General features: G+C 30.9%; 35 protein-coding genes. 22 read left to right on the top strand and 13 right to left on the bottom strand.

The genetic code is table 11. From position 1 onward, the window contains the following. Positions 1–251: 251 nt before the first annotated feature. On the top strand, positions 252–1,871 hold the full coding sequence (locus tag J3S90_RS13355) for an amidase (protein ID WP_210646611.1): 1,620 nt from the start codon (positions 252–254) through the stop codon (positions 1,869–1,871). Between the two features lie 37 nt (positions 1,872–1,908). Here J3S90_RS13355 and J3S90_RS13350 read toward each other — a convergent pair whose 3' ends face one another. From J3S90_RS13350 to J3S90_RS13340, 3 genes are read right to left on the bottom strand one after another with little or no spacing between them, the layout of a single operon-like run. After that, positions 1,909–2,553, bottom strand: a complete 645-nt coding sequence (locus J3S90_RS13350; RefSeq protein WP_188051073.1) for an endonuclease III domain-containing protein — start codon at positions 2,551–2,553, stop codon at positions 1,909–1,911. A gap of 2 nt (positions 2,554–2,555) precedes the next feature. After that, positions 2,556–2,948 carry a peptide-methionine (R)-S-oxide reductase MsrB gene (gene msrB, locus J3S90_RS13345; RefSeq protein ID WP_210646610.1) on the bottom strand — a complete coding sequence of 131 codons (393 nt, stop codon included), beginning with the start codon at positions 2,946–2,948 and terminating at the stop codon, positions 2,556–2,558. A gap of 32 nt (positions 2,949–2,980) precedes the next feature. Next, positions 2,981–3,844 (bottom strand): alpha/beta hydrolase, encoded by an 864-nt coding sequence (locus J3S90_RS13340; protein ID WP_210646609.1) that lies wholly within the window; start codon positions 3,842–3,844, stop codon positions 2,981–2,983. A 459-nt stretch (positions 3,845–4,303) separates the two neighbouring features. Here J3S90_RS13340 and J3S90_RS13335 point away from each other — a divergent pair, with 459 nt between their 5' ends. Further along, positions 4,304–5,116 carry a M48 family metallopeptidase gene (locus J3S90_RS13335; RefSeq protein ID WP_188051070.1) on the top strand — a complete coding sequence of 271 codons (813 nt, stop codon included), beginning with the start codon at positions 4,304–4,306 and terminating at the stop codon, positions 5,114–5,116. Positions 5,117–5,263: 147 nt separating this feature from the next. Beyond that, on the top strand, positions 5,264–6,589 hold the full coding sequence (locus tag J3S90_RS13330) for an MFS transporter (protein ID WP_210646608.1): 1,326 nt from the start codon (positions 5,264–5,266) through the stop codon (positions 6,587–6,589). Positions 6,590–6,621: 32 nt separating this feature from the next. Here J3S90_RS13330 and J3S90_RS13325 read toward each other — a convergent pair whose 3' ends face one another. From J3S90_RS13325 to J3S90_RS13310, 4 genes are read right to left on the bottom strand one after another with little or no spacing between them, the layout of a single operon-like run. Next, on the bottom strand, positions 6,622–7,356 hold the full coding sequence (locus J3S90_RS13325; protein ID WP_210646607.1) for a head GIN domain-containing protein: 735 nt from the start codon (positions 7,354–7,356) through the stop codon (positions 6,622–6,624). Between the two features lie 17 nt (positions 7,357–7,373). Beyond that, entirely contained in the window at positions 7,374–8,459 is a 1,086-nt protein-coding gene (locus J3S90_RS13320) for a hypothetical protein (protein WP_236023958.1), read from the bottom strand. Then, positions 8,419–8,955 (bottom strand): anti-sigma factor, encoded by a 537-nt coding sequence (locus J3S90_RS13315; RefSeq protein ID WP_210646606.1) that lies wholly within the window; start codon positions 8,953–8,955, stop codon positions 8,419–8,421. Before J3S90_RS13315 ends, J3S90_RS13320 begins: the two co-directional genes overlap by 41 nt. After that, a complete protein-coding gene (locus J3S90_RS13310; protein WP_210646605.1) occupies positions 8,952–9,506 on the bottom strand; it encodes an RNA polymerase sigma factor in 555 nt (184 codons plus the stop codon). The genes J3S90_RS13315 and J3S90_RS13310 overlap by 4 nt, the downstream gene beginning before the upstream one ends. A gap of 309 nt (positions 9,507–9,815) precedes the next feature. On the opposite strand from J3S90_RS13310, the gene lon reads away from it, so the two are divergent. The 9 genes from lon (at position 9,816) to J3S90_RS13265 (ending at position 25,900) form a co-directional block, all read left to right on the top strand. After that, the gene (lon, locus tag J3S90_RS13305; RefSeq protein ID WP_210646604.1) at positions 9,816–12,266 is read left to right on the top strand and encodes an endopeptidase La; all 2,451 of its coding nucleotides are present in this window, start codon (positions 9,816–9,818) and stop codon (positions 12,264–12,266) included. Positions 12,267–12,409: 143 nt separating this feature from the next. Beyond that, entirely contained in the window at positions 12,410–13,429 is a 1,020-nt protein-coding gene (porQ, locus tag J3S90_RS13300) for a type IX secretion system protein PorQ (RefSeq protein WP_210646603.1), read from the top strand. A 36-nt stretch (positions 13,430–13,465) separates the two neighbouring features. Continuing rightward, positions 13,466–14,161, top strand: a complete 696-nt coding sequence (cmk, locus tag J3S90_RS13295) for a (d)CMP kinase (protein ID WP_188051062.1) — start codon at positions 13,466–13,468, stop codon at positions 14,159–14,161. A gap of 73 nt (positions 14,162–14,234) precedes the next feature. Beyond that, entirely contained in the window at positions 14,235–15,611 is a 1,377-nt protein-coding gene (locus J3S90_RS13290; protein WP_188051061.1) for a nucleoside permease, read from the top strand. Between the two features lie 505 nt (positions 15,612–16,116). Further along, positions 16,117–17,898, top strand: a complete 1,782-nt coding sequence (gene rpsA / locus J3S90_RS13285; protein ID WP_188051060.1) for a 30S ribosomal protein S1 — start codon at positions 16,117–16,119, stop codon at positions 17,896–17,898. 156 nt (positions 17,899–18,054) lie between these two features. Next, positions 18,055–21,852, top strand: coding sequence for a gliding motility-associated C-terminal domain-containing protein (locus J3S90_RS13280; protein WP_210646602.1), 3,798 nt, complete (start codon positions 18,055–18,057; stop codon positions 21,850–21,852). Between the two features lie 25 nt (positions 21,853–21,877). Then, entirely contained in the window at positions 21,878–22,813 is a 936-nt protein-coding gene (locus tag J3S90_RS13275; RefSeq protein ID WP_210646601.1) for a PorP/SprF family type IX secretion system membrane protein, read from the top strand. A 73-nt stretch (positions 22,814–22,886) separates the two neighbouring features. Further along, positions 22,887–25,142, top strand: coding sequence for an OmpA family protein (locus tag J3S90_RS13270; RefSeq protein ID WP_210646600.1), 2,256 nt, complete (start codon positions 22,887–22,889; stop codon positions 25,140–25,142). 203 nt (positions 25,143–25,345) lie between these two features. Beyond that, entirely contained in the window at positions 25,346–25,900 is a 555-nt protein-coding gene (locus J3S90_RS13265) for a fasciclin domain-containing protein (protein ID WP_210646599.1), read from the top strand. 114 nt (positions 25,901–26,014) lie between these two features. Here J3S90_RS13265 and pheT read toward each other — a convergent pair whose 3' ends face one another. The 5 genes from pheT to recG form a co-directional block, all read right to left on the bottom strand. Further along, entirely contained in the window at positions 26,015–28,435 is a 2,421-nt protein-coding gene (gene pheT / locus J3S90_RS13260; RefSeq protein WP_210646598.1) for a phenylalanine--tRNA ligase subunit beta, read from the bottom strand. 498 nt (positions 28,436–28,933) lie between these two features. Next, complete coding sequence (locus J3S90_RS13255; RefSeq protein ID WP_210646615.1) at positions 28,934–30,244, bottom strand: TolC family protein; 1,311 nt, start codon at positions 30,242–30,244, stop codon at positions 28,934–28,936. A 78-nt stretch (positions 30,245–30,322) separates the two neighbouring features. Beyond that, positions 30,323–33,421 (bottom strand): efflux RND transporter permease subunit, encoded by a 3,099-nt coding sequence (locus J3S90_RS13250; RefSeq protein WP_188051054.1) that lies wholly within the window; start codon positions 33,419–33,421, stop codon positions 30,323–30,325. Between the two features lie 88 nt (positions 33,422–33,509). Further along, positions 33,510–34,568 (bottom strand): efflux RND transporter periplasmic adaptor subunit, encoded by a 1,059-nt coding sequence (locus tag J3S90_RS13245; RefSeq protein ID WP_210646597.1) that lies wholly within the window; start codon positions 34,566–34,568, stop codon positions 33,510–33,512. A 229-nt stretch (positions 34,569–34,797) separates the two neighbouring features. Further along, positions 34,798–36,906, bottom strand: coding sequence for an ATP-dependent DNA helicase RecG (recG, locus tag J3S90_RS13240; RefSeq protein ID WP_210646596.1), 2,109 nt, complete (start codon positions 36,904–36,906; stop codon positions 34,798–34,800). Positions 36,907–37,316: 410 nt separating this feature from the next. Here recG and J3S90_RS13235 point away from each other — a divergent pair, with 410 nt between their 5' ends. The 8 genes from J3S90_RS13235 (at position 37,317) to J3S90_RS13200 (ending at position 41,973) form a co-directional block, all read left to right on the top strand. Next, positions 37,317–37,736, top strand: coding sequence for a MarR family winged helix-turn-helix transcriptional regulator (locus tag J3S90_RS13235; protein WP_210646595.1), 420 nt, complete (start codon positions 37,317–37,319; stop codon positions 37,734–37,736). Positions 37,737–37,738: 2 nt separating this feature from the next. After that, on the top strand, positions 37,739–38,161 hold the full coding sequence (locus J3S90_RS13230) for an organic hydroperoxide resistance protein (protein ID WP_210646594.1): 423 nt from the start codon (positions 37,739–37,741) through the stop codon (positions 38,159–38,161). A 28-nt stretch (positions 38,162–38,189) separates the two neighbouring features. Next, entirely contained in the window at positions 38,190–38,825 is a 636-nt protein-coding gene (locus J3S90_RS13225) for a nitroreductase family protein (RefSeq protein ID WP_188051049.1), read from the top strand. Between the two features lie 329 nt (positions 38,826–39,154). Further along, complete coding sequence (locus J3S90_RS13220; RefSeq protein ID WP_210646593.1) at positions 39,155–39,361, top strand: hypothetical protein; 207 nt, start codon at positions 39,155–39,157, stop codon at positions 39,359–39,361. 39 nt (positions 39,362–39,400) lie between these two features. Further along, positions 39,401–40,462, top strand: coding sequence for a serine hydrolase domain-containing protein (locus J3S90_RS13215; RefSeq protein WP_210646592.1), 1,062 nt, complete (start codon positions 39,401–39,403; stop codon positions 40,460–40,462). Further along, positions 40,446–41,183 carry a BlaB/IND/MUS family subclass B1 metallo-beta-lactamase gene (gene bla / locus J3S90_RS13210; RefSeq protein ID WP_210646591.1) on the top strand — a complete coding sequence of 246 codons (738 nt, stop codon included), beginning with the start codon at positions 40,446–40,448 and terminating at the stop codon, positions 41,181–41,183. Before J3S90_RS13215 ends, bla begins: the two co-directional genes overlap by 17 nt. Before the next feature lie 117 nt (positions 41,184–41,300). Then, entirely contained in the window at positions 41,301–41,846 is a 546-nt protein-coding gene (locus J3S90_RS13205) for a DUF1697 domain-containing protein (RefSeq protein ID WP_210646590.1), read from the top strand. Then, the gene (locus tag J3S90_RS13200) at positions 41,833–41,973 is read left to right on the top strand and encodes a hypothetical protein (protein WP_210646589.1); all 141 of its coding nucleotides are present in this window, start codon (positions 41,833–41,835) and stop codon (positions 41,971–41,973) included. The genes J3S90_RS13205 and J3S90_RS13200 overlap by 14 nt, the downstream gene beginning before the upstream one ends. Positions 41,974–41,980: 7 nt before the next feature. Here the strand turns inward: J3S90_RS13200 and J3S90_RS13195 are convergent, their stop codons facing one another. Then, entirely contained in the window at positions 41,981–42,718 is a 738-nt protein-coding gene (locus J3S90_RS13195; RefSeq protein ID WP_210646588.1) for a Dph6-related ATP pyrophosphatase, read from the bottom strand. 101 nt (positions 42,719–42,819) lie between these two features. Between J3S90_RS13195 and J3S90_RS13190 the strand changes: the two genes are divergently transcribed. Then, the gene (locus tag J3S90_RS13190; protein WP_210646587.1) at positions 42,820–44,883 is read left to right on the top strand and encodes a M1 family metallopeptidase; all 2,064 of its coding nucleotides are present in this window, start codon (positions 42,820–42,822) and stop codon (positions 44,881–44,883) included. Between the two features lie 33 nt (positions 44,884–44,916). After that, a complete protein-coding gene (locus J3S90_RS13185; RefSeq protein ID WP_188051043.1) occupies positions 44,917–45,816 on the top strand; it encodes a patatin-like phospholipase family protein in 900 nt (299 codons plus the stop codon). Positions 45,817–45,855 lie beyond the last annotated feature (39 nt).

The raw sequence follows: 45,855 nt of genomic DNA, 5'->3' as shown, positions 1-45,855 counted from the left end.
GTCGCCTTTCTTTAAAAACCCTTCATCTATCGATGAAGGGTTTTTTGTTTTATATCAAATCCCCATTTTAATCTTCTATTTTATTTGTAATTAAAAGTATTATAGAATGTTTTAATTATTATTAAAATTTACTTATTAATAAATAAACTAACTAATTAAAGTGATTTTTTAATTATAAATTTTAAAAATTACTAAATATAAACTAGATTTGATTAATTGTTTAAATTATTAATATAGTCTATATTTTATTTATGAAAAGAAGAGCTTTTTTAACTACCGCTACTTTAGCATCAGCTGGTTTATCTACATTTTTAATTTCTGGATGTGAAAATAAAGATAGAGATAATAACACGGATAATATATTTCATTCATACGAACCTTTTGAGTTAGATGAAGAAACAATAAGTAGTTTAACAGAAAAGTTGAGTTCTGGTACATATAGTTCTGAACAATTAGTTAAGTTGTATTTGCAACGTATTGAAGGTATTGACAATAAAGGAGCCAAATTAAATTCTGTAATTGAATTGAATCCTGATGCAATATCCATTGCAAAAACTATGGATTCAGAATTGAAATCTAATAAAAAAAGAGGTCCTTTACACGGTATTCCAGTTTTAATAAAAGATAATATCGATACAGCTGATAAAATGCAAACTACAGCGGGATCATTAGCTTTAGTAGGAAATATTGCTTCAAAAGATGCTTTTATTGTTACTAAGTTGCGAGAAGCTGGAGCTATAATACTGGGAAAAACTAACTTAAGTGAATGGGCTAATTTTCGTTCCACCAAGTCTTGTTCAGGGTGGAGTAGTAGAGGTGGTCAAACTAAAAACCCATATTTTTTAGATCATAATCCTTGTGGTTCAAGTGCAGGTTCAGGAGCAGCTGTGTCTGCAAATTTGTGTGTAGTTTCAGTAGGAACTGAAACAGACGGCTCTATAGTTTGTCCTGCTTCTGTAAACGGTGTTGTAGGTATTAAACCAACTGTTGGTTTAGTGAGTAGAACGGGAATAATACCTATTTCAAAAACACAAGATACGGCAGGTCCTATGGCTAGAACGGTTCATGATGCCGCCATTTTATTAGGAGTATTAGCAGCTATAGATTCAAATGATACAGTTACCGAAGAAAGCAGAGGGAAAAGTTTTACCGATTATACTAAATTTTTAGATATAAATGCTTTAAATGGAAAGAGAATTGGGGTAGAGAAAAAAAAACAAGGAACTAACAAATATGTTAACGCTCTTTTTGAAGAGACTTTAGAACTTTTAAAAAAACAAGGTGCTTTAATAATTGAAATTAATTATTTAGATGAAATTAATTCTTTAAGTAATTCTGAATTTGAGGTTTTACAATTTGAATTTAAGGAGGGATTAAATGGTTATTTAGCTTCTGCAAATTCAAAAGTAAAAAATTTGAATGATGTCATTAAGTTTAATAATGATAATGAAGATAAAGCAATGCCATATTTTAAACAAGAATTATTAGAAAGTTCAAATGCGAAAACTGATTTGGATGATAAAAAATATTTAGAAGCTTTAGAAAAAAGTCATTTTACTAGTAAAAATATTTTAAATGCTATTTTTAGAGAGAAAAAATTAGATGCTATTTGTGGTATAACCATGGGGCCAACTTGTAGCATAGATACTATTTACGGAGATCGCTGGGGAGAGTATTCATTAACTACACCAGCTGCAATTAGTGGTTTTCCTCATATTACCGTTCCTTGCGGTACTGTTTATAATTTACCAGTAGGTCTCTCTTTTTTTGGAACACCCTATACTGAAAATACATTAATAGCAATTGGTTACGCTTATGAACAAGCTTCTAAAAAAAGAGTAAAACCAGAATTTAAATCTTCTTTTATATAAGAGGATTTATTTTAGAATTTAAGCTTAGGCCTATTTGTTACTTTATAATTTTTGAATAATAAAGACAAATTTCCTTAATTGGGCATTCTATACATTTGGGTATTGGTCTACAAATTTCTCTTCCGAGGAAAGAAATAGCCATCCCAATTTTGCCCCAAATTTCTTGTGGAAGCACTTGCATTAATTGTTTCTCAGCTTTAATGCCATCTTTGGTTTCTGTTATTAATCCAATTCTGGGTGCAACACGTATTACGTGTAAATCAGCTATGACACCTACTGCTGGCATTTTTGCTTCTCTCATAATGACATTGGCTGATTTTCTTCCAATCCCTTTTAGCGCGATCAAACCATCCATTGTTAGAGGAATATTGCTGTCTTTCTTAATTATTTTTGAAATTTCTATTAACCAACGCGCTTTATTTCCAAAATTTTTAACTTTCGATATATACGGAATTATCGCTTCTACATTGGAAATAGCTAAACTTTCCATATTAGGGTAAACTTTAAATAATGGAGGAGCGATGGTGTTTATATTTGCATCAGAATCTTGAGCAGATAACACTACCATCACCACTAACTGATATAAATTTTGATACTCTAATGGATGCTTTTTGCCTTTATATTTTTTTAGAATTGGATAAAGTTTTTTATCCCAATCATTTGAATTTCCAAATAAATCCACGATTATTCCTCTTTAAAATCAACAGATAGAGAGTTAACACAATAACGTTGACCGGTTTTTGTAGGTCCATCATCAAAAACATGACCTAAATGGCTTCCGCAATTTGCACATAGTATTTCGGTGCGTTTCATGCCATGAGTTACATCAGAAATGTATTCTACTTTTTCAGGAATTGATTCGTCAAATGAAGGCCATCCACAATGCGCATCAAACTTAGTATTACTTTCAAATAAAGGTTCTCCACATGCTCCACAGCAGTAAGTGCCTTTTTCAAAGTTTAAATTATATTTTCCTGTATGTGGATATTCAGTTCCTTTTTTACGAAGAATTCTATAGCGTTCTTCTCCAAGTTCTGATTTCCATTCTTCTTCTGATTTTTCAATTTGATATTTCATCTTTTTGCGTTAAAGTTTTTTAATTATAATCTTCATGAATTAATAAACTGAATTGTTTTTTCAATTACAGCTGCATTTCCAAGAATTTTTCTGTGACCTAATCCTTCTGTAAGCATTAATTCTCCATTTTTTAAATTTTTATGAATATGAATTCCAGCTTTTACTGGTACTTCAGGGTCATTTTGATCATGTATTACTAAAACTGGAATGTCAGTTTTAGCAGCAGCTAAATATGCCGAATAACTATTCATTTCAATGCCATATTTATTTTCAAAATGCAATTGTATCAATTTACTTATTTTCGGATTTAACTCTAATTTAGCCACGAAATCATCCATTATATCTTCTACAATATCTCCACTACCAATTACAACTGCATGATTTACTTTCAATCCTTTTTTTATGGCGTTAAGTACTGACATTCCTCCTAAAGAGTGACCAATTGCGGCTTCAAAAGGGCCTAATTGATTATCGATTTCTAAAATTGTTTCTATAAAATCAGTCATTATGGTCATTTTCCCAGGAGATTTTCCATGTGCTGGAGCATCAAAACTAACAGTAGAATAACCAACTTTTTGCAGTTCATCAGCAATTTTAAATAATTGAGTACCACGGCCTGACCATCCATGTACTAATAAAACTTTTTTTTGACTTTCTCCATATTGATACAAAACAACTTCTTTATTAATTGATGGTATTAAAATTGTTTTTTGATGACTTTTAAGCTCCATTTCTAATTCTCTCTTTGGCACTTTATGTTTTATAGGAGAAGTAAAGAGTCTTGCTGCAAATAGTGTAATTAGTTTGGGTGATATAGAAGCGATTATTTTACTGGTTACTAAAATTATTTTAGGAATTTTTAAAGCTTGAGTATGAACGGAAGATTTCTTTGTCATAAGATTTATTTATGCGATTTTATATTTTTATAATTCTTAAAAAATATAAAAGTACTGTTTTTATCAGTTTTTCTAATCATTCTTAACATTTTACCAGAAAAATAAAATTTAATCTAAAGGATTATTTACAAAATATATTTTGAGTTTTTATCCGAAATTATATTTTAAAGTACAGATAATATTCTTAATTGAATTTGCAATTTAACAGTTATAAGTTACTTAGATTCTTACTTTAGAATTTTATTTATTATTAATTTTACTCAAAATAAATAGTGGTTTTAACTATATGATTAGTAAAAATATTTTTATCTAGATTGTTTTTATTAACTCTATTAAAGTACTTTATAATGTTCTCTTTCACTCTTAAAATAACTATAATTTTGAAAATTTATTTTTTAATTATGTAAATAATTAAATTTATAATACTTGTATATTTGCTTTAATAATAAAAATTAGATTATGAAAAAAAATATATTTTTAGGGATACTGATGCTAGTCTTGGTGTATTCTTGCGCAACTAACCCTATTACAGGTAAAAAAGTTTTAAATTTAGTTTCCAATAGTGAGCTGTTTCCGTCTGCTTTTCAACAATATGGAACTTTTTTGAAAGAAAATAAAGTTATTAGTGGTACTGCTGACGCTAAAAAAGTTGAAGTTGTTGGAATGAAAATTAAAGCAGCAGCTGAAAAATATTTGAAATATTTAGGTCAAGGTGAATATTTAAAAGACTATCGTTGGGAATATAAATTAATTGATAGTAAGGAAGTAAATGCTTGGTGTATGCCAGGAGGAAAAATTGTGGTGTATTCAGGGATTTTGCCTGTGACTAAGAATGATGCTGGTTTAGCAACTGTAATGGGACATGAGGTTTCTCACGCATTGGCAAACCACGGAGCACAACGTATGAGTGCTTCACAATTACAAGAAATTGTTGGAGCTGGAGTTTCAGTTGCAACTTCTGGAAAAAGTCAACAAACACAACAAATTTGGAGTCAAGCTTATGGTATTGGTTCTCAAGTTGGAGTGATGTTACCCTTTAGTAGAAATCATGAAACAGAAGCAGACAAAATAGGTTTAACTTTAATGGCTATTGCAGGATACAACCCAGAGGAATCAATTACTTTTTGGTCTAGAATGGCAGCACAGTCTTCAGGTCAAGCTCCACCAGAATTTATGAGTACTCACCCATCAGATGCGACCAGAATTGCAAACTTACAAGCATTAATTCCAGAAGCAAAAGCAACTGCGGCTAAGGTTGGAATTATAAAATAATATTCTGTATAAAAATTTTAAAAGGCTATTCTCAAATGAGAGTAGCCTTTTTTTATTTAAAGTAAATAATAATTAGAAAGAATTTGTTAATACTTAAAAATTAGTTTTTTAAATAATATTGGATAAATTCGCAAAAAAAATAATGATATGGCAGATTTACCAAAAGGGAATAAGAAATTATTAAATGCTTGGGCTTTTTACGATTGGGCAAATTCAGTTTATACACTAACAATTGTGTCAGCAGTTTTTCCTATTTTTTATGAAGCTCTTTTTTCTGATAGAAGTCATTATATCACTGTATTTGGTTTTAGTTTAAAGAATTCTGCTTTAATTAGCTTTGTTACTGCCGTTGCATTTTTGCTAGTAGCTTTTCTATCTCCACTATTATCTGGTATTGCAGATTATGTGGGTAATAAAAAAGCTTTCATGAAATTCTTCTGTTATTTAGGAGCTTTATCCTGTATGGGATTATATTGGTTTGATTTAGATAATATATACGTTGGACTAGTATTTTATTTTTTTGGTTTAATAGGCTATTGGGGAAGTTTAGTTTTTTATAATTCTTATTTGCCAGATATTGCTTTTGTTGAACAGCAGGATAAAATTAGCGCCAAAGGTTATTCTATGGGATATATTGGAAGTGTCATTTTATTAGTTATTAATTTAGCAATGATAATGAAACCAAAACTTTTTAATATAACAGGTACTGATGGTGAAGCTGCTATGAAGGCGATGCGCTATTCGTTTGTAATGGTGGGAGTCTGGTGGATTCTTTTTAGCCAATATTCTTACTATTTTTTGCCTAAAGGAAATAAAAATAAGAATCAAAAAGTGACTCATCATGTTATCTTTAATGGATTTAAAGAATTAAAAAAAGTATGGTCTATTTTGAAAGCTAATCTTGTTTTAAAGCGTTATTTAGGAAGCTTTTTTGTGTCGAGTATGGCTGTACAAACGGCTATGTTAGTGGCTACTTATTTTGGAGCTCAAGAAATTGCTTGGTCCTCTAAAGAAGAAAGTACCATAGGACTAATAATATGTATTTTATTAATTCAATTAGTAGCTATTATTGGAGCTTTGGTTACTTCAAAAGCTTCAGAAAAATTTGGAAACATACCTACTTTGATATTTATAAATGGATTTTGGGTATTAATTTGTGTGGGAGCATTCTTTATAAGCCAACCGCTAGAATTTTATGTTATGGCAACAATTGTTGGTTTTGTTATGGGAGGAATACAATCGCTATCTCGTTCTACCTATTCGAAATTGTTACCTGAGACAGAAGATACCGCTTCCTTTTTTAGTTTTTATGATGTAGCTGAAAAGATTGGAATTGTAATAGGAATGTTGGTTTATGGTATAATTGATCAAACAACAGGAAGTCCAAGATTTGGAATAGCGTCTTTAGCTGTGTTTTTTGTAATTGCTGTAGTTTTACTAAATAGAGTACCAAAAAAAGGTGTTTTAAATTAATAAAACACCTTTTTTTAAATCTCCATTCTAATTTATACTTTTTTTATGCTTCCAGAACCACTTACTTTAGTGTCCTTGTTTTGTGGATCTCCCATATATTTAATATCACCTGATCCATTTACTCTAGCATGAATACTTTCTGAACAAGAAACTGAACAATCACCTGAACCAGAAACTGTAACTTTAGCATTCTTTGCTGATAGACTACTTGCTTTGATATCTCCAGATCCGTTTAAGTTGCTAATTATATTTTCTGTCTTACCATTGAGTACAATGTCGCCTGAACCAGTAAGATTTACGTCGACGTTTTGTGATTCAACGCTTAATTTTATATCACCTGAGCCGGTTAATATAATAACAAACGAGTCTGATTTTATAAGTTTTTTTGATGTAATATCACCAGAGCCAGTCAATGAAACTTGATTCATAGTTTCTATAGGAACTTTTATCTCAATTTTTTTTCCTTTACTTGTATTGATGTTCTTGTTTTTCTCTGTGGTAATTTTTAACTCTTGATTTACTACTTCAATTATAACGTGCGTTAGCAAATTTTCTTCTCCTTTTATTGTAATGTCTCCTTCTTTTCCAGAAACTAGTTCGACATCAAAAAAACCTATTACAGAAATTTTATCGTAAGAGGAAGTGGTTCTCTTTTCAGAAATAACATTTCCATTTCCTTTAATTCCTTGATTTGACTTCCATTGAGCTTGAACCATTGTTGTTGCTAAAAGTGTACATGCAACTAGTAAATAAATTGATTTTTTCATGATTTTGTGATTATTGATTAATGATTATTTGTTAATGATACGTTCCCATAATCGGAGATTATAGTAATATTATTGATTCCTTTTTTCTTGTAAAATCCCATATATTTTTTTGAATTAGAAACTTCTTCTTTTGAATTAATTTCTAGTTCATTACTATGATTAAAATTTGCATATTTTAAATCGATAGTAAAATCAAAAGCAAAATTGCTATCATATCCTATATCTATTCCTGTATATCCAGAAATAATATTTATGCTATTTGCTTTATCATTTATAGTTTCAATTTTTAAAGAGCTGTATTTTGTGTTTAATTTCAATTGATTAAATACTTCTCCTATTCTAATTGTCAAATAATTTCCGGAGGCATCTAATGATTGCACATTTTTAATTTTAATTTTACCATATTTACTGTTGTATTTTACAACATCACTTTCAATTATTTCAACATCGGTATAGTCTGAAATCAAATCTATTTTTCCAACTTGATTAATTTTTAAATTGGAATATTTTGCATTTATCGTACCATATTTAAAAAAATCAATACTAGAATTAGAACAATAATCAATTTGTATTGCACTAGTACTGAATAATTTTCCTAAATTTATTTTGCCATATTTACAATTAATTTCTGCTAAGGAGTATAGATCAGTAGTACTTATATTTCCGTACTTATTATTGAGCTTTACGCTTGCGTTTTTAGGGATTTTCAAAGTGTAGTTAATTTCAAAACTATTATTTCTACCTTTATTTTTAGAACTAGAATTTCCTAATATAGTTTTGGCCGAAATCATACCTTTTAATGCATTTATATCAATATTTATATCATTTATGCGCTGGTTTACCCAATTTTCATTATCACCGCTTACTTTAATACTAATGTCAAGTTCTATTATATTTTCGTTCCAAGTTGTAACAGAAATATTACCATAGGAATTATCCACATAAAGAGTGGCATCTGAGTTTACATAATAAGCTTTGTTAATATTTTTTTGTTTTGAATAGTTAAAATCATTTTCTGTAGAAAATGCAATAAAAGGAAACATGATAAACAAGAGCAGTATTTTATATTGTTTTTTCATCATGAATTTGTTTAGATTGTTCATTTTCTTCAATATGTTGTAAAACTGTTTGCAAAAAGGAAATTCTTGTTTGAAGATTGCTAATCATGGCATAAATAATTTGCTTACTTTCTCCATTGGTTTTTAATTCTTGAAGTATTTTATCATAATCCTGATCTAAAACCTTCATTTGTTTTAATGCATCAGTAATTATTTTTTTATTTTCGGGAGATTTTTTTTCTTTTATTTTATCTAATTCTTTTTGTATGATTACACTAAAAATAGAATCGGTCTGTCTTGTTTCTTTTGATGCAAATTGAAACTCTTTAGATTTTACTTCGCTTGTGTAGAAAACAAATATTCCTAATAAAACGGCTATTGAAGCAGCAATTGCAAGTGGAAAAAAATATTTTTTTGATTGTTTTTTAGTGTTTAATTTATTTAAAAATCTCTCGTTATGATCTTTCTCTAGTTCTGCGATATCCCATTGATGCTCCAGTTTTTGAAATAAGTTGTCTATTTTTTTATTTTCCTTTTTCATATCTCACCTAATTTTTTTCTTAAACAATCTTTTGCTCTACTTAATGTAGTTCGGCAATTGGCATAGCTAATATTTAATATTTCACTAATTTCTTCAGAATCATATCCTTCTATGTAAAACAGTGTCAAAATCATTCTGTAACTGTATTTTAATGAATTAATAGTTTCTAAAATCTGTTGTACTTTTAAATTATTGAATGAATCAACATCTGAAATATCAATTTCATTTTCTTCTTTTTTATAAAGGGCAATATCAAAATCTTCCGTTTTAAATTGATTATTTTTTTTATAAAAATCAATACTCGAGTTAACAATAATTCTTTTAAGCCAAGCGCCAAAACTAACCTCTTGTTTAAAATCGCTTATTTTATTAAAAGCTTTCAAAAAACCTTCTTGCATTACATCTTCAGCAAAATGGGCATCTTTTACAATTCTATAGGAAACATTGTACATAGCCTTAGCATAGCGATTATAAACTTCGCATTGTGCTTTTTGGTTTTTTTGCTTACAAAGCAAAATCAGTTTTTCGATATTCTCTTGTTCTAAACTCAAACAGTTAGTTGTAATTTATTATAAAGACGCACTTTTTTATTGTTTGTTACAGTTTATAAAATTAAACTTTTAATTTTCTTTTATCAGATTTTCAAGGGATTAATATATTTATTTGATGCTAACATTAATAATTGTTTGTACTATTTTAAATAGTTGATAAGGATAATATTTTGGCATAGAGATTGTCTCTTTTAGCCATTAGCAAATAATGAGTGTTAAACTAAGATTTTATTATATTAGACTACTTTGAAATCTTATATTTGCTTAAAGATTGATTTTTTTTAATGACAAAAAGACTTAAAACAATATATGTCAAATCATAAAATACTTACTATTGACAATCTGTCACTTCAAGAATTTGATTCGGAAGCAGATTTAATTCCACTATTAACTCCAGAAGACGAGGAGGAAATGAATAACGAAGCTTTACCTGAATTGTTGGCTATTTTACCACTGCGTAATATGGTTTTATTTCCTGGAGTAGTTATTCCAATTACAGCAGGACGAGATAAATCAATTAAATTGATAAACGATGCAAATGCAGCAGGTAAAACGATTGGTGTTGTTGCTCAAATTAATGAGGAAGACGAAGACCCAACAAAAAATGATATTCATAGAATAGGAACAGTTGCTCGTATTTTGAGAGTTCTAAAAATGCCTGACGGAAATGTTACGGTGATACTTCAAGGGAAAAAACGATTTGAAATCGAATCTGTTGTTGAAGAATTACCCTATCTCACTGCCAAAATTAAGGAAGTTCCAGAAAAAAGACCTAAGAAAAATGATACTGAATTTATAGCAATACTCGACTCCGTCAAAGAATTAGCAATTCAGATTATTAAAGAAAGTCCTAACATTCCTAGCGAAGCAACTTTTGCAATCAAGAATATTGAGAGTCAATCTTTTTTGATCAATTTTGTTACTTCAAACATGAATTTGTCTGTTAAAGAAAAACAAGAGTTATTAGCAATAAACCATCTTAAGGATAGGGCGCTAGAAACTTTAAGACATATGAATATTGAGTTGCAAAAATTGGAACTTAAAAACGATATTCAATCTAAAGTGCGTTTTGATTTAGACCAACAACAACGCGAATATTTTCTTCACCAACAAATGAAAACCATCCAAGAGGAATTAGGTGGTGTATCTCAGGATGAGGAAATGGACGAAATGTTGCAGAAGTCATTGTCTAAGAAATGGGATGAGAAAACGAAAAAGCATTTTGAAAAGGAATTGTCAAAAATGCGTCGTATGAATCCGCAGGCACCAGATTTTGGGATTCAAAGAAATTATTTAGAATTATTTTTAGAGTTGCCATGGAATGAATTTTCTAAAGATAATTTTGATTTAAAAAGAGCTCAAAAAATTCTAGACAAAGATCATTTTGGTCTAGAAGATGTGAAGAAAAGAATGATTGAACATTTGGCCGTTTTAAAACTGCGAAATGATATGAAATCACCAATTATTTGCTTGACAGGACCTCCAGGTGTTGGTAAAACTTCAATTGGTCGTTCTATTGCTGAAGCCTTAGGAAGAGAATATGTTCGTATTTCTCTAGGTGGTTTGCGGGATGAGTCAGAGATTAGAGGTCATAGAAAGACTTATATTGGGGCAATGCCTGGAAGAATAATACAAAGTTTGAAAAAAGCGGGAACATCAAATCCGGTTTTTGTTTTAGATGAAATCGATAAATTATCAAATAGTCACAGTGGTGATCCATCATCGGCATTACTTGAAGTTTTAGACCCCGAGCAAAACAATTCTTTTTATGACAATTTCCTAGAAATGGGTTATGATTTATCTAAAGTAATGTTTATTGCCACTTCTAATAATATGGCAGCCATTCAGCCTGCTTTGCAAGACAGAATGGAAATCATTAGAATGTCTGGTTATACCATTGAAGAAAAAGTAGAAATTGCGCGTCAGCATTTGTTTCCAAGACAACTGAAAGAGCACGGAATGACTTTAAAAGATTTAACTATTGGAAAAAAACAATTAGAAAAAATCGTTGAAGGTTATACTCGGGAATCGGGTGTTCGTGGTCTTGAAGCTAAAATTGCACAAGTGATCCGAAATGCTGCCAAATCTCTTGCAATGGAAGAAGAGTATAATAAAAAAGTTACTGATGAAGATATCTTAAAAGTATTAGGAGTTCCAAGATTAGGAAGGGATAAATACGAAAGTAATGATGTTGCTGGTGTTGTAACTGGATTGGCATGGACTTCAGTTGGTGGGGATATACTTTTTATAGAATCACTACTTTCGCCAGGAAAAGGTACGATGACAATTACAGGGAATTTAGGAAATGTAATGAAAGAATCGGCCACTATTGCTCTAGAATATATCAAAGCAAATACGAAACTTTTAGGACTAGATTCAGAAAAAATTGCTAAGTATAACATTCACCTCCATGTTCCAGAGGGAGCCACTCCAAAAGATGGACCAAGCGCCGGAATTGCGATGTTAACATCTCTTGTTTCTCTTTTTACTCAAAAAAGAGTAAAGAAAAACTTAGCTATGACGGGCGAAATTACTTTACGTGGAAAGGTTTTACCTGTTGGTGGTATTAAAGAAAAAATCTTAGCTGCTAAGAGAGCAAATATTAAAGAAATTATTTTGTGTCATGAAAATAAAAGTGATATTGATGAAATAAAAGCAGAATATCTTGAAGGATTAACTTTTCATTATGTAAAGGAAATGAGCGAAGTATTACAGTTTGCGCTAACCGATCAGAATGTAAAAAATGCTAAAGATTTATAGCTAAAGTAATCTTAATTAACAAACTCTAAATTCCAAACTTAATTTTAAGGATTGGAATTTAGAGTTTTTTTTTGATTTAGTTTAGATTTATAATTTTATCTTCGCAAATGCGTTTTCCTATCCTAAAATGCTCCTTTTAAAGCATGCTAAAAAAAACTTTATTATACGTTTTACTTTTTATTTGCACTGTTTCTTACAGTCAAATAGGAGGTAAGTATACTTATCAGTTTTTGAATTTGATTACCTCGCCAAGACAAGCTTCATTGGGCGGTAAAGTAATTACCATCTATGATGAAGATGTAAATCAAGCACAGTTTAATCCGGCAACTATAAATACAGAAATGCATAATCATTTGGCCTTAAATTACGGAAGCTATTTTAAGGAAGTTACTTATGGTACAGCGTCTTATGCCTATACTTACGATCAGCATTTACAAACTTTTCAGGCAGGTATAAATTATGTAAATTATGGTAGTTTTGATGGGTATGATGAAAATGGGCTGTCTACAAATACATTTACAGGAAGTGAAATAGCAGTTTCTTTTGGTTATGCTTATAATATTCCTTTTACAGCTATTCATCTTGGAGCGAGTGCTAAATTGATTTCCTCTAATTTAGAAACCTATCACTCTTTTGGTGGAGCACTAGATATTGGCGCTTTGTATGTTGATGAAGCAAATGACATAAATTGGGCTTTAGCTATCCGAAATATTGGAACACAATTTTCTACTTATAATGATGTCAATGAAAAACTACCACTGGAAATTATTGCAGGTGTATCTCAGGAATTAGAAAATGTGCCTATTCGATGGCATCTCACATTGGAAAATTTGCAACAATGGAAAATTGCTTTTGCAAATCCAGAAAGAGCAGAAACCGCAATTGACGGAAAAGTTACAGCAGAAAAAGTGTCTTTTTTTAATAACGCATTACGTCATGTAATTATGGGGATTGAACTTTTTCCTAAAAAAACATTTAATTTGCGTCTTGGATATAATTTTAGAAGAGCCGAAGAATTGCGTATTTTAGAGCAACGTAACTTTTCTGGAGTATCATTGGGATTTGGACTTAAATTGAATAAGCTTAAATTTAATTATTCCTATTCTAAGTATACATTAGCTGGAAATACAAGTCTTTTTGGATTGACCATTAATTTTCAATAAATATTCTCTTATAACATAAACTTTAAAATTTAAATTTTGGATAAAAAAATCACTATCGCTATTGATGGATTTTCATCAACTGGAAAAAGTACTTTAGCAAAGCAACTGGCTAATTACTTAGGATATGTTTATGTAGATACAGGAGCGATGTATCGTGCCGTAGCTTTTTTTGCTATGCAAAATGAATTAATCAGTACTGAATTTTTCGATAAAGAATCCTTGATAAAAAGCTTACCATCTATTAAATTACAATTCAAATTTAACGCTGATTTAGGTTTTGCCGAAATGTATTTGAATGACGTAAATGTTGAAACTGAAATCAGAACGATAGAAGTTTCTCGTTTTGTGAGTAAAGTAGCCGAAGTTTCTGAGGTTCGTGCTAAACTAGTCGAACAGCAAAAAGAAATGGGAAAAGACAAAGCAATTGTTATGGATGGAAGAGATATTGGTACGGTAGTTTTTCCTGAGGCAGAGCTTAAAATATTCATGACATCGAGCGCAACAACCAGAGCAAAAAGACGTTACGATGAACTTGTTGCAAAAGGAGATGATGTGACATTTGAAGAAGTGCTAAAAAATGTAGAAGAGCGTGATTATATCGATACCAATCGTGAAGATTCTCCTTTGGTTATGGCTAATGATGCTGTAGAGATTGATAATTCCTATCTGAATCGTAAAGAGCAATTTGATGTTGTTTTAGAATTGGTAAATGATACCACTAAATCGATATAAATAGTTGTAGATTTCATTTTAAATAGTAGATTTACGCCCTGTTATTTTTTTAAAATAAAAAACAATTCATCACATGGGAATTAAAAATAGATTGATAATAATGAGTTTTCTTCAGTTTTTTGTTTGGGGAGCTTGGTTGATTACAATTGCAAATTATTGGTTTGGTACTAAGAATTGGGACGGAACACAATTTGGCCTTGTGTTTGGAACAATGGGAATTGCTTCTTTATTCATGCCAACCTTAACAGGAATAATGGCTGATAGATGGATCAATGCCGAGAAATTATACGGTATTCTTCATGTTTTATATGGGGTAGTTCTATTTTACATACCGCAAGTTTCAACTCCGGAGACTTTTATTTACATTATGCTTTTGGCTATGTGTTTTTATATGCCAACGATTGCTTTAAGTAATTCTATTTCTTATACTGCACTCAAGCTCAATAATAAAGATATTGTCAGTAATTTTCCTCCTATAAGAGTGTGGGGAACAATAGGATTTATAGCTGCGATGTGGATAACCAATTTAAGTGGTAATAAAGCTACTGAGTACCAGTTTTATATTGCTGGTTTAGCCGCATTTATTTTAGGTATTTATTCCTTTACATTACCAAAATGTAAACCACAAAAATTATCTAAAGAAAATGCTTCGCTAATGGAAACATTAGGGTTGGAATCATTTAAGTTTTTTGCCGATTATAAAATGGCGTTGTTTTTTGTTTTCTCTATGTTTTTAGGAGGAGCCTTGCAGTTGACGAATGCTTATGGTGATGTTTTCTTGGATGAATTTAAGCATTTTCCTAAATATGCAGATTCCTTTGTTGTTACTTATTCTACAATTATCATGTCTATATCTCAGGTTTCTGAGACCTTATTTATATTGGCAATTCCTTTCTTTTTAAGACGATTCGGAATTAAACAAGTGATGTTAATCAGTATGTTGGCTTGGGTATTGCGTTTCGGATTATTTGCTTATGGAAACCCGACAACTGGTTTATGGATGATCGTTATGTCGTGTGTGGTTTATGGAATGGCGTTTGACTTTTTTAATATCTCAGGATCTTTATTTGTAGAAAGTAATACTGATGCAAAAAACCGTTCTTCGGCTCAAGGATTATTTATGATGATGACCAATGGAGTAGGAGCTATTTTTGGTAGTTTAACCTCTGGATGGGCTATTGATAAATTTTTCACAAAATCATTTACTAATACTACAGACTTAGCCAGTTTTCTTCAGACAGAAACTACTAATCCCAAAATGGTAGAGTTTATAAAAAGCCAAGGAAATGCAATTACTACTGATGGACTATTAAGCAAAGAAATTTTCATGAAAGATTGGCACACGATATGGTTGACTTTTGCTATTTATGCTTTGATTATCGCCATTGCGTTTGCCGTTTTGTTCAAACACAAACACGATCCAAAAGCGCTGGAAAGTTTTACACATTAAAAATTTAAAAAACCGATAACTTAAAGTAGTTATCGGTTTTTTTATGTCTTTATGATGCGTATTACAAGAACCAACCAGCCTTTTGAAGCCTAGAAGCGTTCTATTATAATATCTAATTGAGGAATTTTTCAAAACATAGAATAATAAAACCTGATTTAGCCCCGATTGAAACGGCATCCTTTTTTCTTGTTTACAGCCTTTCGAGGGCTGGAAACTAGAAAAAAGATACAGTGAAAAGCGGGAATTTTAAGACCTGAAAAAGCCTCGATAATTCGCTTCTAATTCTTTTTATATTTAGTATTGATAGTCAAGGAGTTAAATTTTGATTTCTTGTAAATTATGATTGATTAAATATTTTGCAGATAAATATAAAAGTGTTACTTTTGCAAACCTTTTGGTGAATAAGAGTTTCCTTTAGGGTTCAACTAATTATACAAACAACTTCTGCTGTTTTCTAACGCTTTAAGAAACTCGAGAGAATACAGAATACAAATTTTTAATCAGCATGTCTGAACAAGTAAAATCACAAGAAGAGTTTTTAGCAAATTTTAACTGGCACAATTTCGAAGAAGGTATTGATGCTGTTGATGAGAAAAACTTATTAGAATTCGAAGAACTAGTTTCAAAAACTTTTATCGCTACTGATCAAGAAGAAGTGGTAGATGGAACTGTTGTTAGAATTACAGATAGAGACGTTATCGTTGATATCAACGCAAAATCGGAAGGTGTTATTTCATTAAACGAATTCCGTTACAACCCAGCATTAAAAGTAGGTGATACTGTTGAAGTATTAATCGACATCCGTGAAGACAAAACTGGTCAATTAGTTTTATCTCATAGAAAAGCACGTACTATCAAATCTTGGGATAGAGTTATTTCGGCTAACGAAACAGGAGAAATCGTTAATGGTTTTGTAAAATGCAGAACTAAAGGTGGTATGATCGTTGACGTTTTCGGAATTGAAGCGTTTTTACCAGGATCTCAAATTGATGTTAAACCAATTAGAGATTATGATGTTTACGTAAACAAAATGATGGAATTTAAAGTTGTGAAAATCAACCACGAATTCAAAAACGTTGTTGTTTCGCATAAAGCGCTTATTGAAGCGGATATCGAAATTCAGAAAAAAGAAATCATCGGTCAATTACAAAAAGGTCAAGTATTAGAAGGTGTTGTTAAAAACATTACTTCTTATGGTGTCTTTATTGACTTAGGTGGAGTTGATGGATTGATTCACATTACTGACCTTTCTTGGTCAAGAATCAACCACCCATCTGAAGTTCTTGAATTAGATCAAAAATTAAACGTTGTAATCCTTGATTTCGATGATGAGAAAACAAGAATTCAATTAGGATTGAAACAATTAAACGCTCACCCTTGGGATGCTCTTGATGCTAAATTAGCAATTGGAGACAAAGTAAAAGGTAAAGTAGTTGTAATCGCTGATTACGGTGCATTTATTGAAGTTGCTGAAGGTGTTGAAGGTTTAATTCACGTTTCTGAAATGTCATGGTCTACTCATTTACGTTCTGCTCAAGATTTCGTAAAAGTAGGTGATGTTGTTGAGGCTGTTATCTTAACTTTAGATAGAGATGATCGTAAAATGTCATTAGGTATCAAACAATTGACTCAAGATCCTTGGACTGACATTACTTCTAAATACCCAGTAGGTTCTAAACATACAGGTATCGTTAGAAACTTTACAAACTTTGGTATTTTCGTAGAATTAGAAGAAGGAATTGATGGATTAATTTACATCTCTGACTTATCTTGGACTAAGAAAATCAAACACCCATCTGAATTTGTAAATGTTGGTGAAAAACTTGATGTAGTAGTATTAGAATTAGATGTTGACGGACGTAAATTATCTTTAGGTCACAAACAAACTACTGCTAATCCTTGGGATCAGTATGAAGATTCATTCGCTGTTGGAACTATCCACAACGGAGAGATCTCTGAAATTGTTGACAAAGGAGCTACTGTAGAATTCGGAGATGATATCGTTGCTTTCATTCCTACTCGTCACCTTGAAAAAGAAGATGGTAAGAAATTGAAAAAAGGTGATTCAGCTGATTTCAAAGTAATCGAATTCAATAAAGAATTCAAAAGAGTAGTTGCCTCTCACACTGCTATCTTCCGTGAAGAAGAAGAGAAAAATGTGAAAACAGCTACTGAAAATACTTCTTCTGCATCTTCATCTACAAATGCACCAGCTGCAACTTTAGGTGATAACAATGATGTATTAGCAGCATTGAAAGCTAAAATGGAAAAATCAGAGAAAAAATAATTTCTTGAAATTTTTTGAATATAGAAAGCCTTACAGCAATGTGAGGCTTTTTTTGTTTATTTAATTTTTTTATTTTAACAAAAAATTAATATAAAAGTAATATTAAACGTATAATTAAATAAAAAAAGTATATTTTTGAGTAAATAATAACAAATTATGACTCGAAAATTACTTTTCTCTTCAAAATTTAATGGCTTTTTAACACTTTTGTTTCTATTACTGTTTTCCATAAATACAAGTGCACAATGTGCTGGTGATGATGGAGTACTAAGTGATGTATGTGATATAGCCAATCCCAGTAGTAAAACAATTAATCTTTTTGCTGGTTTGGGAGGTAGTCCTCTTACTGGTGGTATCTGGACTGATACTAATAAATCAGGCGGTCTGGATAAGAACACCGGAATCTTAAACGCACAACTAATAAAGAAAAGCGGTATTTATAATTACACCTATACAGTTAGTGGTGTACCAGGTTGTGCTGATAATACTGCTGTTGTAACCGTAACAATTGGTGGATATACAGGAGTAGCAGGACCTAACGTTTCTATTTGTACAACTAAATCTGCCTATAATTTATTTGAAGCTTTTAATGGAAATTTTTTAGAACCTCAAAGAGGCGGTACTTGGTTTGGAAATACTACTAATACTGGATTGAGCGGTAATTTATTGAATGCAATAAACTTGAGTGATGGAGTAACTTACGAATATACCTATTCTATAAGTGCCATTGGTTCATGTCCAGCTCCACCAGATGTAAAAGTATATATTACCGTTTTTAGATCTCCGCAATCTGGTATTCCTAATGATTTATTGGTATGTTCTAATCAATTAAGTGCCTACACTAATTTAAATTTAAACGATAGATTACAAGGAGAAGATGCTGGAGGAATGTGGACAGAAAATACAACGAATGAAATTGATAATACTGATCCGAATGATTCTTTTATTGATGTACAAAATATTTACAATACTAGAGGACCTGGAACCTATCGATTTACTTATACCGCCTTCACAGATAATAATGTATGTCAAAATCAAACTTCAAATGTCGATATTACAATTGAGCGATTATTAGATTATACGGGAGCTATTTTAACCGTCAACTCTTCAATTTGCGAAAGTGATATAGGTAGAACATTAGTTCAGGCACGTATTAGTGATGTTGTCAATATCCCAGATGGTCGCTATACAATAACCTATACGGTATCAGGAGCAGCAAATTCAATGACAACGACACAAGATTTTGTAAATAATGTTTTAATTTTTCCAATTGCTCCTAATAATTTTTCATCAGTTGGAGATTATACCATAACTGTTACTAATATTGTTAGTGCAAATACTCTAGGTATTTGTAACAATATTATTCCTAATTTTTCAGCAATTATTAAGATCACTCCAATTCCAAAAATTGATAACGCAACATTAACACTTGCTCCAATTTGCCAAGATAATGAAGCTATAGTTCAATTCTCTGGAACATCAAATCTTTCTGATGGATTGTATGATATTGTTTATAACCTAAGTGGAAGTAATATTTTAAACGGAGTACCTGCAACCATAGATGTTGTTGGAGGAATTTCTTCCTTTGTTATTCCTGCTGCATTTATAGGTAAAAGTGGGACAACAAAAATTACAATTTCTAAAATTATAAACACAACTACTGGTTGTATTAACACAGCTACTCTTAATGGTGATCTTATTATAAATCCTCGTTTAGATCTACCTAGTTTAAATATTACAGTTGAAAATGTTTGTATAAATCAAGAAACAGAAGTAAATGTAACTGGTTTAGGAAATTTAACTTCTGTTACCGTTAGTTATGATTTGTCTGGAAGCAATATTGCCGGAACTACGCTGGTGACTTTTCCTGTAGCTTTAGGAAAAGGTACATTTTCAATTCCTTCAAGCAAAATTTCTTTATCAGGTGATACTACTTTTACTATTCTAAGTGTAACTAATGCAATCACTGGTTGTATGATTAGTTTAAATAAAACAAAAAACTTTACTGTTTATGCTCTTCCAGATCCTACAACTACTGATTTGAAATTTTGTGAATCTGAAAATGCAACTGTTGCTCAATTAATACCTCAAGGTAACCAATATCAGTGGTTTGATTCTAATACAAGCACTACACCTTTACCTAATACAACCGTATTAAATACAGGAACTTATTTTGTAAAAGAAAAAAATCTAACTACTAGTTGTGAATCAGTTTTAAAACCAGCAAACGTACAAGTTTATATATCACCAGAAATTAACAATGCAGTATTAAGAATTGACGCTGTTTGTCCTTCTTCAGATGTAATTGTAAACTTTGAAGGTCCTTCAAACTTAGCAGATGGTGATTATAACATTCTTTACAGTTTGACTGGTACAAACACGGCTAGTGGAATTTCAGATTTGCTTCGCATTACAAATGGAGTAGGTTTCTTTAAAATTCCTTCTACTATTATTCCTAATTCTGGCTCTACAACATTGGTAATTAATAGAATTACTAATGCTGTTACTAACTGTTTTACTGCAGCCATATTAAGTCAATTTTTTGATGTAAAACCTTTACCAGATGCATTAAATTTGGTTGTAATTATTAAAGATGTATGTCTTGGACAAGGTGCTACTATAGAATTAGAAGGTTTGCAATCATTAAATAAAATTGATCTTAGTTATACTATTACAGGTAAAAATACTGTTAATCTTCAAACGATTTCTTTGGATGTTGTAAACGGAAAGGTAAATTTTACTATTTCACCAACCAATCTTACTACTGCTGGTGTAAGTAATTTTACTATTTCTGCAATCACTAATAGCATAAGTGGTTGTACACTTTTAATGAATAAAATAACCAATTTTACTGTTAATGATACTCCAGATATCTCTTCACTGAGATTTGTAGTAAAAGATGTTTGTCCAAATCAACCTATGATTGTAGAAGTTTCTGGATTAGGGCTTTTGACAAAAGTTTTGTTTGATTATACACTTTTGTCTCCTTCTAAATCTACTAATTTTCAAACGCAATCGTTAAATGTAGTTGGAGGAAATACTAATTTTGCTATATTAGGATCTGAACTAAGCACTACGGGTGCCTATACTTTTACTCTAAATGATATTACAAATGGAGTAACAAATTGTTCTAAAACAACAATTTCTTTGAGTCAAAACTTTAATGTACTGCCTATTCCTGCTACTCCAATAGCTTTAGATCAAGCGTTTTGTAAGGAAAACTTAAATACTGTTACTAATTTGGTACCTAATGGTTTACAGTATAAATGGTATAATTCTGCCACTAGTACCCAATCATTATTACCAACAACTCCTTTAGTAACGGGTACTTATTTTTTAAGAGAACTAAATGGTATTACAGGTTGTCAATCAAACGCTACCTCAATTAATGTACTAATTAATAGCGTGCCTATACCAATTTTAAATTCAGATGGTCAGTTGTTTTGTGGAGCTGACAAACCTACGATTCAAAATTTGACCGACAATACCAATTTCACTGGAACATTAACTTGGTATAATTCTTCCAATAAAGTTAATGCTTTAAGCAACACTGATTTGCTTCTAGATGGAGTAACTTATTATGGTGTAGATTATAACAATACTACAAAATGCGTTTCACTTCCTTTAGAAGTAACTGTTTCTCTAAGCTCATGTAATATAACTCCTGATGGATTAATTATTCCTGATGGATTTTCTCCAAACGGAGACGGTATTAATGATACTTTTGAAATTAGAGATATCGAATATTTATTTCCTAATTTCTCTTTAGAAATTTACAATAGATATGGTAATGTGCTATTCAAAGGGAATAGTAGTAAACCTGCGTGGGATGGAAAAAACTCTAATTCAAGTTTTATAAATGGCGATGCACCAACAGGAGTCTATTTTTATATTATTAATTATAATAAAGGCAACTTATCTCCTAGACAAGGTCAACTTTATTTAAATCGATAATCCTTTATTTTTAAAATCTATTCTAATGAAGAAAACAATATTTTTTGTATTTTTTTTCCTTACTATTTTTAAGGCAAACGCACAACAGGATCCTCATTTTACACAATATATGAATAATATGAGTGTGATAAATCCTGCCTATTCGACGGCTACTCCTCTAATTCTTAATTTAGGAAGTATGTACAGATACCAATGGTCAGGCATAAAGGGAGCACCGAAAACTTTTAGTTTATTTGCTCACACTCCTCTAAATGATAAGATAGAAGGTGGCTTTTCATTAATTTCAGATGATATAGGTGATGGCGCTAAGAAAGAAACCAATTTTTTTGCTGATTTTGCTTATTCAATTCGACTAAGTAAAAAGGAAAAACTTTCATTTGGTTTGAAAGCAGGATTCAGAACCATAAGTACCAATTTTAATGGTTTTGTTTTAAATAGTGGTGATGTATCTACTGACCTTGCATTTATGAATAATGTTAATGAAACAGTACCAAATATCGGTGCTGGAGCTTTTTATTTTACTGATAATTATTATCTAGGAATATCAGCGCCTAATTTACTTTCCTCAAAAGACATAAAATCAACTAAAGCTATTAATTCTTTCGGTCCAGAAGAAATTCATACTTATTTTACTGGAGGTTATGTTTTTGATATTAATCAAGACTTTAAATTTAAACCAGCATTCATGGCAATATTTGTAAAAGGTGCGCCAGTATCAATTGATTTGACAGCAAACATATTGTATAATGAGAAGTTTGAGCTTGGTGCAGCATACCGATTTAATGACGCTGTAAGTGTGTTAATGAATGTTAATGTAACTCGTAATCTAAGAATTGGTTATTCTTATGATTACACGGTTTCTAATTTAAGTCAATTTAATTCTGGTTCTCATGAAATTGTACTATTGTATAATTTAGATTTTCTAGGAAAAGGCTACGACAAATCACCAAGATTTTTTTAAAATTATATACTTATGTGTTTATTAAACCGATAATAAAACACCAGTAACTTTCTTAACAAACAAGTCTCTTCATATGAAAACAATATATATACTTCTAATCCTATTTTCAATGCAATTTATGCAGGCGCAACAACAGGATCTGCAAAGGGCAAATCGTTTGTTCGAAAAAACATATTATAGCGATGCAATTCCTATTTATGAAAAATTGAGTTTAAAAAATAATAATGCTACACTAATCAAAAATTTAGGAGACTGTTATTATTATACAAATCAATACGATAAAGCATTCACACAATATTCTCTTTTAAGCAACAAAAAAGATTTAGACGAAGATTTTTATTTCCGATATGCGCAAACCTTAAAAGCAAAAGGAAAATACACAGAAGCAAACACTGTCCTAAGAAATTTCTATTTAGAATCTAACAATACAAAAGCGATAGAGAAATTAGATAAAGAAATCATAACATTAAAAAATGTTTTAGCAATTGGCGATCGGTTTGAAATTAAGAATATGACCTTTAATACAATTAATTCAGAATTTGGAGCTGTTATTTATGGAGATCATTTAGTATTTGCTGCTGTAAAAATGAATCCAAATTTATTTAATAAAACCTACAAGTGGAACAATGAATCTTATTTAAATTTAGTTAGTATTCCTCTAAAAAATAGTGTCGTTACAGATTCAATTGTTACAAATTTTTCGAATGATTTGAAATCTGGAATGCATGAGTCAAATGCTATTTTTACAAAAGATGGTAAAACAATGTATTTTACCAGAAACAATTCAAACAATGGCAGAAGAGCTAAAAATGAAGATAAAATTTCAACAATTCAAATTTTCAAAGCTGAATTAGTTAATAATAAATGGACAAATATCATTTCATTGCCATTTAATAACGCTAATTATTCAGTAGAACATCCTGCGTTAAGCACAGATGAAAAAACATTATATTTCGCTTCAGATATGCCGGGAACATTGGGATCATTTGATATTTTTAGCGTTTCTATAAATGGATCAAATTATGGAAAACCAATCAATTTGGGAGATCAAATAAACACTTCAAAAAGAGAACAATTTCCTTTTATTTCCAAAGACAACAAATTATATTTCTCATCAAATGGACATGAGGGTTTTGGTGCATTGGATATTTTTGTTTCGAAATTAGAAAGTGGTTCTTATTCTAAACCAGAAAACGTCGGATTACCTGTAAATTCAGGTTTTGATGATTTTGCATTTTATATAGACTCTGATTCTAAACTAGGTTATTTCTCATCTGATAGAATAGGAGGCAAGGGTAAAGATGATATTTATTCGTTGAAAGAAATTAAAGATTTAATAATTGAAAATTGTAAACAGTATATTGCTGGTACAATAACAGATGTTGATTCAAATTTAGTTTTAGAGAATGCTATCCTTATTTTGAAAAATGATTTAAATCAAGAGATTGATAAAATGGTTACTTCATTAGATGGTAAATTTAGTTTTAAAGTTCCCTGTGATGTAAAGTATTCTTTATTTGTTAGCAAAGAAAATTATACTGACAATAGTAAAAAATTACAAATCAATTCCGAAAGAGATCAAATGAATGATGGTTCTATGCGAATTAGATCTTTGGAAATTATTAAAAAAGAGCAAGAATTAGCGGATGAACAGCAAAAAGCTAAAGATTTATTAGTAGCACAACAATTAAAAGAAGCTGAATTAATTGCTATTGAACAAAAAAGGAAATCTGATGCTATTGAAATTCAACAAAGAAAAAAAGAAGAAAGTATTGCTTTAACTCAAAAGAAAAAAGAGGATGCTATTGCACTTAAATCTAAAAAAATGGCAGATGTTTTGGCTGCACAACAACTAAAAACCGAAAAAATAATTGCAGATAAGAAAGCATCAGAGCTTGAAATTTCTAAGAAAAAAGAAAAGACAGCTTCTATTATGGCGGCAGAAAATGATGTTATTAAAGATAAAAATAGATTGATTATTAAAACGGATCCTATTTATTTTGATTACAATATGTGGTACATTCGTAAAGAATCAAAAAGAATTTTGAATCGCATTGTAGAGTTGATGAATAAATATCCAGATATGGTTGTAGAAATTGGTTCTCATACAGATAATAGAGGAAATGCAAAATTTAATGCAGATCTCTCTCAAAAAAGAGCCGATGCTACTAAAAATTATATATTAGAGCAAGGAATTAAAAAAAATAGACTAATATCTAAAGGTTATGGAGAATCTGTTCCTATAATTAAGTGCATTCCAGAAAATTCATGTGACGAAGAACAACATGAATTGAATAGAAGAAGTGAGTTTGTAATTAAGGATTTATAGTTTTTTAAATACCAACTAAAATTTTGAGATAGAAAGCAATAGAGTTTTTAACTTTATTGCTTTTTTTTATTTTTAGTTAAAATGCTGATTATAAGTTTAATATGTTTTTTACAAAAACAAAATTAAAATAAAATTCTCTTTTTTAAAACCAAAACGAATTGATCTGCGTAAATGACTTTATATAACTTAAAAAAATAGATTTTATGAAAACTAGAAAAATTTTATCAATTGCATTTATCGCATTAGTATTTGGAGCTACCTCATTCGCACAAAAAACAGTTATGGTTGGTGGAGCAGCTATGTATCCAACTAAAAATATTGTTGAAAATGCAGTAAACTCAAAAGATCACACTACACTTGTTGCAGCAGTTAAAGCAGCAGGATTAGTTGAAACATTACAAAGTAAAGGACCATTCACCGTTTTTGCCCCAACAAATGCAGCGTTTAATAAATTACCAAAAGGTACTGTGGAGACATTATTGAAGCCAGAGAATCTTAAAATGCTACAAACAATTTTAACCTATCATGTTGTTGCAGGAAAAATGAATTCTTCTGATATAGCTAAAGCTATTAAAATGGGTAATGGAAAAGCTACTCTTAAAACAGTAAGTGGTGGTACATTAACTGCTTGGATGAAAGGAAAAAACTTGTACATAACAGATGAAAATGGAAAAAGTGCTAAAGTAACAATTGCAGATGTAGATCAATCAAATGGTGTAATTCACGTAGTTGATGCTGTTGTTTTGCCAAAAAGTTAATTTTTGATAATAGGTTTGTTTTTTGTTTAGGAAAAAGGTTCTGCATTTTGCAGAACCTTTTTTATATAAAAAAATCCCATTTATCGGAACAAATGGGATTTCAAAAAAAAAAAATTATCTTAAGCTTGCACCAAGTTCAGTTTCAAAAGCGGTTTGTAATTTGCTCATGATTTTATCAATTTGTATATCTGTCAAAGTCTTCGCATTATCTTGTATCGTAAATCTTAGTGCGTATGATTTTTTACCTTCTGGTAGATTTTCTCCTTCATAAACGTCAAACAAGTTTATGTCTTTCAATAAAACTTTTTCAGTTTGTTTTGCTAATGAATAAATAGTTTGATAATTTATACTTTGATCAATTAATAACGCTAAATCACGACGTACTTCAGGGTATTTCGGAATTTCAGTATACTTTATTTTTGTAGAAATTAATTTTAAAATTAACGCCCAGTTAAAATCTGCATAAAAAACTACTTGTTTGATTCCAAAATGTTTTAGTATTGATTTTTTTACCACTCCTAATTCAACAATCGTATCGTTACCATAAGCAATTGCAATTCCTTCAGAAAAAACGTCTGAAGTTGCAGGAACATTTTGAGATTTAGTCAATCCTAATCTAGAGAGAATTAAGCTCACATACCCTTTGAATAAAAAGAAATCAGATGGTTTATTTGTCTGAGTCCAATTTTCTTGATTTCTATTTCCAGTTTGAAATAAACTTAAATGCTTTTTTTCTTCATAACCTGCAAGGTAGTTATGATAGGTTTTTCCGAATTCAAATAATTTTAAATCAGCATTTTTACGATTAATATTATAAGATACTGCTTCAAGACCAGAAAACAATAATGATTGTCTCATTGTAGCTAAATCGGCACTTAAAGGATTTAACATGGTCACATTATGAGAAGCTTTCAGTTCTTCTGAAAGTTCAACATAAGAGGCCGTTGTTAATGAATTAGCCATCATTTCATTAAAACCTTGTGAATTTAATTGAGTAGCTATTATATTTTGAATTTTATAATCTTCATTTCTTGGAGAATTCGCTACAGTTGCATTAACTTTTTCAGAAAAATTGATGTTGTTGTAGCCATAAACTCTTAAAATTTCTTCTATTACATCAATCTCTCTTTGAACATCAACTCGATAGGAAGGAATTGTTAATCCTAATCCTGCATCAGAAACACTATTAACTTTAATATCTAGAGAAACTAATATTTTTTTAATGGTATCGTTTGGTAAAACTTCACCAATAATTTTCGCTACTTTACTAAAGTTTAAAAAAACTGTAAAATCTTCAATTTTCTTTGGATAAACATTAATTACATCTGATGTTATTTCTCCACCAGCAACCTCTTGTATTAATAAAGCGGCTCTTTTTAAGGCATATTCAGTTATAGTTGGATCAATACCTCTTTCAAATCTAAAAGAAGCATCAGTATTCAATTGGTGTCTTTTAGCTGATTTTCTAACACTTACTGGATTAAAGTAAGCACTTTCTAAGAAAATTGAAGTAGTTGTCTCCGAAACTCCAGATTTTTTTCCACCAAAAACACCTGCAATACATAAAGGACCTTTCTCATCACAAATCATTAAATCTTCTTCGTGCAAAGTTCTTTCGATATCATCTAAAGTAATAAACTTAGTTCCTGTAGGAAGAGTTTGTACTATAATTTTTCCATTAATTTTTGAAGCATCAAAAGCATGTAATGGTTGGCCTAATTCGTGTAGAACATAGTTGGTAACATCAACAATATTATTTTTTGGATTCAAACCGATTGCTTTTAATCTATTTTGCAACCAAGCAGGTGAGGGTTTCACCTCGATACCAGAAATAGTTACTCCACAATATCTTGGAGCAAGTTTTGGATCTTTTACATCAATATCAATTTTTAAAGTTCTTTTATCAACTCTAAAATTACTTACAGATGGCGTAATCAATTCTACATTGATTCCTTTTTGCAACATTCCAGCTCTTAAATCACGTGCAGTTCCTAAATGACTCATGGCATCTGCGCGATTGGGTGTTAAACCAATTTCAAAAACTTCATCATTTTCAATTTTAAAAACAGTTGCTGCTGGAGTTCCTGGAATTAATTCATCATCAAGAACCATTATTCCATCATGACTTTCACCTAATCCTAGTTCATCTTCTGCGCAAATCATTCCGTGACTTTCCTGACCACGAATTTTTCCTTTTTTTATGGTAAAAGCAACACCTTCTTTATCATATAAAACCGTCCCGATAGTAGCAACGGGTACTTTTTGTCCAGCTGCAACATTGCTGGCACCGCATACAATTTGTACTGGTGTTCCAGTACCTAAATCTACTGTGGTTATTTTTAAACGGTCTGCATCTGGATGTTGAATACAAGTAAGAACATGTCCTATAACAATCCCTTCTAATCCCCCTTTAACCGATTGGTATTTTTCAACAATCTCTACTTCAAGACCTAAATCTGTTAGTAAAGCTGCTGTTTCTTCAGAATTAGAATCTACTTTAATAAATTGTTTTAACCAGTTGTACGATATTTTCATCTGTCAATTTTAATGAGATTGCAAATATAAGGATTGCAGACTGTAGAAAGAAACAAAATTTTTTGTTTTTTCTAACTCTTTTCAAACAATAGCTATAGATGCTATAATAGAATTGAAACAAAAATCGAGTTTTCAAAAAAGATATTAATGAGATATAAAATTCAATATTTGTTATTTATGGAAAAGTGAGTTTGTTAACAGAAGGGCATGAGATAAAAATTAATTAAACAATTATCCAATAATTGGAAAACATTGCTGATGTAAGAGTTTTAAAAGCAGAAATAATTCCTTTAATTGTTTCTATTTCTTTTCAATTGCAATAATTCAAAAAATCGTAATTCAACAAAGATATCCACTTAGGAGTATGTATTGACGAGATTAGTTCGTCAATAAGCATCACTAGTTGACCTTTTATTGAATTACGATTTTCAGGATATATTTGCTTGGATAGAAATAGTGTACTAAAAATATAGATTTTATAAGGTGACAAAACTATAGTTACAATGCTATAGTTCCTGCTAATTCTTTTAATGCAATTTCAGATAATTTAGCCTGAAATTGAGCATTACTATAGCGCACTTTAGCATTTACATAATTTAATTGTGCTGTTCTAAATTCAAGAGTAGTAATGGTACCAATTCTGAATTTATCTAAAGTAATATTCAAGTTTTGGTTAGCGATAGCTTCATTTTTTTCTTCTAAATCAATCAGTTCTAAGTTGGTTAAATACGTTTGATACGATGTTGCTAATTGCGAATACAATTGCTGATTTTGTTGATCGAATTCTAATTTTGAGTTTTCAATTTGAATTTTAGCAATTTGTTCATTTCTGTTTTGTGCAAATCCGTCAAATAAATTTAGTGAAGCACTAAAACCATAATTTAAACCTCTGGCTGACGATTGAGTTGTAAAACCAAGACCAGACTGACTATCAGAAAAATTATATCCCGTATTTAGTTTTACAGTAGGGTAGCGGGTACCTTTAATTTGTTTTAATTGTAGCTCAGCAACCCTTTTATTGATAATTTGAGATTCTAATTGCGGATTTTGTTTTTCTGCCAACTCAGTAAGTTCAGGAAGCAGTAATTGCGAATCTACTGTTATTGAATCTACCACAATAAAATCTGTTTTAGCATCTCTTGCTAAAATTTGATTAAGTACAATCTTGGTATTAGCATATAATTCTTTTTGTCTTAAAAGAGCAACTTTGTCAGTGTTTAAATCTACTTGAGCGTTCAATACTTCTAATTTAGATGCTTTTCCAATTGAAAATCGGTTTTGAGCCAAATTCAATCGTTGGTTTGATATCACAATCGTGGTGTCTAAAGCGGCTAATTGCTGTTGCTGTTGTACTAAATCAAAATAGGTATTATTAACATCACTAATTTTTGTTATTATAGTAAGCTTTAGTTGGGCTTCTCCTAATTTTTGCAATTCTTTTAATTGATCCAACTTTGCGAACATTTTAAACCCGTCAAAAATGGTCCAGTCTAAACCAACTCCATAATTTAAATTGCTACTTTTAGCATTGTTCAGTTTCGTAACTGTTCCGTCAGAACGTGTTTGCGAAAGGTTTTGAATACCATTATTATCTACTATAGTAGCGGTTGCTTTAGGTAACATTCCTGCATTACCAGAAGTAGCATTTGCTTTATTGACTAAAGAATTATTGGATGCAATCTTGATTTCATAATTATTTTCTAATGCAATTTTAACTGCATTTTCAATAGTTAATACCTCTTGAGCATTGGTTTTGATTACACAAAAAAGTAACAAAATCAAACTTCGAAACAGTATTTTAGTATTTATCATAATTGTATTTTTAGAAAACGAATAAATTTTTCTGACTACTATCAAGTTAATTTACTCGCATTGGCTGTTTTATTACTAATGTTTAACTTCTTTTTCATATTCTTCAATACGATCAAATTCAGGATAATGTTTTCTAGCTTTAGACCACATTAAATACATGGCTGGAATAACAAATAATGTTAAAACCAAAGAGAAAATAGTACCTCCAACAATCACCACACCCATTCCCATTCTACTAGTAGAAGCTGCTCCAAATGACATAGCGATAGGTAATGCACCTAATGAAATGGCTAAACTGGTCATCAAAATAGGACGTAATCTGGCTTCTGAAGCTTCTAAAATGGCTTCTAGTTTTGGTTTACCTTGTTCCCGCAATTGATTGGCAAATTCTACAATTAGAATTCCATTTTTGGTTACCAAACCAATAAGCATTACCGTTCCAATTTGGCTAAAAATATTCCATGTTTGATTGAATAACCATAAGGAGAATAAAGCTCCAGCAACCGCCATTGGAACTGTAAGTATAATTATAAAAGGATCAATAAAACTTTCAAATTGAGCAGAAAGAATTAAGAAAATTAATAATAAAGCCAATCCAAATGCAAAAGCGGTATTCGAGCTACTTTCGACAAAATCTCTAGATTCACCGCCTAAATCAGTGGTAAATGTATCGTCAAGCACTTTAGCTTTAATTTCGTTCATCGCATCAATTCCGTCACTGATACTTTTTCCAGGAGCTAAACCAGCAGATACTGTAGCAGACAAATATCTATTATTGTGATACAACTGCGGTGGATTACTTTGTTCTTCTACGTTTACAACATTATCCATTTGTATCAGTTCTCCTTTATTATTTTTAACAAACATCGACGTTAAGTCCAAAGGTTTAGAACGATCTTTTTGATCAAATTGTCCAATTACTTGATATTGTTTTCCGTTTCTCATAAAGTAACCAAAACGCTGTCCACTTAAAGAAAGCTGTAATGTTTGAGCAATATCAATTACTGAAATTCCTAAACTCTCAGCTTTTTCACGGTCTATTGTTACATTAATCTCAGGTTTGTTAAATTTAAGATTCACATCAGTAATAGAAAAGGTTTCGTTTTTTGCCGCTTCATCCATAAAAACAGGAATTTTTTCTCGCAGTTTTTCAAAATTGGGTGCCTGAATAATGTATTGAATCGGCAAACCACCTCGTCTATTTACAGCAATAGTAGGCTGCTCGATAATAGATGTTTTAGCTTCTGGATAACGCTTGGTCCATTTTGTCAATTTCTCCGCAATTTCTTTCTGTGATTCTGTTCTTTCTCCAGGTTCTACTAATGAAACTCGAATAAAACCACTATTGACAGAAGAAGAACCAAAACCAGGTGATGTGATAACCAAACTCACTTTTTTACCAGGAATTGAATCATCAACTAGTTTTGAAATCTCTTGCATGAAACGATCTGTATACTCATAAGAGGAACCTTCGGGAGTAGTCATTCGCATCACAAAACTACTTCGATCATCATAAGGTGCAGTCTCTTTTTGCAATAAATTAAAGAATAAATAGATCAACCCAAAACAAGCGAATAAAATAGGAAAACTAAGCCATTTTCTTTTCATGAAATTGGTTAGTGCATCCGCATATCCTTTATTTAATTTTTGAAAATAAGGTTCTGTTTTTAAATAAAAGTTAGATTTTTTTTGTTCACCACCTTTCATCAAATAGGCGTTAAGCATTGGAGTTAATGTCAAGGATACAAAAGCAGAAATTAGAACTGCCGCACCAATAACGACTCCAAATTCCCGAAACAGTCGACCGACAAATCCTTCTAAAAATATTACTGGCAAAAATACCGCCGCTAGAGTTATAGAGATAGAAATTACAGCAAAAAAGATTTCATTAGATCCTTTGATTGCTGCTTCAATAGGTGTCATTCCTTCCTCTACTTTCTTAAAAATATTCTCGGTAACAACAATTCCATCATCCACAACAAGCCCTGTTGCCAATACAATTGCGAGTAAAGTCAATACATTTATAGAAAATCCGAAAAGCCACATAATAAAGAAAGTAGCAATCAAGGATACCGGAATATCAATTAAAGGTCTAAACGCAATTGCCCAATCCCTAAAAAATAAAAAGATAATTAAGATTACTAAAACAATAGAAATTCCTAGCGTTTCCGCTACTTCAATAACGGATTTCTTAACGAAAATGGTATTGTCGATTGCTATGTTTAACTTAATGTCTTTTGGTAAATCTTTTTTTAAGGCTTCAAAAACTTTATAAAATTCTTTTGAAATATCTAAGTAATTGGCACCGGGCAATGGAACAATTGCTACACCAACAAGCGGTGTTCCAGATTGTGTCATTTTGGTTTCTAAATTTTCCGGTCCTATGCTCGCACTTCCAATATCACTTAATCGAACTATTTTTTCTCCATCAGAACGTATAATAATATTATTAAATTCTTCGGCAGTAGAAAGATTTCCTACTGTTTTTACTGTTAGTTCAGTATTAGCACCTGTAAGTTTACCTGATGGTAATTCTACATTTTGTTTGTTTAATGCATTCCTAACTTCAGCAACTGTACAACCATACGATGCTAATTTTATAGGATCAATCCACAAACGCATTGCGTATCTTTTTTGTCCCCAAATCTGAACACCACTTACGCCAGGAATAGTTTCTAATCGTTGCGAAATTACGTTTTCAGCATAATCGCTTAGTTCTAATGCACTTCTGGTATCACTTTGAACAGTCATCGAAATAATAGCATCACCATTAGCATCTGCTTTCGATACAACTGGAGGAGAATCTATATCTTGTGGAAGGTTTCTTACGGCTTGCGAAACTTTGTCACGAACATCATTTGCAGCATCTTCTAAATTTTTATCTAAGTTAAATTCTATTGTAATGTTACTGCTTCCTTGAGCACTAGAAGAGGTTACATTACGAATACCATCAATAGAGTTTATTGCTTTTTCTAAAGGTTCTGTAATTTGTGATTCAATAATATCAGCATTTGCTCCAGCATAGTTAGTTCTGATAGAGACTTGTGCCGGATCAATTGATGGAAATTCTCGAACTCCCAGGAATGTGTACCCTATTAATCCGAATAACACAATGGCCAAGTTCATCACTATGGTCATTACGGGTCTTCTTATACTTGTAGTTGATAAACTCATTTTGTTATAATATAAATTAGGAGTTATGAATTAGTAAAGCCGAATTATAAGTTTGATAAAGTACCAAATAACTATAATTCACAACGAATTATTTTACTTTTACAATAACGGGATCGTCATTCTTTAGAGCCATTACACCATTAGTTATAACGGTATCGCCTTCTTTTAATCCAGAAAGTACCAAAACAGAAGTTTCTGTTCTTGTAGCAGTTTCTATCATCAATTCCTTTGCTAAACCATTACTAGAAATAAAAATTTTCTTTCCGTTTTGTACTGGTACAATAGCTTCTGTAGGAACTACAATAGCATTTTTTATGATATCAAGCGGTAGTTCTACGTCAGCAAAAGTTCCTGGTAACAATTTCCCGTCTTTATTTTCAGCGATGGCACGAACCTGTAATGTTCTTGTAGCAACTGCTATTTCTGGCTCGATTGCATATACTTTAGCCGTATAACGATCTTCAGAACCAGCCACTTTGAAGGTTAATGTAGTATTAGATTTGACTTGATTAGCATATTTTTCAGGAATTGAAAAAGTAATTTTTAATTTTCCTGTATTCACTAATTTTGTTACTAAGATTGCTGGAGTTATATAAGTTCCTGGAGAAATAGAGCGCAAACCAATTTTCCCAGAAAAGGGAGCTCTCACTGAAGTTTTTGCTATTTGTGCCTGAATTAGTTGACTTTGTGCTTGTGCTGATTTTAAATCTGCGCGAGCTAAATCATATTCTTCTTGACTAATAGCTTCTTTTTGTAACAATAATTTGGCTCTTCTTTCATTTTCAGAAGCCAATCCTTCTTTAGTTGAAGTTTGTCTCAATTGCGCTCTTAATTCAATATCATTTACCTTAAAAAGTACTTGTCCTTTGGTAACATTACTTCCTTCTTGAAAATAAATTCCTTCTACAATACCCGAAACTTCGCTACGAATTTCTACTTGTTCATTGGCTTCAATAGAACCAGAAAGAGATAAATTATTGTCAAAAGTTTGATATTTAACAACAATTCCGCTTACAGTTAGTGATTTTCCTTTTGCTTTTGGATCTTTAAAATCTCCTTTTTTTGCACTGTTAGAATTAATTCTATATCCTATAAATCCAATTAATCCAATGGCTAAAAGGGCGTAAACGAGGTGTTTTATTTTCATTTTTTAAAGTATAAATCAGTTTTTGGTATCAAAAATATTAGTCGGAAACAAATTTAGGTTTTAGAATTCAAAATAATCAATATGTTAAATATTATTTAACGTTTGTACATACAAATATTAATACTATCATAAAAATAATTGTTTTAGAATAGACTAAAGCTAATTATACAAGACTCTACAATAGATTAAAGGTTTAATCAAAGATTTAAAAAAAAAAGAAAATTTTATTTTAACTGATATAATTCCAAATATTTTTCTTTTTGGTCATTTCGATGTAAACGACTCGTAATGAGTGATGTTCTGGTTTTTCCATCGCTGGATCTTCTTTTAGTAATTTCATGGCGTAATTTCTGGCTAGAGCCAAAGTATCTCGATCCCGAACTAAATCAGCAATCTGTAAGTTAAGCACACCGCTTTGTTGGGTTCCCATTAAATTACCAGGACCACGAAGTTTTAAATCTACTTCTGCAATTTCAAAACCATCATTAGTACGTACCATAGTTTCCATTCGGGTTTTACTATCAGCACTCATTTTATGGCTTGTCATTAGTATGCAATAACTTTGTTCTGCACCTCGTCCTACGCGACCTCGAAGCTGGTGGAGTTGTGATAATCCAAAACGCTCGGCACTTTCAATAATCATTACACTCGCATTGGGAACATTTACACCCACTTCAATAACAGTTGTCGCAACCATTATATTTGTTTTCCCTTCAGAAAAGCGTTTCATTTCAGCATCTTTGTCCGCTGGTTTCATTTTTCCGTGTAAAATAGAAATGGAATAGTGTGGTAACGGAAAATCTCTTGAAATACTTTCGTAACCATCCATTAAATCCTTATAATCCATTTTTTCCGATTCTTGAATCAAAGGATAAACAATATAGATTTGGCGTCCTAAAGCAATTTCATCTCTAAGAAACTTCCAAACTTTTAAACGATTGCTGTCAAAACGATGAACTGTCTGGATTGGTTTTCTTCCTGGAGGCAATTCGTCTATCACAGAAATGTCTAAATCACCATATAAACTCATTGCTAAAGTTCTGGGAATAGGAGTGGCGGTCATGACCAAAACGTGTGGTGGAATCGTATTTTTCTTCCACAATTTAGAACGCTGTTCTACTCCAAAACGGTGTTGCTCGTCAATTACGGCAAGACCTAAGTTTTTAAACTTTACTTTATCTTCTATTAAAGCGTGAGTGCCAATAAGAATATCTAAAGTTCCGTTTTCTAATTCTTCATGAATTATTCGGCGTTGTGCAATTCTAGTCGAACCCGTAAGAATTCGAATATTGATATTTACAGTTGCTGCCAATTCAGATAAACCCATAAAATGCTGATTGGCCAAGATTTCTGTGGGAGCCATTAAGCACGCTTGAAAACCATTATCTAGCGCCAAAAGCATACTCATAAATGCCACAATAGTTTTACCAGATCCTACATCTCCTTGTAACAATCGGTTCATTTGAGCATTGCTGCCCATGTCATTTCTTATTTCCTTGACAACCCTTTTTTGCGCATTGGTGAGTTCAAAAGGCAAATGATTCTGATAAAAATCATTAAAATAGTCACCTACTTTGGTAAAAGGATGTCCTTTTATTTTGTGTTTTTGAATGAGGTTTTTTGTAATTAATTGCAATTGTATAAAAAACAATTCTTCAAAAACTAACCGGAATTTTGCTTTCGCTAAAGCTTCGGTACTTTTGGGGAAGTGAATATTGAATAAAGCTTCTTTTTTAGAAATCAGTTTTAATTCAGCAATCAAGTATTCAGGCAATGTTTCGGTAAATAAATTTTGTGTTTCTACAAACAATTGTTGCATCATTTTATTGATGACTTTATTTGAAACACCTCGATTCGTTAAGGTTTCTGTAGATGGATACACGGGTTGCATAGCAGAACGAAGACTTTGTTTATGCTCTGTCATTAATTCAATTTCTGGATGTGCCATATTAAAGGTATTCCCAAAGGAAGTACATTTTCCAAAAATCACGCAAACTTCATTCACTTTTAAGCTTTCGCGAATCCATTTATGCCCTTGAAACCAAACCAATTCCATTTGTCCCGTATCATCAACAAATGTTGCAACAAGTCGTTTTTGGTTTTTACCAAATTCAACCGTTTTAATGTTTATTATTTTTCCAATAATCTGTACTTCGGCACCATTATTTTGAAGTTCATTTATTTTATAATAGCGCGTTCGATCAATATATCTATTGGGAAAAAAATTAACCAAATCCAAATACTTATGAATTCCCAACTCTTTACGCAGCAATTCGGCCCGATTAGGTCCAACACCTTTTAAGAATTCAATGGGAGTAAGTAGTAGATTTTGTTGCATTGTGCGAAGATAGTTTTTTGTTCGGAAACTTAAAAATGCACCAATCAATATGTATTGATCAATTTTTTTCGCAAACAGATTGAAATTCAATTAAATTTTAAATCTAAAAAGCACTATTTTTTACAAGAAGCTGTTCTCGCTATTCGTTACAAGCTTTTCGGTCTCAAACCTTTTTTCTATGTTGCGGTAGGAGCTTCCTGCGGTCGCTCTACTACAACTAGAAAAAATGGTTATCACCTCGTAAAGGCTTTCCACTGCTATCAAGGCTAAAAAAAAATAGAGTAGTGCAGAAAAATTAAATGTTTAAGTCTCTTGATGAAATATAATAACAGTTAAATTAATATTAATTTTACACAATTAAATTGCACACAACTTAATTATATTTACCTTTGTCACTTCAAATTGAATCCATGACAAATCAACTTAATATTAGCGAGCAAGTTTGTTTTCCAGTTTATTTGTTTGCAAAGGAAATAATCAATCAGTATCGACCTTTTTTAGAGGAACTAGAATTAACCTATCCGCAATACCTAGTAATGCTTGTTTTGTGGGAGCAGGAAACTCAAACAGTGAATCAGCTTGGCGAAAAGCTAAAACTAGACAGTGGTACACTTACTCCATTATTAAAACGAATGGAACACAAGGCATTTATAACCCGAATTAGAAGCACAGTTGATCAGAGAATTGTCAATATCACATTGACCAAAAAAGGTAAATTGCTTAAAGAAAAAGCAACTTGTATTCCCGAAAAGTTAATGCAAGCTATGAATGTAACAGTAGAGGAATTAGCAGTTTTAAAAAATATAATTACTAAAATATTAGATAGATAAGCATGAAAACAATGTACACCACAAAAGCTACCGCAACAGGAGGTAGAAACGGCCAAGTAAGGAGCGAAAATGGAGTTTTAGCTATTGATGTGAGACATCCAAAAGCTCTAGGCGGAGCTAATGAAGATTATGCAAATCCAGAAATGCTATTTGCAGCAGGCTATTCTGCTTGTTTTGATAGTGCTTTGAATTTGGTTATAAAAAAAGAAAATATCCAAACGGGAGAAACTACGGTAACAGCAAAAGTGAGTATCGGACAAAATGATGCTGGAGGATTCGGATTAGCAGCTGAACTACATGCTAATATTCCTGGAGTAACTATTGAGGTTGCACAATCTTTGATCGAAAAAGCACATCAAGTTTGTCCCTATTCTAATGCTACGAGAGGAAACATGCCAGTAGAATTGACGGTTTCAAACAATTAATATAATTATATAAAAAGATACATAAAAAATGGCTTTATTAGAAGATTTAAATTGGAGACATGCTGTAAAAGCATACGATGCAACTAAAAAAGTAAGTAAAGAAAATATTGATAAAATTGTAGAAGCGGCCCGTTTGGCTCCCACTTCTTCAGGTTTACAACCTTTTAAAGTACTTGTAGTTGAAAATCAAGAATTAAAAGAAAAATTAGTAAAAGGCGCTTTAAATCCAGAATGTATGAGAGATTGTTCTCATGTAGTGATTTTCGCTGCTTGGGACCGATATACCGAAGATCGCATTGATAATGTTTATGATTACACAACAGATGAGCGTGGTCTTGAAAGAGGTCGTTTTGGTAGTTATACTGATATGTTGAAAAAAATCTATCTAAATCAACCTGCTGAAGAAAACTTTGCTCACATTGCAAGACAAACTTATATTGCTTTGGGACTTGCTTTGGCTCAAGCTGCAGAATTAAAAGTCGACAGTACACCTGTAGAGGGATTTGATAACAATGTGATTGATGAAATATTAGAATTAGAAAAATTAGGATTAAAAAGTGTTTCTTTAATGTATGTAGGTTATGCCAATACACCATTGGATTGGATTGCTCCTATGAAAAAAGTAAGAACACCAAAAGAAGATTTTTTAATAGAGTTCAAATAATCTTTAAATATTAATATAACATTTTAATTTTGTTATATCCTACTTCAAAAAGCCTAGATCAAACACAGTTTTGGTTTAGGCTTTTTTTATTTTCTGTCCTAATAGTTATGAAGTATTGCAATTAGCCTAATTGATTTTCATAAAAATTATGATACATAAAAGAACTTCGGAATTGTTATGACATATAATTAAGAAAATTTTCGTTAAAATTTTTTTAGTTAGAATATTTAAAATAATTTTACTCAATTATTATCTAAAGTAATGAATTATAGAAATACCGATAAAATTTCAATGATTCCAAAATATTAAATTTATAACATTACTCTTTTATGAAAGTTTCGAAAAAAATCTATTTAATTCTAGCTATTCTATTTCTAATCTCTTTTATTTTTTCCTTATTTAATACAGAAACAACTCATAAAATACTATTTTGGGAAACGAATATTTGGGCCTATCGTATTTTTAGATTGGTAATTGCCGTAGTATTTATGAAATCTTATTTGGATAGTAGAAAAGAGGATCAACCAAATGAATAAGAATGCTTTACTACAATTAAAATAATTCAGAAATAGAAGATGAAAATTAAAAAACAGACCATTTACTTTATTTATGCAGCACTATTGTTTATAAACAGTAATTCCTTTGCTCAAAAAACTAACGATTATATTTCATCCATTGACAGCTTAATTAAAACGACTAACATTCGAAAGTTTAATGGAGTAATTGTGATTGCAGAGAATGGCGTTGCAAAATATACAAAAGCCTATGGTTTTGCTAATTTCGAAAAAAAAACACCTTTGCAAGCTCAAGATTATTTTAAAATTATGTCTAATTCGAAACAAATTACAGCTGCATTGTTGTTGCGAGAAGTAGATAAAGGAAAAATTGATTTACGATCACCCATAAAAAAATACTTACCTTTTTTAACGGAATCTTGGGCAGATTCGGTTACGGTTCATCAATTATTAAATCATACCCATGGTATTTTGGCTTTAGATAAACCATTATTATTTAAACCAGGAACTAATTTTAAATATGGGAATATTTCTAATGTGCTTTTAGGTAAAATCATCGAATTTTCTAGCAAAAAGACATACAATCAAATGGCGGATTCCCTTTTTGCGTCATTAAAAATGAAACATACTTTTGCTTATGCAAAAGATAATAAAAGAGCAATTGTTAGCGGTTATACCAATAAGGAAGGTGTTTTTAAAGCTGTAAAAACTTTACAAATTACAACTGATTCAACACCAGCAGATGGTATAATTACTACTGCAAGCGATTTAGTGATTTGGAATTCTAATTTGCATAAAGGAAAAATTCTAAAGCCAGAAACCTATAATTTAATGGTATCTGAAACAGTTTTAGCTCAGCACGATTCCTTTGGAAAAGCAAAATGTGGCTATGGTTATGGGATCCGTGTGAACAATAATGGCAAAACAAAATATATAGGTCACACAGGTTTAGGAGATGGTTTTGCTTCTTTAAATGTTTATTTTCCTAAAAGTAAAATTAGCGTGATTGTATTAGAGAATCAAATGAATGATAAAATTGAATTGGCATATTATTTCGGAAATGAAATAAAAAACATTATTTTAAAACAAGAGAATTCTAAAGACTATGAAAATAAAAATTAGTAAACTTATTATTTTTATGCTTTTAAGTACAATTGCAATTGGACAAACCATCAAAAATGAACTTAAAATAACACAAGTTACTCCTAATTTTTATGTTTATAGTAGTTATAAAATGTTTGGAACAAAGAAACAAGATGCAAATGCAATGTACGTAGTAACTTCCAAAGGTGTCGTTATTTTTGATTCTCCTTGGGATGATTTTTCATATCAATCGTTGTTGGACAGTATTGAATTGCGACATCATAAAAAAGTAATTCTGGCAATTGCAACACATTCTCATGAAGACAGAACTTCTGGATTTGATTTTTATAAACAAAACGGAATTAAAACCTACACAACCAAATTAACTGATAAGATTTCAATAAAGAAAAAGCAACCGAGAGCTCAATTTTTAATGAGTAAAGACACCATTTTTAATGTTGGTGATACAAGTTTCGAAACCTATTTTGCTGGTGCAGGACATACAAAGGACAACATTGTGATTTGGTTTAATAAAGAGAAAATTTTGTACGGTGGGTGCTTAGTCAAAAGTATTGACGCTCCCGATTTAGAATATGTAGGCGAAGCTAATATTAAAGAATGGCCCAAAACGATTCGCAAGGTACAGTCGAAATTTCAAAATCCGAACTACATTATCACCGGGCACCATGATTGGAAAAGTTTAAGAGTTTTAGATCATACCTTAGATTTGTTAAAACTGAATAACAACAAAAGGAAATAGCTTTCATAATTCCTATTTTAAAACAAGAGAATTCTAAATAAATATTAAAATAGCACTTAGAATTGCTTAGTAATTTGCCAAGAAACACAATATCTTTGCAGCAATAAAATTTATAAAATGAAAACTCATCTGGCTTTACTTCGTGGTATCAATGTTTCTGGTCACAGTATGATAAAAATGGAAGCATTAAAAACAACTTTAGAAGCTATAGGTTTTCAGAATGTAGCTACCTATATTCAGTCTGGAAATGTTTTTGTAGATACCGAAGAGGAAAATTCTGCCGCAGTTGGATTTAAAATAAAGCAAGAAATTTTCAAAATTTTCGGTCATGAAGTGCCAGTTGTTGTTATTGGTAAAGAAGATTTGGAGGCTTGTTTTAAAAATAATCTTTTCTTGAAAGAGAAAGATTTAGATCCTAAAAAGTTATATGTGGCTTTTATTTCGACTACTTTGTCTAGTACTAGTATGAATGATTTGAGAATTAGTCAGTTTAAACCCGATGAAGCCAGTATTGATGGCAATAAAATTTTCATTAAATATGCTGTTGGAGCAGGTAAGACACGTTTTGATCAGAAATACATCGAGAAAAAGTTAAATGTAATCGCTACTATTCGAAATTGGAATACGGTTACGCAGTTGCTTAAAATGTATGAGGAGAGATAAAACTTCTTTTTCTTTTATGATAATTGTCACAATGGAAGTGCATCATTTACGTTGCTCTAGAATGTTGGTAAGCTACACACGTGAAAAAGTAGCAATGAAAAGTTTTAAAATTATTGACACCGCATAATTTAAACTTATTTTGGAAGTAAATCACAATACCAAAATCCATAATCAAAAGCATCAGAAGTATTGGTGTCGCAAGCTGTATTTGAAGAATCTTCTTGTTTTGGTTTTTCATATTTGCGATATACAATTTCTCCAATCTCAAAATTAATTGGTTTAGAAAAAATAGGTCCATCAAAAGTAAAGGTATGAAACTCTCCATTTTCGCCACAGACATCTACATTTTCTGGTAAATCATTAAGGAAATTCTGATCAATCACGCGACCCACAAAACTTTTGTCTAAATAACGTTCGTTCACACAAACAACAATAGTTTTAAAATTTAATGCAATAAATTCTTGAATTAAAATAGTTGTAGGAATTTGCCAAAGCGGAAAAACAGCCTCAAAACCTATTTTGGCTAACTGATCTTCTCTGTATTTGCGTAAATCTTCTAATAAAATATCTCCAAAAATGGAATTTGTGACCCCTTGGTTTTTTAACTTGGTTAATGTTTCATTCATTACATTTTCATACACTTCCATTGTCGGCATTTCTGGAATTTGCATAATTTCTAGCGGTAATTCTAGACTTTCTGCTTGTTTTTTTAGCAGTTCAACACGCACACCATGCATAGAAATGCGCTGAAACTCTTTGTTGACACTTGTGAGTAAACAAGTGATTTCAAATTCAGAATTTTGTAGTACTTTGTACAATGCTAAAGCAGAATCTTTTCCGCTACTCCAATTAAATACAGCTTTTGTTTTCAATATAAATGTATTGTGGTTTTTTGATTGGTAAACTTACGTTATTCCATTTATTATTTAATTAAATCATTGTAACTTTGATTTTTTAGTATAAAATTACCTTTATGAAATACTTTTTTCTTCTCTTCACTTCTTTTATTTTTTCGCAACAAACTCAATTTGTTGATTTTAAATCGGTTTTAGGAAAAATTCACATAAATCCAACAGAGAGAATTGTTTTAGGGGAAGTGCAATATGATTTTGTAGTATTAAAAACAATTGATACCATTAAAATTGATGCACAAAACATGACTTTTTCTAATTTAAAACTCAATGGAAAAGAAGTTAATTTTAGAAATACTCAAAAGGAATTACAAATTATTTTCCCATTTAAAAAAGGAAAAAATAGCTTAAATTTTACGTATTCGGCAATGCCAAAGCAAACGCTCTATTTTATTGGATCGACAGATAAAGACAATCTGCAAATTTGGACACAAGGTCAAGGAAAGTATACCAGTCATTGGTTTCCTAGTTTTGATGATGTGAATGAAAAAGTGATTTTTAATTTGAATATTGTATTTAGAAATGATTATCAAGTGATTTCTAATGGAGAATTAGAAACTAGGGCAAAATCAATGGGAAATACTATTTGGAAATATCGAATGCAAAAACCAATGAGTTCTTATTTGTTGATGCTGGCCATCGGAAAATATGAAAAACAGATACAGTTTTCTAATTCTGGAATACCTCTAGAAATGTACTACGAACCTGCAGATAAATCTAAATTTGAACCTACTTATCGTCATTCTAAAACGATGTTTGATTTCCTTGAAAAAGAAATAGGAGTGAAGTATCCTTGGAGAATTTACAAGCAGACTCCGGTTCGAGATTTTTTATATGCAGGAATGGAAAATACATCAGCTACTTTGTTTTCGACGCGTTATGTAGTCGATTCGATAGGTTTTGAAGACCGAAGTTACACCAATGTAAATGCACATGAATTGGCGCATCAATGGTTTGGTGATTTGGTTACGGCAGAAAGTAGTAAGCAACATTGGCTACAAGAAGGTTTTGCAACTTATTATGCTTTATTAGCAGAGAAAGAAGTTTATGGCGATGATTATTTTTATTGCAAATTATACGAATCTGCTCAACAACTTAAATTTGCTTCTCGTACCGATACCATTCCAATTTTGAATGCCAAAGCAAGTTCCTTAACTTTCTATGAAAAGGGCGCTTGGGCATTATTTATTTTGAAAGAATCCATCGGTAAAAAAAACTTCAAAAAAGCGGTTAAAGCCTATTTGAAAAAGCATTCTTTTAAATCTGTAAATACGGAAGATTTTTTTGCTGAAATAAAAAAAGTATCGTCTTTTGATTTAAATAATTTTAGTAAAGTTTGGCTTGAATCAAGTGATTTTAATACGCTTGAAGCTAATGCTTTATTAGAAAAAAATAAGGCAACGAAATTATTTTTACAAGTCGATCAGTTAAGAAGTAAATCTCTAGCAGAAAAAAATGATTTCTTTGTTCAAGTTATGCAATCGGACGTTTATTTTGCAGTAAAAGAAGCTATTTTAAACCAAATTAAAAATGAAAATTTTGATGCTAAAAAGCAATTGCTTCAGTTGGCTTTACAGTCTAATATTCTACAAATTCGTCAAGCAGTAGCGGTTAATTTAAATAAAATTCCAGAAGATTTTAGACAAGAATATGAAAGTTTACTAACTGATAAATCCTATCAAACTCAGGAAATAGCATTATTTAGATTATGGAATAATTTTCCGGAACAGCGTTTTAAATATTTAGATCTATCAAAAAATTGGATCGGATTTAATGATTACAATTTAAGAAATTTGTGGTTGTCTTTGGCCTTAACAACTCCAAATTATGTTTTGAATAAAGAAGAATTAATTAAGGAATTAATAGAATATTCATCTCTGAATTTTGAGGCTACTACTCGACAAAATGCATTACAAAATCTGATCGCTTTCAATTTAGTAAATGATACCGTTTTGCAAAATTTAGTAAATGCAACCACACATCACATGTGGCAATTTTCTAAATTTGGACGTGATACTATTAGAAAATTATTAAAAAATAAAGAAATGAGGCTCTCTTTTGAAAGGATTTTACCCAATTTAAACGAAAGTGAAAAATTTCAGTTGAAAAGATTGTTAATTGAGTAGTAACAAATTAGGATTGGTTATAAAATTTAATTTATGAGAGCATTAGTGATTTCAGGAGGCGGAAGTAAAGGTGCATTTGCAGGTGGAGTGGCGCAATATCTATTAGAAATAGAAAAAAATAAATATGATATTTTTATAGGAACGTCTACTGGAAGTTTACTAATTCCGCACTTAGCATTGGGAAATATTGATAAAATTCATCGGATTTATACCAATGTTGATATGAAGAAAATCTTTAATGTAAATCCATTTGTAATAAAAAGGAAAAAAGGCAAAGACATTGTTACCATCAATCATTTTAATGTCATTTGGCAATATCTTAAGGGTAAGCGAACCTTTGGCGAAAGCAAAAGGTTGTTGGGTTATATAAAGAAAAATTTCAGTGTTTCAGATTTTAACGAATTAAAGCTTTTGAAAACAGATGTTGTAATAACTGTTACTAATCTTTCTAAAAATGCTGCGGAATACAAATCAATTCAGGAATGTACTTATGAGGAGTTTTGTGAATGGGTTTGGATTTCTAGCAATTACATTCCTTTTATGAGTTTGGTTACTAAAAATAATGATGAATATGGAGATGGTGGTTTTTCAAGTTTAGTACCTATTCGAGAAGCTATTAATCGAGGTGCTACAGAAATTGATGTAGTAATTCTAGAAACCGAAATTAATTTAGAAAAAGCAATTGTTGGTAAAAATCCGTTTTCATTGATGATCGACTTATTTAGAATTGCTTTAGACCAAGTAGAAAAACATGATATAGCAATAGGAAAACTGATGGCAAACAATAATAATGTAAAACTTAATTTATATTATACTCCAATTAAACTAACCAACAATGCGCTTATTTTTAATAAAAAAGTTATGAAAGAGTGGTGGAATCAAGGGTATGAATACGCACAAAACAAGTCGCAATTAATGAGCGATAATAGATAATAATATTTACATCAATTAGGATTTAATATTTTATGTAAA

This window comes from Flavobacterium flabelliforme (assembly GCF_017948675.1).
Lineage (GTDB): Bacteria > Bacteroidota > Bacteroidia > Flavobacteriales > Flavobacteriaceae > Flavobacterium > Flavobacterium pygoscelis.
The sequence above is the reverse complement of the archived record's forward strand: the minus strand, read 5'-3'. Positions and strand labels throughout refer to the sequence as shown.

Coding starts and splice junctions, on each gene's coding strand:
- J3S90_RS13355 (WP_210646611.1), top strand. CDS start 252: ATGAAAAGAAGAGCTTTTTTAACTACCGCTACTTTAGCATCAGCTGGT.
- msrB (WP_210646610.1), bottom strand. CDS start 2,948: ATGAAATATCAAATTGAAAAATCAGAAGAAGAATGGAAATCAGAACTT.
- J3S90_RS13340 (WP_210646609.1), bottom strand. CDS start 3,844: ATGACAAAGAAATCTTCCGTTCATACTCAAGCTTTAAAAATTCCTAAA.
- J3S90_RS13335 (WP_188051070.1), top strand. CDS start 4,304: ATGAAAAAAAATATATTTTTAGGGATACTGATGCTAGTCTTGGTGTAT.
- J3S90_RS13330 (WP_210646608.1), top strand. CDS start 5,264: ATGGCAGATTTACCAAAAGGGAATAAGAAATTATTAAATGCTTGGGCT.
- J3S90_RS13325 (WP_210646607.1), bottom strand. CDS start 7,356: ATGAAAAAATCAATTTATTTACTAGTTGCATGTACACTTTTAGCAACA.
- J3S90_RS13320 (WP_236023958.1), bottom strand. CDS start 8,459: ATGAACAATCTAAACAAATTCATGATGAAAAAACAATATAAAATACTG.
- J3S90_RS13315 (WP_210646606.1), bottom strand. CDS start 8,955: ATGAAAAAGGAAAATAAAAAAATAGACAACTTATTTCAAAAACTGGAG.
- lon (WP_210646604.1), top strand. CDS start 9,816: ATGTCAAATCATAAAATACTTACTATTGACAATCTGTCACTTCAAGAA.
- porQ (WP_210646603.1), top strand. CDS start 12,410: ATGCTAAAAAAAACTTTATTATACGTTTTACTTTTTATTTGCACTGTT.
- J3S90_RS13290 (WP_188051061.1), top strand. CDS start 14,235: ATGGGAATTAAAAATAGATTGATAATAATGAGTTTTCTTCAGTTTTTT.
- rpsA (WP_188051060.1), top strand. CDS start 16,117: ATGTCTGAACAAGTAAAATCACAAGAAGAGTTTTTAGCAAATTTTAAC.
- J3S90_RS13280 (WP_210646602.1), top strand. CDS start 18,055: ATGACTCGAAAATTACTTTTCTCTTCAAAATTTAATGGCTTTTTAACA.
- J3S90_RS13275 (WP_210646601.1), top strand. CDS start 21,878: ATGAAGAAAACAATATTTTTTGTATTTTTTTTCCTTACTATTTTTAAG.
- J3S90_RS13270 (WP_210646600.1), top strand. CDS start 22,887: ATGAAAACAATATATATACTTCTAATCCTATTTTCAATGCAATTTATG.
- J3S90_RS13265 (WP_210646599.1), top strand. CDS start 25,346: ATGAAAACTAGAAAAATTTTATCAATTGCATTTATCGCATTAGTATTT.
- pheT (WP_210646598.1), bottom strand. CDS start 28,435: ATGAAAATATCGTACAACTGGTTAAAACAATTTATTAAAGTAGATTCT.
- J3S90_RS13250 (WP_188051054.1), bottom strand. CDS start 33,421: ATGAGTTTATCAACTACAAGTATAAGAAGACCCGTAATGACCATAGTG.
- J3S90_RS13245 (WP_210646597.1), bottom strand. CDS start 34,568: ATGAAAATAAAACACCTCGTTTACGCCCTTTTAGCCATTGGATTAATT.
- recG (WP_210646596.1), bottom strand. CDS start 36,906: ATGCAACAAAATCTACTACTTACTCCCATTGAATTCTTAAAAGGTGTT.
- J3S90_RS13235 (WP_210646595.1), top strand. CDS start 37,317: ATGACAAATCAACTTAATATTAGCGAGCAAGTTTGTTTTCCAGTTTAT.
- J3S90_RS13230 (WP_210646594.1), top strand. CDS start 37,739: ATGAAAACAATGTACACCACAAAAGCTACCGCAACAGGAGGTAGAAAC.
- J3S90_RS13225 (WP_188051049.1), top strand. CDS start 38,190: ATGGCTTTATTAGAAGATTTAAATTGGAGACATGCTGTAAAAGCATAC.
- J3S90_RS13220 (WP_210646593.1), top strand. CDS start 39,155: ATGAAAGTTTCGAAAAAAATCTATTTAATTCTAGCTATTCTATTTCTA.
- J3S90_RS13215 (WP_210646592.1), top strand. CDS start 39,401: ATGAAAATTAAAAAACAGACCATTTACTTTATTTATGCAGCACTATTG.
- bla (WP_210646591.1), top strand. CDS start 40,446: ATGAAAATAAAAATTAGTAAACTTATTATTTTTATGCTTTTAAGTACA.
- J3S90_RS13205 (WP_210646590.1), top strand. CDS start 41,301: ATGAAAACTCATCTGGCTTTACTTCGTGGTATCAATGTTTCTGGTCAC.
- J3S90_RS13200 (WP_210646589.1), top strand. CDS start 41,833: ATGAGGAGAGATAAAACTTCTTTTTCTTTTATGATAATTGTCACAATG.
- J3S90_RS13190 (WP_210646587.1), top strand. CDS start 42,820: ATGAAATACTTTTTTCTTCTCTTCACTTCTTTTATTTTTTCGCAACAA.
- J3S90_RS13185 (WP_188051043.1), top strand. CDS start 44,917: ATGAGAGCATTAGTGATTTCAGGAGGCGGAAGTAAAGGTGCATTTGCA.